Genomic DNA, 40,766 nt, shown 5'->3' with positions numbered 1-40,766 from the left:
AAACGGGTTCTTATGCCTTAGTTGTAAGTGTCTACCATGTCCCCGAACAAGTGTTCACTGTGTCCCCGGACCGTACACATCGTGAGGGTGGGGGATTAGGGGTTACAGCAGGCTCCAGAACGCATCAATCAGCGGCTCGTTGAGCCGTTTTTTCTGCACACACACGCCGAGATCAAACGGCGCTCCCAGATCAAGATTTTCCAGCACCAGTACCCGGTTGCGCACTGGCTCCGGGCTGTTTTCCAGTACCACATCCGGCAGCAGAGCAATGCCGCAGCCGAGCGCGACCATCGATACCATTGCTTCGTGACCGGAAACGGTAGCGTAAATCAGCGGGTTAGCGATGCGGTGGCGACGGAACCACAGGTCAATGCGTCGTCGTGCTGGCCCCTGCTCCGGCAGAATAAACGGGATTTGCGACCAGTCAGGTTCCGGCTGGGTTGTCTGCACACGTGCCGGACAGGCGAGCGCTGGCGCAATCATCACCAGCTGAATCATACCAAGGGTGGTGAAATCAATGCTGGCGGGTAAGGTTTCTGGTCGTCCGGCGATGGCAAGATCGGCTTCACTGGACTGTACTTTCTCTACCGCGTCGGCGGCATCGCCGGTGGTCAGTTTGATCTCCACCTGCGGATGTTCTGCGCGGAAGCGGTCGAGAATCGGCGGCAAATGGCTGTAAGCCGCGGTGACCGAGCAAAACAGATGCAGTTCCCCGCTCAGCGACGGCCCGTTCTGGTCGATGGCGTGGCGCATCTGCTGATACTGCAGCAGGGTATGCTGAGCAAACTGGCGCAGACGCTCACCCGCGTCAGTGAGGGAGACGGTACGGTTATCGCGCAGAAACAGCGCTTGGCCGAGATCCTCTTCCAGCCGCTGGATTTGCCGTGACAGCGTCGACGGGCTGACATGCATGGCGCGCGCAGTACGGCCAAAATGGCGGCTTTCCGCCAGGTGGAGAAACAGTTTCAGGTCACGTAAATCCATGCGATGCGGGCCTCGTTTTTACGTTGCAGTTCTTGCAATGTCACGTTGTTAATATATCAATTTAAGCAACACATTTCCTGTCATATGATGGGGACAATTAACGGCAACGCAAATCACCGCCTTGCCTCCAGAACAAATGCCAACACAACATCGAACGGAGTACCCATGGCTAACTATTTCAATACTTTGAACCTGCGCAACCAGTTAGCGCAGATCGGTAAATGTCGTTTTATGGCGCGTGACGAGTTTGCGGATGGCGCAAGCTACCTGAAAGGCAAAAAAGTTGTCATCGTCGGCTGTGGTGCGCAGGGCCTGAACCAGGGTCTGAACATGCGTGACTCCGGTCTGGACATCGCTTACGCACTGCGTGCCGAAGCCATTGCCGAAAAACGCGCATCATGGCGTAAAGCGACCGAAAACGGTTTCAAAGTGGGTACTTACGAAGAGCTGATCCCGCAGGCGGATCTGGTGATGAACCTGACGCCAGACAAGCAGCACTCTGCTGTGGTGCAGGCCGTACAGCCGCTGATGAAAGATGGCGCGGCGCTGGGTTACTCTCACGGCTTCAACATCGTTGAAGTGGGTGAGCAGGTGCGTAAAGACATCACCGTAGTGATGGTTGCGCCGAAGTGCCCGGGTACTGAAGTTCGCGAAGAGTACAAGCGTGGTTTCGGCGTGCCGACCCTGATCGCGGTACACCCGGAAAACGATCCAAAAGGCGAAGGTATGGCGATTGCCAAAGCCTGGGCGTCAGCAACCGGTGGTGACCGTGCAGGCGTACTGGAATCCTCTTTCGTGGCAGAAGTGAAATCAGACCTGATGGGCGAGCAGACCATCCTGTGCGGTATGCTGCAGGCTGGTTCTCTGCTGTGCTTCGACAAGCTGGTGGCTGAAGGCACCGATGCCGCTTATGCAGAAAAACTGATTCAGTTCGGCTGGGAAACCATCACCGAAGCGCTGAAGCAGGGCGGTATCACCCTGATGATGGATCGCCTGTCTAACCCGGCGAAACTGCGTGCTTACGCGCTGTCTGAGCAGCTGAAAGAGATCATGGCGCCGCTGTTCCAGAAACATATGGACGATATCATCTCCGGCGAATTCTCTTCCGGCATGATGGCTGACTGGGCGAACGACGACAAAAACCTGCTGGGCTGGCGTGAAGAGACCGGTAAAACCGCGTTCGAAAACGCACCACAGTTCGAAGGCAAAATTGCTGAGCAGGAATACTTCGATAACGGTGTGCTGATGGTTGCGATGGTGAAAGCGGGTGTTGAGCTGGCATTCGAAACCATGGTGGATGCGGGCATCATCGAAGAGTCTGCTTACTACGAATCACTGCACGAGCTGCCGCTGATTGCGAACACCATTGCACGTAAGCGTCTGTATGAAATGAACGTGGTGATCTCCGATACCGCAGAGTACGGTAACTACCTGTTCTCTTACGCGGCAGTGCCGTTACTGAAAGAGTTTATGACTACCCTGCAGGCGGGCGATCTGGGCAAACCGGTTGCGGCGACCCAGGTGGACAACGCGCAGCTGCGTGATGTTAACGAAGCGATTCGTAACCACTCAATCGAAGCCGTTGGCCGCAAACTGCGTGGCTATATGACTGATATGAAACGTATCGCGGTAGCGGGTTAATCCCTCGCTGAGAATAAAAAGGCGCCCTCAGGCGCCTTTTTTAATTGCGGTACAGTACCTTAATGATGTGGTAACCGAACTGCGTATGCAGCGGGCCGTAAGGCCCCAGCAATGGACAGGAGAACACCACTTTATCGAATGCTGGCACCATCGCGCCCTGTTTGAATTCGCCCAGATGACCGCCTTTTTTGCCTGACGGGCAGGTGGAGTGCTTCTTCGCCAGCTTCTCGAAGTCGCCGCCGTTTTTCAGCTGTTCGAGGATATCCAGCGCCTGTTTTTCTTCCTTAACAAGGATATGCAATGCTGCCGCGGTTTTTGCCATGATCGTGCCTTGAGTGAATGTATTTCAGCTCGCTATACTACCACGCTATTATTTCCCCCCGCGATTTCATTGAGTGACTTTTCCTATGCGTATGAACCCCGGCCAGCAACAAGCAGTAGAATATGTGACCGGACCCTGTCTGGTACTGGCGGGGGCAGGTTCCGGCAAGACACGTGTTATTACCAATAAAATCGCCCATCTGATCCGCGAGTGCGGCTACCAGGCTCGCCATATCGCTGCGGTGACCTTTACCAACAAAGCATCGCGCGAAATGAAAGAGCGTGTGGCGCAGACGCTGGGGCGTAAAGAGGCGCGCGGGCTGATGATCTCCACGTTCCATACTCTGGGACTGGAAATTATTAAACGCGAATACGCCGCGCTGGGGATGAAATCCAATTTTTCACTGTTTGACGATCAGGACCAGCTGGCGCTGCTGAAAGATCTCACCGAGCAGTGGCTGGAGAATGATAAAAATCTGCTGCAGCAGCTGATTTCCACGATCTCCAACTGGAAAAACGATCTGGTGGATCCTTCCGGCGCGGCGGCGCGATCGCGCAGTGAGCGCGATCAGATCTTTGCCCACTGTTATGGCCTGTACGATCGCCATTTAAAGTCCTGCAACGTGCTGGATTTTGACGATCTGATCCTGCTGCCAACCCTGTTGCTGCAACGCAATGAAGAGGTGCGTGAACGCTGGCAGCAGCGCATCCGCTACCTGCTGGTGGATGAATACCAGGATACCAACACCAGCCAGTATGAGCTGGTGAAACTGCTGGTGGGCAATCGCGCACGTTTTACCGTGGTGGGCGATGATGATCAGTCGATTTACTCATGGCGTGGGGCGCGGCCGCAGAATCTCGTGTTGCTGAAAGAGGATTTCCCGGCCCTGCAGGTGATCAAACTGGAGCAGAACTACCGTTCCACGGAACGTATTCTGAAAGCCGCCAATATTCTGATCGCCAACAATCCACATGTGTTTGAAAAGCGCCTGTTTTCCGAGCTGGGTTATGGTGCCGAACTGAAAGTGGTGACGGCCAATCATGAAGAGCATGAGGCCGAACGCGTGACGGGAGAACTGATCGCCCACCACTTTATTAATAAAACCCAGTACAAGGATTACGCCATTCTTTATCGCGGTAATCATCAGTCACGCGTGTTTGAAAAGATGCTGATGCAGAACCGTATTCCCTACCGGATTTCCGGCGGCACGTCGTTTTTCTCGCGCCCGGAGATCAAGGACTTACTCGCGTATCTGCGCATACTGACCAATGCTGATGATGACAGCGCGTTCCTGCGTATTGTGAACACCCCGCGCCGAGAAATCGGTTCGGCGACACTGCAAAAGCTGGGCGAGTGGGCGATGCTGCGCAATAAAAGCCTGTTTAGCGCCAGCTTTGATATGGGACTCAGCCAGAGCTTAAGTGGGCGCGGACTGGAGTCGTTGCAGCGCTTCACCCACTGGCTGCAGGAGATTGCCCAGCTGGCAGAGCGTGAGCCGGTGGCGGCGGTACGCGATCTGATCCGCGGTATCGACTATGAGAGCTGGCTGTTTGAAACCTCGGCCAGTCCGAAAGCGGCCGAAATGCGCATGAAAAACGTCAATACCCTGTTCCAGTGGATGACGGAAATGCTGGAAGGCAGCGATATTGATGAGCCGATGACCTTAACCCAGGTGGTCACGCGCTTTACCCTGCGCGATATGATGGAGCGCGGGGAGAGTGACGAAGAGCTGGATCAGGTGCAGCTGATGACGCTGCACGCCTCGAAAGGGCTGGAATTCCCGTATGTTTACCTGGTCGGCATGGAAGAGGGACTGCTGCCGCACCAGAGCAGTATCGATGAAGATAATATCGAGGAAGAGCGCCGTCTGGCCTATGTTGGCATCACCCGGGCGCAAAAAGAGCTGACTTTTACCCTGTGCCGTGAGCGCCGCCAGTATGGTGAACTGGTGCGGCCGGAACCCAGCCGTTTCCTGCTGGAGCTACCGCAGGACGATCTGAACTGGGAGACGGAGCGCAAAGTGGTCAGCGCGCAGGAGCGCATGCAAACCGGCCAGAGTCGGGTCGCCGGTTTGCGCGCTATGCTCGATAAAGCGAAGAAAAGTTAGCTGATGGTCAGCGGCCAGTGGACGTAACTCTGCCAGTGGCTCTCCTGCTCCAGCAGCTCGGCGCGCAAAGGGTGCGCTTCCAGCCAGCCAGCAGGCAGTGTCAGATGCAGCGTGTCGTCATCGGCATGCAGACGCACCGCCGGCAGAGTATCGTCGCGGCGACGGCTGGCAAAAATAATCGCTAAACGCAGCAGACGGCACATGCGTTCCGCCATACGTGGCGGCACGGCATTTTGCTGGCTTAATAGCGACAGATCGATACCGTTACTCTGATTTTGCAGCAATGTTGCCAGCAGTTTTTTCTGGGCGGGGGTAAAACCTAGCAGGTCAAGATGGCGAACAAGATAGGCAGCGTGTTGCGGCGCCTGTTTGAAATCGACACTCAGGCCAATTTCATGGATCAGACTGGCGCTTTCCAGCAGTTCACGACATCGCTCATCCAGCTTCCAGTTCAGGCTCACCTGACGGGCAAAACTCTCCGCCAGCTGACGTACCCGTTCAGCCTGCTCAGTATCAATGGTAAAACGACGCTGGATATTTTGCAGGGTGCGGTTACGAATATCGCGATCAATCGGCAGCTGCAGCATGCCATACACCAGACCTTCGCGTAGTGCGCCGCCGGCCAGCATCATGCTTTCGATATTCAGTTCCTGGAAAATGGCGATCAAAATCGACAGGCCGCTGGGGAAAACCAGTGCACGTTCCAGCGTCAGTCCTTCAATCTCCAGTTCTTCCAGCTTGCCACACTGAATGGCGCGCTGTTTAAGCTGCTGCAGCTTATTCAGGGTGATGCGTTCGTCCATCCCCTGCGCCACCATAATTTCCTGCAGCGCCTGCACGGTGCCGGAAGCGCCGACGCAGATTTGCCAGCCCTGTGCGCGCAGCTGCGCAGCAACAGGCTGGATCATAGCGCGTGCTGCGGCTTCCGCCTGAGCGAAATTGTCTTTGCCCAGATGACGGTCAGTAAAATAGCGTTCCAGCCAGGTGACACAGCCCATCGACAGGCTGAACAACGCCGTCGCATCTGCGCCGCTGCCCGTCACCAGTTCGGTGCTGCCACCGCCGATATCAACGACTAAGCGTTTATCAGAACCGCCGGTAGTATGCGCCACGCCCTGATAAATCAGCCGTGCTTCTTCTTCACCGCTAATCACGTTCACCGGGCAGCCAAGAATGTCTCCGGCGGTGTGCAGAAAGATGTCTGCGTTGGTCGCCAGACGCAGTGTGGCGGTAGCGACGACGCGGATTTGCGCCGATGGGATGTCCTGCAGCTGCTCAGAAAACAGCCGTAAGCATTGCCAGCCGCGCACCATCGCCTCTTCCGACAGCTGGTTATCGGGGCCAAGACCCGCCGCGAGGCGGACCTTGCGTTTGATACGGGCGACGGTCTGAATCGTTCCCGCCACCTCACGCACCACCAGCATATGAAAACTGTTCGAACCAAGATCTATCGCAGCATAGAGGGACGACGCGCTTAGCATGGCAAACTTAACCCGGACGTTTACGGTTGTTATTACGTGGCGCACCGCTACGGCGGTTATTGTTACCACCCCGGCGTGGACCGTTGCCTGAACGGTTACGGGTTAAACGTTTCGGCGGCGGCAGATCGTTCATCAGCGCATCGCTGTTATATTTGCTCACCGGGATCTGGTGACCAATATACTCTTCAATGGCTGGCAGATTCAGCGCGTACTCTTCGCAGGCCAGCGTGATGGAGTGACCACTGGCGCCCGCGCGGCCGGTACGGCCAATACGGTGCACATAGTCTTCACAATCATCTGGCAGGTCGTAGTTGAAGACGTGAGTCACTGCCGGAATATGCAGGCCGCGCGCCGCAACGTCGGTTGCCACCAGAATATCCACGTCGCCTTTAGTGAAGTCTTCGAGAATACGCAGGCGCTTCTTCTGCGCGACATCGCCTGTCAGCAGGCCGACACGATGACCGTCCGCCGCCAGGTGACCCCAGACATCTTCACAGCGATGCTTGGTGTTGGCGAAGACAATCGCGCGATCCGGCCACTCTTCTTCCAGCAGCGTTTGCAGTAAACGCATTTTTTCTTCGTTAGACGGATAGAACAGCTCTTCTTTAATGCGGTGGCCGGTTTTCTGTTCCGGTTCCACTTCCACATACTCGGCGTTGTTCATATGTTCGAACGCCAGTTCACGCACCCGGTAAGAAAGGGTGGCGGAGAACAGCATATTCAGACGCTGGTTGCTGGCCGGCATACGGCGGAATAACCAGCGGATATCTTTAATAAAGCCGAGGTCGAACATACGGTCGGCTTCATCCAGCACGACGACCTGAATCGCGCCAAGGTTAATGTGGTTTTGTTTTGCGTAGTCGATTAAGCGACCGGTGGTGCCGATCAGAATGTCTACGCCGCTCTCCAGCACTTTCAGCTGTTTATCGTAGCCGTCGCCGCCGTACGCCAGACCCAGCTTCAGGCCAGTAGCCTGTGCTAATGGCTCGGCATCAGCATGGATCTGCACCGCCAGCTCGCGCGTTGGTGCCATAATCAGCGCGCGCGGTTGGTTCACCTGACGGCCTTCTGCCGCCGGGTGAGAAAGAAGATGATGAAACGTTGACGTCAGAAACGCCATCGTTTTGCCGGTACCGGTTTGCGCCTGACCCGCAACATCACGCCCATCGAGCGTAAAAGGCAATGCCAGCGCCTGGATAGGCGTGCAATTATGAAACCCTTTCTTTTCAAGGGCTTCAATCACCTGAGGGTGCAGGGCGAAGTCGGAAAACTTCTGTTCGGTTAAGTGTGTTTTGCTCATAGTGTGGTAGAATATCAGCTTCCTATTGCTTTACGAAAGCGTATCCGGTGAAATAAAGTCAACCTAAGTTGGCAAATTTTAGCCAACCAGCCAGGCATAATCTTGTGGAGTAAGACATGAGCAGCGAAAAAATTGTTCACCTGACCGATGACAGCTTCGAAACCGACGTACTGAAAGCCGAAGGTTTAACACTGGTGGATTTCTGGGCAGAGTGGTGTGGCCCCTGCAAAATGATTGCACCGATTCTGGATGAAGTAGCCGAAGAGTATGACGGTAAGCTGACCATCGCCAAACTGAATATCGACGAAAACCCAGGCACCGCGCCTAAGTACGGTATTCGTGGTATCCCGACCCTGCTGCTGTTCAAAAACGGCGAAGTGGCGGCGACCAAAGTGGGCGCACTGTCTAAGGGTCAGCTGAAAGACTTCCTGAACGCGAATCTGGGCTAATCCCGGTCCGGCGCTGGCGGTCTTCTTAATTTTTTGCAGACCGCTGGACGCCCGCCTTTAAGCGTGCTAAGTTACTTTTACTGCATTACGAACTTACCTGGTCGTTTGAATCTTAGATTTTCCCTTGTTGAATACTGATGACGCTGTAACCAGCATTCAGCAATCTGACGGTTAGCATCACATATTTCCGGCATCACGTTCCAACCGTCTCCTCGTTTTCAGATCTGCATATTCCTGCACGGATCGCCGAGTGGACAACGGAAACAGTGCCATTAAACGGGCATGGACGTTATTGCCATACTTATTCACGACAAACATTTCGAGATTTACCCCGAGTTTAAGAACCCACCATTATGAATCTTACCGAATTAAAAAATACGCCGGTTTCTGAGCTGATTACTCTCGGCGAAAATATGGGGCTGGAAAACCTGGCGCGTATGCGCAAACAGGACATTATTTTCGCCATCCTCAAGCAACATGCAAAAAGTGGCGAAGATATCTTCGGCGATGGCGTGTTGGAGATATTGCAGGACGGATTTGGTTTCCTCCGCTCAGCAGACAGCTCCTACCTCGCCGGTCCCGACGATATCTATGTTTCTCCCAGCCAAATCCGCCGTTTTAACCTCCGCACAGGTGACACCATTTCAGGCAAAATCCGTCCGCCAAAAGAGGGCGAGCGTTACTTTGCACTGCTGAAGGTCAACGAGGTTAACTACGACAAGCCAGAAAACGCGCGTAGCAAGATTCTGTTTGAAAACTTAACGCCGCTGCACGCGAATTCCCGTCTGCGCATGGAGCGTGGTAACGGTTCTACCGAAGACCTGACCGCACGCGTGCTCGACCTGGCTTCGCCAATCGGTCGTGGTCAGCGTGGTCTGATTGTGGCACCGCCAAAAGCGGGTAAAACCATGCTGCTGCAGAATATCGCGCAGAGCATTGCCTACAATCACCCGGATTGTGTGCTGATGGTGCTGCTGATTGACGAACGTCCGGAAGAAGTGACCGAGATGCAGCGTCTGGTGAAAGGTGAAGTGGTTGCTTCTACCTTTGATGAGCCCGCCTCACGTCACGTTCAGGTCGCGGAAATGGTGATCGAGAAGGCGAAGCGTCTGGTCGAACACAAGAAAGATGTCATCATTCTGCTCGACTCCATCACTCGTCTGGCGCGTGCGTACAACACCGTGGTGCCGGCGTCCGGTAAAGTGCTGACCGGTGGTGTGGATGCGAACGCCCTGCATCGCCCGAAACGTTTCTTCGGTGCTGCGCGTAACGTGGAAGAGGGCGGTAGCCTGACCATTATCGCTACCGCACTGGTTGATACCGGTTCGAAGATGGATGAAGTGATCTACGAAGAGTTTAAAGGCACCGGTAACATGGAGCTGCACCTTGCACGTAAGATCGCCGAAAAACGTGTCTTCCCGGCGATTGACTACAACCGCTCTGGTACCCGTAAAGAAGAGCTGCTGACTTCATCGGAAGAGCTGCAGAAGATGTGGATCCTGCGCAAAATCATTCACCCAATGGGCGAGATTGATGCGATGGAGTTCCTGATCAATAAGCTGGCGATGACCAAAACCAATGATGAATTCTTCGATATGATGAAGCGTTCATAAAAAAGTCGTAATCCGACGCAAACGCCACGCTCAGACGTGGCGTTTTTCGTTTATGGGCTATAGGATATGGCGGCTGACGTTGGTCTGGGAGAAAAAAGGTCAACAATAAGGCGCATTTTTCCCTTTCGTCTCCGGCGTCGCATACTTTTTCCCGTTTTCACCGCTGGTGAATGAACTCGAATCGGGATTAACGGACAAAGCACAGTGGTTAAAAGTTATGCACAGATGGTCAGGATGACAGTCAGATTGTGATGTCATGCGCCATTACAGAATTTCAGAATCAGACTGATATCTGGCATCAAAAATGCACGATAAAACGAAGATTCTTTGCAGAGAGCTGTCAATGTGAATTTACTCACGATGAGTACTGAGTTTGCTTCAATCTTTTTGTTTTCGCTGACTTTTCTTTTTTTTGCCCGTAAGGTTGCGAAAAAAATTGGATTAGTGGACAAACCCAACTACCGTAAGCGCCATCAGGGGGTGATTCCGCTTGTTGGTGGGGTCTCAGTTTATGCAGGGATCTGCTTTACCTTTTGGATCACTAATTACTATATCCCGCATGCCTTGTTGTATCTGGGATGTGCTGGTGTCCTGGTGCTCGTAGGAGCACTCGATGACCGTTTTGATATTAGCGTTAAGTTACGTGCTGTCGTGCAGGCGCTGATTGCGGTCGTCATGATGTATTACGGTAAACTCTACCTGCTCAGCCTGGGTCATCTCTTTGGTTCCTGGGAACTGGTCGTTGGACCCTTTGGTTATGTGCTAACGCTGTTCGCTGTATGGGCGGCGATTAATGCCTTTAATATGGTGGATGGTATCGATGGCCTGCTCGGGGGGCTTTCCTGCGTCACTTTTGGCGCTATGGGGATTATCCTCTATTTTGACGGGCAACTCAGCCTGGCGATGTGGTGCTTTGCGATGATTGCCGCGATCGTTCCCTATATCTTACTCAACCTCGGTTTTTTTGGTCGTCGTTACAAAGTCTTTATGGGCGATGCTGGTAGTACGCTGATTGGCTTCACCATCATTTGGGTGTTACTCGAAACCACTCAGGGGCAGACCCACCCTATTACCCCGGTGACTGCGCTATGGCTGATTGCAATTCCATTAATGGATATGGTGGCGATTATGTACCGTCGCCTGCGTAAAGGCATGAGCCCTTTCTCGGCAGATCGCCAGCATATCCATCATCTGATCATGCGTGCGGGATTTAGCTCACGCCAGGCTTTTGTCCTGATTACTTTAGCTGCAGTGTTACTGGCTGCGATCGGAGTGTTGGGAGAGTATCTTAACGTTATCCCTGAATGGGTAATGTTGGCATTATTTTTGCTAGCGTTTATGTTGTACGGCTATTGCATTAAACGAGCCTGGAAAGTGGCGCGTTTCATTAAACGAATGAAACGCAGGATGCGCCGCCATGCCAATACCAGCAAACATCTTTTGTAAAGATCACGACATTAGGGACGCCATGAAAACTGAACCTGAATCAACCTCACGCTCAGCCTCGATGGATAATGAACTGGATATTCGCGGCCTGTGCTGCACTCTGTGGCGGGGTAAGTTATGGATTGCAGGACTGGCGTTCCTGTTTGCCGTTATTGCGTTGATCTGGTCACTGCTGGTCAGGCAGGAGTGGAGCACTACGGCGATTACCGATCGCCCTACCGTCAATATGCTGGGCGGTTTTTACTCGCAGCAACAGTTTTTGCGTAACCTGGATGTACGCACCAATGCGATGGCGATAACGCCACAGCCGACGGTAATGGACGATGCCTATCAGGAGTTTGTGATGCAGCTGTCCGCCTGGGACACGCGCCGCGATTTCTGGCTGCAGACCGACTATTACAAAAATCGTAAGACTGGCAATGTCAAAAGCGATGCCGCACTGCTGGACGAGATGGTCAATAATATCCAGTTCACCGCCGCGGATACGCTGAAAAAGACCAACGATAGTGTCAGGCTGGTCGCGGAAAGTGCCGCCGATGCTAATAATTTGCTGCGCCAGTATGTGGCGTTCGCCAGCCAGCGCGCCGCACGTCACCTTAACGAAGAGCTGCATGGCGCCTGGGCTGCACGCACTATCCAGCTTAAGGCGCAGATTAAGCGCCAGGAAGCCGTGGCGAAAGCGATCTATGAGCGCCAGCTCAACGCGGTGCAGCAGGCACTGAAGATCGCACAGCAGCAAGGGATTGACCAGGTAAGAACCACCACGCCTTCTGAACAACTCCCTGACTCCGAACTTTTCCTGCTGGGTCGTCCGATGCTGCAGGCTCGTCTGGAGAATTTGCAGGTCACCGGTCCTGGCTACGATCTGGACTATGATCAGAACAGAGCAATGCTGGCGACGCTGAATGTCGGGCCGACACTCGACGCCAAATTCCAGACTTACCGTTATCTCCGCACACCGGAGGAGCCGGTAAAACGCGACAGCCCGCGCCGCCTGTTGTTAATGATTATGTGGGGTGCTGTTGGTGCGTTAACCGGTGCTGGTGTTGCGCTGGCGCGCCGGCCACGTGCGTAAGCGCCTGCTGACCCGATCCCCTGCAACGGCAAAAGAATTAAGAGAGCCACAGTGAAAGTATTAACGGTTTTCGGCACGCGTCCGGAAGCAATTAAAATGGCGCCGCTGGTACACGCCTTATCTCAGGATACTGAGATTGAGTCGCGCCTGTGCGTCACGGCCCAGCATCGTGAGATGCTGGATCAGGTGCTGCACCTGTTTGACCTGCGGCCGGACTATGACCTGAATATTATGCGTCCGGAACAGGGGCTGACCGAAATCACCTGCCGTATTTTGCAGGGATTAAAAACGGTTTTTGAGCAGTTCAGACCAGATATCGTACTGGTGCACGGTGACACCACCACTACTATGGCGGCCAGCCTGGCAGCGTTTTATCACCGTATTCCGGTGGGGCATGTTGAAGCTGGCTTGCGTACTGGCGATCTTTTCTCACCGTGGCCGGAAGAAGCCAATCGCAAACTGACCGGCCATCTGGCGGCTTTACACTTCACACCTACAGAGAATTCACGGCAAAACTTATTGCGTGAAAACCTGCGGGATGATCATATTTTTGTCACCGGCAATACGGTGATTGATGCCCTGTTCTGGGTGCGCGATCGGATTCTGCAGGACGATGGGTTACGCGAAAGCCTGACTGCCCGTTATCCGTTCCTGCAGGCGGATAAAAAGATGATCCTGGTCACTGGCCATCGCCGCGAAAGCTTTGGTGGTGGTTTTGAGCGTATCTGCCACGCGCTGGCGGAGATCGCCCGCCTGCATCCTGATGCGCAGATTGTCTATCCGGTGCACCTTAATCCGAATGTCAGTGAGCCGGTGAAGCGCATTCTGAAAGATATTGTCAATGTCCACCTGATTGAACCGCAGGAGTATCTGCCGTTTGTCTGGCTGATGCATCGCAGCTGGCTGATTCTGACCGATTCTGGCGGCATCCAGGAAGAAGCGCCTTCGCTGGGTAAACCGGTACTGGTGATGCGTGATACGACTGAACGACCGGAAGCGGTGGCCGCGGGTACGGTACAGCTGGTCGGTACTGACACCGAAAAAATTGTCTCGGCCGTCACGCGCCTGCTGACCGACGATGTGGCTTATCAGGGGATGAGTCGCGCGCACAATCCTTATGGCGACGGAAAGGCCTGCGATCGTATTGTGCAGCTACTAAAAAATAACAGAGTAATACTATGAGTTTTAACACTATTTCCGTTATTGGCCTCGGCTATATTGGCCTGCCAACCGCAGCGGCTTTTGCCTCCCGCCAGAAAAAAGTGATTGGTATCGATATTAATCCGCATGCGGTAGAAACCATTAACCGCGGCGAAATTCATATTGTCGAACCCGACCTTGATAACATTGTCAGACAGGCGGTCGAAGGCGGTTTTTTGCAGGCGGCAACCCAGCTAGTGGCCGCAGATGCGTTTCTGATTGCTGTGCCAACGCCGTTTAAAGGCGACCATGAACCGGATATGACGTACGTGCAGGCAGCGACGCAGTCGCTGGCGCCGGTACTGAAAAAAGGCGACCTGGTGATCCTCGAATCGACATCCCCCGTTGGTGCGACCGAGCAGATGGCTGACTGGCTGGCACAGGTGCGTCCCGATCTTAGCTTCCCGCAGCAGGCAGGGGAGCAGGCGGATATTAATATCGCCTATTGCCCGGAGCGTGTGCTGCCGGGGCAGGTGATGGTCGAGCTGATTAAAAATGATCGGGTAATCGGCGGCATGTCGGCGGCCTGTTCGGCGCGAGCGACGGAACTGTATAACATTTTCCTGGAAGGCGAGTGTGTGGTGACTAATTCGCGCACTGCCGAGATGTGCAAACTCACTGAAAACAGCTTTCGCGATGTCAATATTGCCTTTGCCAATGAGCTGTCGCTGATTTGTGCAGAGAAAGGAATCAACGTCTGGGAGCTTATTGCCCTCGCTAACCGCCATCCGCGCGTCAATATTCTGCAGCCAGGCCCGGGTGTCGGTGGACACTGCATTGCTGTCGATCCCTGGTTTATCGTGGCGCAGAACCCGACACTGGCGCGACTGATTCGTACCGCCCGTGAAGTGAACGACAGCAAACCGTTCTGGGTGCTGGATCAGGTAAAACGTAGGGTGGCGGACTGCCTGACCAGCAGTGATAAGCGTGCCAGCGAACTGAAAATCGCCTGTTTTGGCCTGGCGTTTAAACCGAATATTGACGACCTGCGTGAGAGTCCGGCGATGGAAGTCACGCAGCATATTGCCGCCTGGCATAGCGGGGAAACCTGGGTCGTGGAGCCACATGTGGCAGCAATCCCGGAAAAACTGGCACATCATGCCACACTGGTTTCTGCTGATGTTGCTCTGCAACAGGCCGATGTGCTGGTGATGCTGGTGGATCATCAACAATTCAGAGCGATTGACGGCGCACAGATTACCCAGCGCTGGGTTGTTGATACCAAAGGAGTGTGGCGTTGAAACGCATTTTGATCACTGGCGGTGCCGGATTTATTGGTTCTGCGCTGGTGCGTTTTATTCTGACAGAAACCGCAGACAGCGTGATGGTGGTCGATAAACTGACCTATGCCGGTAACCTGGCGTCACTGGCGCTGGTTGCTGGCAACCCACGTTTTGCCTTTGAGCAGGTTGATATCTGTGATCGTACCGCGCTGGATCGTGTGATTACCGCTTACCAGCCCGATGCCATTATGCATCTGGCGGCGGAAAGCCATGTGGACCGTTCGATTGATGGTTCGATGGCGTTTATTGAAACCAATATTATTGGCACCTACCAGCTGCTGGAAGCGACCCGCCATTACTGGCAGGCGCTGGATAGCGCGAAGAAAGCGCAGTTTATTTTCCACCATATATCCACGGATGAAGTGTTTGGTGACCTGCATGACAGCGATGGACTGTTTACTGAAAATACGCCTTACGAGCCAAGCAGCCCTTATTCCGCGACCAAAGCCAGCAGTGATCATCTGGTTCGAGCCTGGTTACGTACTTATGGTCTGCCGGTGGTGGTGACCAACTGCTCAAACAACTATGGCCCCTACCATTTTCCGGAAAAACTGATCCCGCTGATGATTATCAATGCGCTGGCGGGTAAACCACTGCCGGTCTATGGCAATGGTGGGCAGATTCGTGACTGGTTGTATGTGGAAGATCATGCCCGGGCACTGTATCTGGTGATGACGCAGGGGCGGCCCGGAGAAACTTACAATATTGGCGGCCATAACGAGCGACGTAATATTGAGGTGGTTGAGAGTCTGTGTATGCTTCTGGAAGAACTGGCGCCGCACAAACCGGCGGGCGTGCAGCATTATCGCGATTTAATCACCCATGTGGCCGACCGCCCGGGCCATGATTTACGCTATGCGATTGATGCCAGCAAGATTGAACGCGAGCTGGGCTGGCGTCCACAGGAGACTTTTGACAGTGGCCTGCGTAAAACGGTCAGCTGGTTTTTACAGCATGAAAGCTGGTGGCGGAATGTATTGAACGGCAGTTATAAACTCGAACGTCTTGGCCTGATGCCAGACGCGGGTAACCATTAAAGGGGGCGGCAATGAAAGGCATTATTCTTGCTGGTGGTTCAGGTACGCGCCTGCATCCCATTACCCGTGGCGTATCGAAACAGCTATTACCTGTTTACGATAAACCGATGATTTATTACCCGCTGTCTGTGCTTATGCTGGCGGGTATCCGTGACATTATGATTATCACCACCCCGCACGATAAGCCGCAGTACCAGCATTTGCTGGGGAGTGGAGAGGAGTTTGGCATTCGCTTACAGTATGCCGAGCAACCGAGCCCGGATGGACTGGCGCAAGCCTTTATCATTGCGGAAACATTTATCGGGGATGATAGCTGCTGTCTGGTGTTAGGCGATAATATCTTCTTTGGTCAGGCTTTCAGCCCAAAACTACGCAGTGTGGCGTCGCGTGACAAAGGTGCGACGATATTTGGTTACCAGGTGATGGATCCGGAACGCTTTGGCGTGGTGGAGTTTGATGATAACTACCGCGCGCTGTCGCTGGAAGAGAAGCCGGCGCAACCGCGATCAGACTGGGCCGTCACTGGGCTCTATTTCTATGACAATCAGGTTGTGGAGTTTGCCAAACAGGTCAAACCCTCAGAACGCGGTGAGCTGGAAATTACCTCGATTAACCAGATGTATCTGGAGCGCGGTGAACTGACGGTCGAGCTGCTGGGGCGTGGTTTTGCCTGGCTGGATACCGGCACCCATGACAGCCTGCTGGAGGCCAGTTCTTTTGTGCAAACCGTGGAAAAACGCCAGGGCTTTAAAGTCGCCTGTCTGGAAGAGATTGGCTGGCGTAACGGCTGGCTGGATGATAACGCGGTGCGCCACGCGGGTGAGACGCTGGCGAAAACCGGTTATGGGAAATACTTGCTGGATCTGCTGAATGCCCGTTCTCGCCGCAGTTAAACCGCTGGAGTGGGAAAACCACTTCTTCGCCCGCAACAGTGCGCGGCTGGATTTTGCCGTGCCGCAGTCGTTAAACGAAGCGCAGCTGGCGCAGTATGATCTGCTGCAGGCCTGCGTCCCCAGCCATCAGACCGCGAAAATCGATGCGCTGAGCGCACTGGGTTTCCGGCTGGTGGAAGGCGAAGCCGATTTCTCGCTGGCGATTCAGGCCACACAGCGCCAGACGGGGATTCGTATCGCCCGTGTGGAGCATATTGACGCGTTGCGCGCAGCGGCGAGTCAGCTGTTTGTCCAGAGTCGTTTTCGTGAACCCTGGTATCCTGCCGATGCCAGCGGTCGTTTTTATGCTCAGTGGATTGAAAATGCCGTGCGTGGCACGTTTGATCATCAGTGTTTACTGGCTGTTGATGAGCAGGGTGCGCTGGACGGTTTTGTCTCACTGCGTGAACTGGGCGATGGCGCTGCCCGTATCGGTTTACTGGCGCGTCTGCCGCACGCCAGTGGCAAAGGTGTCGGCCAGCGGCTGATGCATGCCGCGGCGGACTGGTGCCAGGCGCGGCGCATCGCACGCCTGCATGTGGCAACCCAACTCAGTAACCTTGCCGCGATGCGGCTCTATCTTGCCTGCGGTGCGCAACTGGACAGCACCGCCTACTGGCTATACAGGTAACCATCCTATGATTCCATTTAATGCGCCACCGGTGGTGGGAACGGAAATCGAATATATGCAGTCCGCGATGGCGAGCGGCAAGCTGTGCGGCGATGGCGGTTTTACCCGACGCTGCCAGCAGTGGATGGAGCAGCAGTTTGGCAGCAAAAAAGTGCTGCTGACACCATCCTGTACCGCCTCACTGGAGATGGCGGCGCTGCTGATCGATATCAGGCCTGGCGATGAAGTGATTATGCCGAGTTATACCTTCGTCTCTACCGCCAATGCCTTTGTACTGCGCGGGGCGACGGTGGTATTTGTCGATGTGCGTCCGGACACCATGAACATCGATGAGGCGCTGATTGAAGCGGCGATCACCGAACGTACGCGGGCGATTGTGCCGGTGCACTATGCTGGCGTGGCCTGCGAAATGGACACCATTATGGCGCTGGCGAAAAAGCATAATCTGTATGTGGTTGAAGATGCGGCGCAGGGCGTGATGTCGACTTACAAAGGTAAGGCGCTGGGCACCATTGGTCATATCGGCTGTTTTAGCTTTCACGAAACCAAAAACTACACCGCGGGAGGTGAAGGCGGCGCGACGCTGATTAACGACGCGTCGCTGGTGGAACGCGCAGAGATTATTCGCGAGAAAGGAACCAACCGCAGCCAGTTCTTCCGTGGTCAGGTGGATAAATACACCTGGCATGATATTGGTTCCAGCTATCTGATGGCTGACCTGCAGGCAGCGTACTTATGGGCACAGCTGGAAGCGGCGCAACGTATCAACGATCAGCGTCTGCGCCTGTGGCAGCGTTACTACGCTGCGCTGCAACCCGTCGCGGCACGCGGACGCATTACGCTGCCGTCGATCCCGGTACATTGCCAGCATAATGCGCATATGTTCTATATCAAGCTGCGCGATAATGACGATCGTCAGAAACTGATCGACTGGCTAAAGGAAGCCGAAATTCTCGCTGTCTTCCACTATATCCCGCTGCACAGTGCGCCAGCAGGCGGGCAGTTTGGCCGTTTTCATAGCGATGATCGCTTTACTACTGTCGAAAGTGAGCGCCTGCTGCGCCTGCCACTGTTTTATAACTTATCGGATAATAACCAGAATACGGTTATTTCCTCGCTGCTAAGCTTCTTCCGCTGATATGTCGCTGGCCAAAGCCTCGGTGTGGACGGCGGCGTCGACACTGGTAAAAATCGTCGCCGGGCTGCTGGTGATAAAATTGCTGGCGCTGTCGTATGGCCCCTCCGGTGTCGGGCAGGCGGGCAACTTTCGCCAGTTGATCACCGTGCTGGGCGTGCTGGCGGGAGCGGGCATTTTTAACGGCGTCACGAAGTATGTTGCTGAGTATCAGCAGCAGCCACAGCAGCTTCGCGCTGTCACCGGCACGGCATCGGCGATGGTGCTCGCATTCTCATCTTTGCTGGCGCTGGTATTTTTGCTGGCGGCGCAGCCGATCAGTATTGCCCTGTTTGGTCATGCCGATTACCAGCATGTGGTGCGCATGCTCGCTCTGTTGCAGATGGGGATCGCCTGGGCGAACCTGTCGCTGGCGGTGATGAAAGGATTTCGCGATGCGCGCGGGAATGCGCTGGCGCTGATTGCGGGCAGCCTGATTGGGGTGATCGCCTATTACGCCTGCTACCGGATTGGCGGTTACAGCGGCGCTCTGGTTGGGCTGGCGCTGGTGCCGGCACTGATCGTGCTGCCCGCCGCCCTGCTGCTGGCAAAGCGTGATCATTTGCCGCTGCGCTATCTGCTGCCGCAATGGCACAGCGAACTGGCATCCAGGCTGGCGAAATTTACCCTGATGGCGCTGATCACGTCGGTCACGTTGCCCGTTGCCTGGGTGATGATGCGTAACCTGCTGGCGGCGCATTACAGCTGGGAAGAGGTCGGATTATGGCAGGGTGTGACCACCATTTCTGACGCGTATCTGCAGTTTATCACCGCCACTTTTAGCGTCTGGCTGCTACCGACGCTGGCGCGCCTGGAGAACAAAGCGGAGATCTCGGGCGAGATTTTCCGCACGCTGCGATTTGTCCTGCCGGTGCTGGCGGCGGTCAGTTTCTGCGTCTGGTTACTGCGTGATGTGGCGATCTGGCTGCTGTTTTCCAGTCAGTTTAGCGCTATGCGCGATCTGTTTGCCTGGCAGTTGCCGGGGGATGTGCTGAAGGTTGGCTGTTATATTTTCGGATATCTGGTGATCGCCAAAGCGTCGCTGCGTTTCTATATTTTGACTGAAGTCAGCCAGTTCCTGTTGCTTACGCTTTTCTCGCGCTGGCTGATTCCACTGCATGGTGCGACCGGGGCGGCACAAGCCTATCTGGCAACCTATGTGGTTTATTTTGCGCTCTGCTGTAGCGCGTTTCTTATTTATCGTCGACGAACATGACTACACTGATTCACGTACTGGGATCGGATATCCCCCATCATAACCTGACGGTCCTGCGCTTTTTTAATGATGTGCTGAGTGTTGAGCAGCCTGTGGCGACTCAACGCCACTTTATGGTGGTGGCGCAGGATGGCGAAGCCTTTGCGGCGTTCAGCGCACTGAATATTGAGTTGTTCAGCAGCAAAAAAACGCTGGCGCAGGCGGTGATTGCCCGTGCGCGCCAGCGGCAGACTCGCTTTTTCTTCCATGGCCAGTTTAACCCGCAGTTATGGCTGGCGATGCTGACTGGCAAACTGCGTCCGGCGCAGGTGTTCTGGCATATCTGGGGCGCGGATCTGTATGAAGAGTCGGCCAGCCTGAAGTTCCGCCTGTTCTATCTGTTACGCCGTCTGGCTCAGGGTCGGGTGGGGCATCTGTTTGCTACGCGTGGCGATATCAGCCATTACCAGCAGCGTCATCCCCACACGCCAGCATCATTGCTCTATTTCCCGACGCGGATGCCACCGCATAGCGTGCAGGCGGATGACAGCGCACGGCCGTTTACCATCCTGGTGGGCAATTCCGGTGATGCCAGTAATCGCCATATCGAGGCACTGCAGGCGATTCACCAGCAGTTTGGCGATCAGGTGAAAGTGGTGGTGCCGCTCGGTTATCCGGCGAATAATGAGGCGCATATCGCGCGCGTGCGCCAGGCGGGGGAGGTGTTGTTCAGCGGCGACAACCTGCAACTGCTGACAGAAAAATTCGATTTTACCGCCTACCTGCAACTGATTGCCCGTTGCGACCTGGGATACTTTATTTTCCGCCGCCAGCAGGGCATTGGTACGCTATGCCTGCTGATTCAGGCGAATGTGCCTGTTGTCCTCAGCCGGGAAAATCCGTTCTGGCAGGATATGGCGGAGCAGCAGGTTCCGGTGTTGTTTACCGGCGACGTGCTCGATAAGCCACTGGTCAGCGAGGCGCAGCGTCAGCTGCGTTTGCTGGATAAATCACGTATCGCCTTCTTCGACCCGGCCTTTATCGCTGGCTGGCGACAGGCACTGACGCTGGCGGAAGGGGAGAACGCATGAGTCTGATGGAATTTAGTGGCTTGCTGGTGGTGTACCTGCTGTCAGTCGGTCTTATTCTGACGCTGACCTGGCGTGAATTCCGCCGTGTGCGTTTTAACTTTAACGTCTTCTTCTCACTGTTGTTTTTACTGACGTTCTTTTTCGGCTTCCCGCTGACCAGCATTCTGGTGTTTCAGTTTGATGTCAACGTGGTACCCGCGGCCTATCTGTTACAGGCGATGCTGGCGGCCAGCGGTTTCTATGGCATCTATTACGTCAGCTATAAAACCCGCTTACGTGCTCCTTCCGACCGGCCACGGCGTGAAGTCTTCACCATCAACCGGGTAGAGGCGCATCTTAGCTGGGTGTTGCTGGCGCTGGTGGCGCTGCTTACGGTCAGCATCTTCTTTATGCACAACGGCTTTCTGCTGTTCCGTTTGCAGGCGTATAACCAGATCTTCTCCAGTGAAGTGTCTGGCGTGGCGCTGAAGCGCTTCTTTTACTTCTTCCTGCCAGCGATGCTGGTGGTCTACTTCCTGCGCCAGAGTCCGCGCGCCTGGTTGTTTTTCCTGGTCGCTACCGTCGGTTTTGGCTTGCTGACGTATGCACTTGTCGGCGGTACGCGCGCCAATATCATCATCGCGTTCGCGCTGTTCCTGTTTATCGGCATTATTCGCGGCTGGATTTCACTGTGGATGCTGGTGGTGGCGGGTGTGGTGGGGATTGTCGGCATGTTCTGGCTGGCGCTGCGCCGCTATAACCTTGATGTCAGCGGCGCGGAAGCGTTTTACACTTTCCTGTATCTGACGCGCGATACCTTCTCGCCGTGGGAAAATCTGGCACTGCTGCTGCAAAATTACGACAAGATTGATTTTCAGGGGCTGGCGCCGATTGTGCGCGACTTCTACGTGTTTATTCCCAGCTGGTTATGGCATGACCGCCCGAGCCTGGTGCTCAACAGCGCGAACTACTTTACCTGGGAAGTGCTGGACAACCATTCCGGGCTGGCGATATCACCCACGCTGATTGGCTCGCTGCTGGTGATGGGCGGCGTGTGGTTCCTGCCGCTGGGGGCGATGGGCGTCGGTCTGATTATCAAATGGTTTGACTGGTTGTATGCACTCGGCAGGGCAGAGAGCAACCGCTATAAAGCCACGATCCTGCAAAGTTTTTGCTTTGGCGCGATATTTAACATGATCGTGCTGGCGCGTGAAGGGCTGGATGCTTTCGCTTCGCGGGTGGTGTTTTTCTGCGTCATTTTTGGCGCCTGCGTCGTGGCGGCTAAACTGCTTTATTGGTTGTTTGATCGCGCGGGGCTGATCCGCCAGCGTGCTTCTCAGGTACAGCAGGCCGCAACCCAGTAATCATCGTTTGAAAGGACAGGAATGGACGTTATAACCACTGCGCCGCAGTATCAAATCAGAGGCCTGTCGCTGTATGGTTTTCGCGATATGGCACACTGCCTCGACTTTCTCTATAACGACGGCCAGTTGCGCACCGGCACGCTGGTGGCGATCAATGCGGAAAAAGTGCTGACGGCGGAAAGTAACGCCGATATGTATCAGCTGATCGATGCGGCGGAATATAAATACGCTGACGGCATCAGTATTGTGCGCTCGGTACGGAAGAAGTATCCACAGGCGCAGGTGGCGCGCGTGGCGGGCGCCAGTCTGTGGGAGGCGCTGATGGAGCGTGCCGGGCGTGAAGGAACGCCGGTATTTTTGATTGGCGGAAAGGCCGAGATTCTGGCGCAAACCGAAGAGAAGCTGCGTCGGCAGTGGAATGTGCAGATCGCTGGCAGCCAGGATGGCTATTTTTCCCCGGCCGAGCGCGAGGCGTTGTTTGCCCGTATTCGCGCCAGTGGCGCGAAGATTGTCACGGTGGCGATGGGATCGCCAAAGCAGGAAGTGCTGATGCGCGACTGCAAGGCCGTGTACCCGGATGCGTTATATATGGGTGTCGGCGGCACCTATGATGTATTTACCGGCCATATTAAGCGTGCCCCACTGATTTGGCAGAATCTGGGGCTGGAGTGGCTCTATCGCCTGATTTTGCAACCCAGCCGTCTGCGTCGTCAGCTCAGATTGCTGAAATATCTCAACTATCATCTGCGCGGCCAGTTATAGTTTTCGCCCGCATCATCGCCATGGCGGCGCTTTTCTGAGCGCGCCAGAGATAAAAACTGGCGTTTGCTTCGACAGAATGCACAAAGCGTAATCAAACACGTTATTTTGTGAAAAAAGCACTGGACAGGGTGGGCTCACATCCGTAGTATGCACATCCGCAACGGCGCTACGCGCCCGTAGCTCAGCTGGATAGAGCGCTGCCCTCCGGAGGCAGAGGTCTCAGGTTCGAATCCTGTCGGGCGCGCCATTAAGTTTGTGCGCAAGAGCTGCGGTGGTAATATTACCGCGTTTTGGTTTAGTTATGAGTAGTACACAGTGGTGGCTATAGCTCAGTTGGTAGAGCCCTGGATTGTGATTCCAGTTGTCGTGGGTTCGAGTCCCATTAGCCACCCCAGATTTTGCACGGTACGCGAAGGTGGCGGAATTGGTAGACGCGCTAGCTTCAGGTGTTAGTGTTCTTACGGACGTGAGGGTTCAAGTCCCTCTCTTCGCACCAATGCAAAACAGAATATGAAGTACCTTTTCGGCGAGTAGCGCAGCTTGGTAGCGCAACTGGTTTGGGACCAGTGGGTCGGAGGTTCGAATCCTCTCTCGCCGACCATATTTCGAAAGCCTGCTTGAAAAAGCAGGCTTTTTTCGTTTGTAGTCAAAAAGGATGAGAGCCTCCGAAGGAGGTTTTAGCCGAGCGCAGCGAGACAACGTTGCGTAAGCAACGGCCCGCAGGGCGTTTCTCGCAGAGAAACGTCATCCTCTCTCGCCGACCCTGTTTCGAAAGCCTGCCTGAAAAAGCAGGCTTTTTTCGTTTTTAGCCTGAAACCCTGCTTATAAGCCTTAATGCGGCTCAGTTAATCAGCTGAGCGCTGTGGCCAGGTTCCCTTCCTCCACTGAATCGCCTGCTTTTTCTGCATCAAAATGGCATGTGTCTCCATATTGTGACGTATAACTGTTTGTTATTAATGTTATTTTCACAACCTGACACTCACTGTCGCCAATCAGCGACGCCATACTGATGCGGTGTAGCTTTCTGGCGACAACGTTGGTGTGCCACTTTTATGGGCGGGAAGATTTTAATTCACTGAAAATTAATGATTTTTAAAATTCCGATTCGGAGAAGTGCCATGCTGGCACGGAATGTGCAATACTATGTCTGTAGATGCTCATTCCGCCCCTTATGTTTGCGTATGCTTCATAAACCTGGGAATGATGCAGAGCCACTTTAGGATGCCAGTTGTCCAGCCAGCCAATATCGTTGTTAACCTTATTGGATCTCAGGACACTACGTTGAGTCTGGCATCAATCGGTTGTCTTACCGACCTGATATTTACACCTGCCAGTCTGGCAGGTGTTTTTTTTGCCTGCGATCAACAGGCGTAAAAAAGCCGGGCGAACCCGGCTTCTGTACGTGATGATCGCGTATTTAAGGATTGTTCTTCAGCGTCAGCAGCAAACCATCACGTCGCATCTGCGCCGCTTCTTCCGGTTTATGCTGACGATCCAGCGCATCTGCCAGCCAGGCGTAGTCGAAGGCATCAGGGCGCTGCTGCAATGCGTCACGAAACGCTTCGCTGGCCTGCTGCCATTCGCCATGCTGCATCAGCAACTGACCCAGCGTGCTGTGCAGCAGCGGTGTTGCGCCATGTTGTTTAATTTGCTGGCGCAGCGCTTTTTCCAGCTGTTCCGGATTACCGCTTTTCAGCCGTGGCATCAGCAGCACCAGACGCTCGTCATACTGGCGCTTCAGCCCTTCCAGCACGATGTTTTGCGCCGTTTCGTGATCGTCGCAGGCAATCAGATGATCTGCCATTGCCACCTGCAGAGCAGGTTCATGGCGTGTCTTACGGCTCTGGTTTTGCCACCAGCGTTTCAGACCTTCGCTGCCCTGTTCCGCCATTGCCTGGCTCATCAGCCCCAGCCATGCCTGCTGTTGCAATGCTGCACGATGCTGTTCATCGGCAATCTGCACTTTCGCCATCGCAGGCAGAATATCAGACAGCGATGCCCATGCGCCGGTGCGGATATAAGCCTGTTCCGCCAGACGCAGCACTTCCGGGTGACGCGGGGCCACTTCCAGCAGACGATCAACACCGTGACGCGCGGCATGATCCTCATTACGCGCCAGCTGAATACGCACGCGGGTAATCTCCACCGGCAGTTGATCGCTCTCCGCCAGTTCAGCGGCACGCGCCAGATGCTGGTTGGCACGCATTTCGTCACCGCGCTCCTGCGCCGCTTCCGCCGCCAGCAGGTAGTTCACTACCGGTTGTTCAGCATGATCGGCATTACGCGACAGCAGTTTTTCCACCTGCTGATAATCGCGTTCCGCCAGCTTCATCAGCGCGGCCTGGGTCTGCTTGCGCGCACGGCTGCGTTTGCGACCGAGGAGCCAGCCACGGGTTCTGACGCCGGTACGGAAAATACGCCGCAGCAGCCATTCGACCGCCAGAATGACCAGCAGCGCCAGAATCAGGATAATCACCAGACCGGTGACGCTGGTTTCAATATTCCAGTTGTCGGTCTGAATCAGTACATAACCCTGGTGACCGGCGATCATCGGGCCAATCACCACGCCAGCAATCAGCAGAAGAAAAAGCAAAAACACTTTTAACATGCTTATTCTCCCTGTGGTTGCGGCGTGCCTGATGACGGCTGTGCCAGCAGGTTGCGCACCCGCGTTTGCATCAGTTTATCCAGCAACGGCTGGCTCTCCAGGGCTTCCGGCACATCCATCGACACACTCTGCTGGCTCAACTCATCCAGCTGGGCAAGGAAACCTTTGGTGGTGGCGTCATTGGTGTCATACCAGGCGCGCACCCAGGTAGAGACGGTATCAATCGAGGCTTTGTAAGTTTCATCCTGATGACGCGGCACCGCCTGCGAAGCGATCAGCAGGCGCGAGCGAATGTTTTCGCGCAGGTAAACTTCCTGATTCGGCGCCAGCAGCGGTTCTGCCGTGGCATCGCGGCGGCGCACGGTGATAAAGTCATCCATAAACTGATGCCAGCTTTTTACCAGATTCTGCCGCCATTCGTGCAGTGAGGAAGAGAGCTCGCCGCTGTCTTCATCCATCGGTGACGTATCACTGTCATTATCGGCGAGACGCAGATTATCCACGCCATTCGCCAGCTGGTTCAGCTTGAGGATAATGCCGTCGTAATCCACCTGGCTGACGGCTGCCAGATTGCTGATATCCTGCGTCAGCGCGCGGCGAACTTCGATCAGGCTCGGATCGTTCATCTCTGCCAGGCTGTTATCCGCACTTTTCAGCAGGGCGACGGCGGTAGTGGCATCCTGATCGCTCCATAACTTGCGGCCCGCCAGTTTCACCAGATAGTCCGCCTGCGCCAGCAGCCAGGTGCGCGAATCATTGCCAGAGATAGTCGCGACCTTCTCTTTTAACTCTTCCAGCTGCTGGCTGGTGGTGGTGAGCTGCGCGCGGGTCGCCTGCAGCGCACTGGTTTGCGCCGCCAGCTGTTCGCTGAGCTGTTGTTTGTCTTGTTTATCCTGCTGCTGCAGAGCGGCCAGCTGATCGGCCAGCGCCTGAGTGGCGGCATTTTGCTGCTGAGCCTGATGCTGTGCATGGAGGTGGAGTCCGGCACCCACGGCCAGCGCAATAACAATCGCCAGCGCGCCGAGCGCGACGCCCTTGTTTTTTGCCTGGCGTGGCGGTTTCTTTTCCGCTGGTGCGGCGTTTTCTGCCGCTGGGGTGGTCTCTTCAACCATGGCGGAGGAATCTTTTTGTTCCGTCATTGTGGCACATCCCATTTTTAAGTTTGTTGTAACGCGCGCAACAGCGCGTCGTTATCAGCCCCATCGGCTACGATAATATCCTGCCAGCCAGAATCCCTGGCCAGGGTAGCCAAACGTTCGCTGACGACCACCAGTCGACAGCCCAGTAACCATTCCTGACGATCAATATCCGGGAACAGCCTATAAAGTTGTTGCAGCATTTCGCCGCTGGTGACGACCAGCGTATCAATACCGCGATCGCGCCAGCGACGGCCTTCACTGAGGCCATCATAATATTTGGCGCAGCGCTGATAGCATTCGCAAAACGCCACCTGTGCACCGCGTTCGCTCAGCGTTTCGGCCAGCAGTTCACGGCCACCGTTACCGCGTAAAATCAGCACACGTCTGCCCGCTACCCGCTGTAGTGCCGGGAACTGGATCAGCTCTTCACTGGTTTCCCGTTCATGAGGATACTCCACCGCATAACCCGTCGCGGTGTGCATCGCTAGTGCGGTGCTGCGGCCTATAGCATAATAGTTCACTCCCGCAGGCCATGTTAAACCGTGCTGGCGTATTAGCGGCTGCGCGAAATGAATGGCTTGCTGCGATAGCGTAAAGACAAAATCCCCGGAGGAGAGTTCAGCCAGTTGCTGTGGCAGCTGGTCCAGATCGCGCCCGGGGGGGAATTCAATTAATGGCAGACTCCAGGCAACCCGACCCAGCGCGCGCAGGCGGCTGACCAGCTCTTCAGCAGCAGGTGAGGGACGGGTGACCAGAATCGTCATAGCGGCGGTTTCCCCTGATACACTTCCGCCAGGATGTCGCGAGCGCCGTTGTCGAGCAGCTCTTCGGCCAGTGAGATGCCCATTTTTTCCGCATCAGCGCGCGGGCCACGACGTTCGCCACGGATCATCTGCGTGCCATCCGGCGAACCGACCAGGCCGCGCAGCCACAGCGTATCACCTTCCAGCACCGCATAGCTGCCAATCGGTACCTGGCAGCCGCCTTCAAGACGGGTATTCATCGCCCGCTCGGCTTTGACGCGTACTGCCGTATCGTCATCATTCAGCGCGGCCAGCAAATCAATGGTGTGTTGATCGTCGAGGCGGCACTCAATGCCGACCGCACCCTGACCGACGGCTGGCAGTGATGTTTCTGCCGGCATTGCCTGTCGAATACGCTGCTGCAGACCGAGCCGGTTCAGCCCGGCAACCGCGAGGATAATCGCGTCATACTCGCCGGCATCCAGTTTCGCCAGGCGCGTCCCGACGTTACCACGCAGTGAGCGGATTTGCAGGTCCGGGCGGCGGGCGCTCAGCTGGCACTGACGGCGCAGGCTCGAGGTGCCGACAATCGCACCCTGCGGCAGCGACTCAATAGTGTCATAACGATTCGAGACAAAAGCATCAAGCGGGTTATCACGCTCGCAAATGGTCACCAGCCCCAGGCCGTCCGGGAAATCGACGGGGACATCTTTCATTGAATGCACGGCGATATCCGCACGTTGTTCGAGCAGCGCCAGTTCAAGTTCTTTGACGAACAGGCCTTTACCACCGACTTTGGCTAACGGCGTATCGAGGATCACATCACCGCGCGTCACCATCGGCACCAGCTCCACGCGCAGCCCCGGATGGCAGGCCATCAGGCGCTGTTGTACATATTGTGCTTGCCATAAAGCCAGCGGACTTTGCCTGGTAGCAATTCTTAAAATTTTGTCTAACATGCTTGTTACCGTTTTGATCGTTCACTGATTATCCTATCATTGATACGGGAATGCTGACAGTTGCAACGGCTTTTGTAACGGTATGTCAGGGATGCGAGTATCATCAGACAGATTGATTGAACGTAAAACGTGCTAAACTGTGTAGTAGCGCAACTTTCTTTACGGTCAATCTGCCAGGTGTTAGATTGATCACGTTTCCAGCAATTATCCGCCCGAATATATTTAGAGCAAGCGGCGGATGTCGGAAACCGGGTTTGTTTTCAACACTGGGATAATCAGGCGAGACGTCTTGTACCTCTACATTGAGACACTGAAACAGAGACTTGATGCCATCAACCAGCTGCGTGTCGATCGTGCGCTGGCTGCGATGGGCCCTGCTTTCCAGCAGGTCTATAGTCTGCTGCCGACCTTATTACATTATCATCATCCGCTGATGCCGGGTTACCTCGCGGGTAACGTTCTCCATGGCATCAGCTTCTTTGCGCCTGATGATGACCAGATTGACTATATCCATGATTTAGAAGCGAAATCCGGTTCACTGGTGGTGATGCCTGCACCTGGCGAACGGCCGATTACCGGCGTCTACTCAATGGGCAGCACCTCTTCCGTCGGGCAAAACACCACCTCTGACCTCGATATCTGGGTCTGCCATCAGTCGTGGCTCGATAATGAAGAGCGTCTTTGCCTGCAGAAAAAATGTACCCAGTTGCAAAAATGGTGCGCCTCAATGGGCGTCGAAGTCAGCTTCTTCCTGATTGATGAGAACCGTTTCCGCCACAACGAGAGCGGCAGCCTCGGCGGGGAAGATTGCGGTTCCACCCAACATATTCTGCTGCTGGATGAGTTCTACCGTACTGCGGTACGCATGGCGGGCAAACGTATTCTGTGGAATATGGTGCCTGGCGAAGAAGAAGAACATTACGACGACTATGTGATGTCACTCTATTCGCAGGGCGTGCTCACTCCCAATGAGTGGCTGGATCTCGGCGGACTCAGTACGCTGTCGGCGGAAGAGTATTTCGGCGCCAGCCTGTGGCAGCTGTATAAAAGTATCGATTCGCCCTATAAAGCGGTGCTGAAAACCCTGCTGCTGGAAGCCTACTCCTGGGAGTATCCGGAAACACGTCTGCTGGCGATGGATATCAAGCAGCGGCTGCATGATGGCGAAATCGTCTCCTTTGGTCTCGACCCTTACTGCATGATGCTGGAGCGCGTCACGCATTACCTGACCAGCATTGATGACCATGCGCGTCTCGACCTGGTGCGCCGTTGTTTCTACCTGAAAGTGTGCGAGAAACTGTCGCTCGACGGTGGCAAAGGCGGCTGGCGGCGTGAAATTCTCAGTCAGCTGGTGAAAGAGTGGGGCTGGGACAGCGCGCGTCTGGCGATGCTCGACAGCCGTGCCGACTGGAAAATCGGCCAGGTGCGTGAAGCGCATAATGAATTGCTGGATGCGATGATGCAGAGCTATCGCAACCTGATCCGTTTCGCCCGCCGTAACAACTTAAGCGTCAGCGCCAGCCCGCAGGATATTGGCGTGCTGACCCGTAAGCTGTATGCCGCATTTGAAGCGCTGCCGGGTAAAGTCACACTGGTGAACCCGCAGATTTCGCCGGATCTCTCCGAGTCGCATCTGACCTTTATTCATGTGCCGAATGGCCGTGCTAACCGTTCCGGCTGGTATCTGTATAACCAGTCGCCGGATATGGGTTCCATCATCAGCCATCAGCCGCTGGAATATAACCGCTATCTGAACAAGCTGGTGGCGTGGGCGTGGTTTAATGGCCTGCTGACGGAGAAAACCCGTCTGCATATTAAAGGCAATGAAATCTGCGATCTGGCGCGTCTGCAGGAGCTGGTGGCGGATGTGTCGCATCATTTCCCGCTGCGCCTGCCTGCGCCGACGCCCAAAGCGTTGTACAGTCCGTGTGAAATCCGTCATCTGGCGATTATCGTTAATCTGGAGTATGACCCGACGGCGGTGTTCCGCAATCAGGTGGTGCACTTTGATTTCCGTAAGCTGGACGTGTTCAGTTTTGGTCAGCAGCAGCAGTGCTTAGTCGGCAGTATCGACCTGTTGTATCGCAACTCGTGGAATGAAGTGCGTACGCTGCATTTCAACGGTGAGTCGGCGATGCTGGAAGCGCTGAAAACCATTCTCGGCAAAATGCATCAGGATGCCGCGCCGCCAGATGCGGTCGAGGTGTTCTGTTACAGCCAGCATCTGCGCGGTTTAATCCGTACCCGCGTGCAACAGCTGGTGTCGGAATGCGTGGAACTGCGTCTCTCCAGTACCCGTCAGGAGCCAGGCCGCTTCAAGGCGTTGCGTGTGGCCGGTCAGACCTGGGGCTTGTTCTTCGAACGTCTGGGCGTGTCGGTACAGAAACTGGAAAACGCGGTGGAATTCTACGGCGCGATTTCCAATAACAAGCTGCATGGCCTGTCGATTAAAGTGGAAACGGAAACGCGGTTGCCGAATGTGGTCAATGGTTATGCCAGCGAAGGCATTATTCAGTTCTTCTTTGAAGACACCAGCGACGACCACGGCTTCAACATCTATATCCTCGATGAAAGCAACCGCATCGAGACGTACCACCATTGTGAAGGCAGTAAAGAGGAGCTGGTGCGTGATGTCAGCCGCTTCTACTCATCCTCACACGATCGTTTTACCTACGGCTCCAGCTTTATCAACTTCAATCTGCCGCAGTTTTACCAGATTGTGCAGGTCGATGAGCGCCTGCAGGTCATTCCATTTCGTAGCCAGACACTGACGCAACTGTGTGCGACGGTTTCCGATAACGACGCGAGCGATTATCCGCAACGTATCCAGATGAACTAATTCACCTCTCATCAATCGTCAATTCTTATTGCTTTTCAGTGTTCAGCTGCGATGATAAGTAACCATAAGACTTCATCATTGAGCAGAACGAGAATGAACAAAATCATCGGCCAGCTGGCACTCGCGCTGGTATTAACCAGCCTGGCTGGTTGCGGTTTAAAAGGCCCGCTGTACTTCCCGCCAAATGATCAACCGCAGCAGCAGCAACAGAAACAAACGACAGAGAACTCCACTCCTGCCCAGACGGGTATAGCTGACTGACAGAGTAACTTATGGCGCAACCAGCGGAGCAAAGAATGCAGTTCTCTAAAATGCACGGCCTGGGCAACGACTTTATGGTTGTTGATGCCGTGACGCAGAATGTCTATTTTTCTCCGGAGCTGATTCGCCGGCTGGCGGATCGTCATCTGGGGATCGGTTTCGATCAGTTGCTGATCGTCGAACCACCGTACGATCCCGATCTTGATTTCCATTACCGTATTTTCAACGCCGATGGCAGCGAAGTGGCGCAGTGTGGTAACGGCGCGCGCTGTTTTGCCCGTTTTGTGCGCCTGAAAGGGCTGACCAATAAAAGCGATATTCACGTCAGCACCCAGACCGGACGCATGGTACTGAGCGTCAACAGCGAAGAGCTGGTGCGGGTGAATATGGGCGAGCCTAATTTCGAACCGCAGCAGGTGCCGTTCCGCGCCAATAAAGCGGAAAATATCTACCTGCTGCGCGCGGCCGAGCAGACGGTGATGTGCGGTGTGGTGTCGATGGGTAACCCGCACTGTGTGATTCAGGTGGAGAGCGTGAAAACCGCCGCGGTGGAAACCCTTGGCCCGGTACTGGAGAGCCATGATCGCTTCCCGGAACGCGTCAACGTGGGCTTTATGGAAGTGGTCAACCGTGAGCATATCCGTCTGCGTGTCTACGAGCGCGGTGCCGGCGAAACCCAGGCCTGCGGCAGCGGCGCGTGTGCGGCAGTGGCGGTTGGTATTCAGCAGGGCTTGCTGGCGGAGAAAGTGCGGGTTGATTTGCCAGGCGGCAGCCTGCATATCGCCTGGAAAGGGCCGGGACATCCACTGTTTATGACCGGGCCTGCGACTCATGTTTACGACGGATTTATTCATCTATGAAACAGGTCGGGGAACAGACGGACAGCCCGGTGCTGCTCGATGACCAGGCGGTGAGTGATTATCTGCGGCAGAACCCGGATTTCTTTATCCGTAATGCACGCCAGGTTGAGCAAATGGTGATCCCACATCCGGTGCGCGGCAGCGTGTCGCTGGTGGAGTGGCATCTGGCGCGCCAGCGTAACCACATTGCCCAGCTGGAAGAGGAGATTACGCTGCTGATGGAGCAGGCGACCGCCAATCACCAGCTGTTTGATCGTCTGCTGGCGCTGCAGGGCACGCTGGCGACAGCCCCGACACTGCAGGAAATGCTTAACCGTTTGCACCGCTGGGCGCGCGATCTGGGACTGGCAGGCGCGAATGTGCGCCTGTTCAGTGATAAATGGCATATTGGCGCACCATCAAATTTCACCCAGCTGGCGCTTGCGCCGCAGGCGTTCGAACCGGTACGCATCCAGCGGCTGGGGAAACAGCAACACTATCTTGGCAGCCTGAACGGGCCGGAGTTACTGTTGCTGTTACCGCAGGCGAAAGCGGTGGGGTCGGTGGCGATGTCGCTGATGGGTGAACATGGCGATCTCGGCGTGCTGATCTTCAGCAGCCGTGATAAACAGCATTACCAGTCCGGCATGGGCACGCTGCTGTTGCAGCATCTGGCGCTGATGCTGCCGGAGCTGCTGTCGCGCTGGGTTGAACGGGCATGAGCAGCGTTTCGCCGCTTCAGCCTGCCGTTGACGGCTTCCTGCGTTATCTGAAAGTCGAGCGGCAGTTAAGCCCGCTGACGCAAAAAAATTATGCGCATCAGCTGAGTGTGCTGATCGCTCTGGCGGATGAGATGAAGGTGACCGACTGGGCGACACTCGATGTCGCGCAGGTTCGTTCGCTGGCGGCGCGCAGCCGCCGTGCCGGTCTGCAACCCGCGAGCCTGGCGCTGCGGCTGTCGGCACTGCGCAGTTTCCTTGACTGGCTGGTGGGGCAGGGGCAACTGAAAGCCAATCCGGCGAAAGGTATCGCCACCCCACGCGCCCCACGCCATCTGCCGAAAAATATCGACGTCGATGATATGAACCAGCTGCTGGAGATCGATCTTAACGATCCGCTGGCAGTGCGCGATCGGGCGATGATGGAGATCATGTACGGTGCCGGGCTGCGTCTGGCGGAACTGGTGGGGATCGACTGCCGTCATCTCGATCTAGCTTCCGGCGAGGTGTGGGTGACAGGGAAAGGCAGTAAAGAGCGGCGTCTGCCGATTGGCGCTACGGCCGTGCGCTGGGTGGAGCAGTGGCTGACGCTGCGCGAATTTTTCGCCCCCGACGACGATGCGTTGTTTGTCTCCAGCCAGGGGAAACGCATTTCGGCGCGTAATGTGCAGAAACGCTTTGCTGAGTGGGGCGTGAAGCAGGGCGTCAACAGCCATATTCATCCGCACAAGCTGCGCCACTCGTTCGCCACCCATATGCTGGAATCCAGTGGCGATCTGCGCGCGGTGCAGGAGCTGCTCGGCCACGCCAACCTGTCGACCACGCAAATCTATACCCATCTCGACTTTCAACATTTGGCATCGGTGTACGATGCTGCACATCCCCGTGCGAAACGAGGAAAATCCTGATGCATTTTTACCGCACACTGCGACCGGTTAAGGCCATTACCTTCGATCTCGACGATACCCTGTATGACAACCGTGACGTGATTCGTCGTACCCAGCAGGAGTCACATGCATTTCTGCAGGCCTATCATCCGGCACTGAACGATTTCAGCCATGAGGCTTATCAGGCACTGCGTGACCAGCTGCTTCAACAGGAGCCGGAGATTTATCACGATGTCTCTGAGTGGCGGCGACGGGCGGTGGAAGTGGCGATGCTGAATGTGGGTCTGAGTACGGCGGAAGCCGACGCAGGTTCACGCGCGGTGATGAACAATTTCGCCCACTGGCGCAGCCAGATTGAGGTTTCGCTGGAAAATCACCAGACGCTGGCGGCGCTGGCACAGCGCGTGCCGCTGGTGGCGATTACCAATGGTAATGCCGAGCCGCATCTGTTTGGCCTCGACGGTTACTTCCAGTTTGTTCTGCGTGCGGGTCCGCACGGTCGCGCTAAGCCGTTCCACGATATGTATCATCTGGCGTCAGAGAAACTTGGCATCCCGCTGGAAAATATCCTGCATGTGGGTGACGATCTCACCACCGATGTGGCGGGTGCTGTGCGCTGCGGCATGCAATCCTGCTGGATTAACCTGCGCAACGGCAACCTGATGCAGATCGCCGATGCGCGCCTGTTGCCGCATGTGGAAATTTCGCAGTTGGCTTCGCTGACAGCGCTGGTATAATAACTGTTAATTTATCCAGTAAAACGCGGTGGCGTTTTCCCTGCCTGAATGGTGCTTATGGACGTTTCTGACCTGCTAAACAGTTTAAATGACAAACAGCGCGAAGCCGTGGCGGCGCCACGCAGCAACCTGCTGGTGCTGGCGGGCGCAGGCAGCGGCAAGACGCGCGTACTGGTGCATCGCATCGCCTGGCTGCTGACAGTGGAAAACTGTTCGCCGTTCTCGGTGATGGCAGTGACCTTTACCAACAAAGCGGCGGCGGAGATGCGTCACCGTATCGAACAGCTGATCGGCACCAGCCAGGGCGGGATGTGGATCGGCACTTTCCACGGTCTGGCGCACCGTCTGCTGCGCGCCCACCATCTTGATGCGAATCTGCTGCAGGATTTCCAGATCCTCGACAGCGAAGACCAGCTGCGTCTGCTGAAACGTCTGATGAAGGCGATGAACCTCGATGAGAAGCAGTGGCCTGCGCGTCAGGCGATGTGGTACATCAACGGCAAAAAAGATGAAGGCCTGCGGCCGAAGCATGTTGAAAGCTATGGCAATCCGGTTGAACAAACCTGGCTGCGCATCTATCAGGCGTATCAGGAAGCCTGCGACCGCGCCGGGCTGGTCGATTTTGCCGAGCTGCTGCTGCGCGCCCACGAGCTGTGGCTGAACAAACCGCATATTCTCAATCACTACCGCGAACGCTTCACCAATATCCTGGTGGACGAGTTCCAGGACACCAACAATATCCAGTACGCGTGGATTCGTATGCTGGCGGGTGACAGCGGCAAGGTGATCATCGTGGGCGATGATGACCAGTCGATCTACGGCTGGCGTGGCGCACAGGTCGAGAATATTCAGCATTTCCTCAATGATTTCCCGGGTGCGGAAACTATCCGACTCGAACAGAACTACCGTTCCACCAATAATATTCTGAAAGCGGCAAATGCCCTGATCGCCAATAACAATGGTCGCCTCGGCAAAGAGCTGTGGACTGACGGCAGCGATGGTGAGCCGATTTCTCTGTACTGTGCTTTTAACGAGCTGGATGAGGCGCGTTTTGTCGTCAACCGTATCAAGGTGTGGCAGGAAAACGGCGGTGCGCTGAATGACTGCGCCATCCTGTATCGCAGCAACGCCCAGTCGCGCGTACTGGAAGAAGCGCTACTGCAAACCAGTATGCCGTACCGTATCTATGGCGGTATGCGCTTCTTCGAGCGCCAGGAAATTAAAGATGCGCTGGCGTATCTGCGTCTGATTTCCAACCGTAATGATGATGCTGCTTTTGAGCGGGTGATCAACACGCCGACGCGCGGCATTGGCGATCGCACACTGGATGTGGTGCGCCAGACGGCACGCGATCGTCAGATGACACTATGGCAGTCAACACGGGTGTTGCTGCAGGAAAAAGTGCTGGCGGGGCGTGCCGCATCCGCGTTGCAGCGTTTCTGTGAACTGGTGGATGCGCTGGCGCAGGAAACCGCTGAACTGCCGCTGCATGTGCAGACCGACCGGGTGATCAAAGATTCCGGGCTGTGGCTGATGTATGAGCAGGAAAAAGGCGAAAAAGGTCAGGCGCGTATCGAAAACTTAGAGGAGCTGGTCAACGCCACGCGGCAGTACAGCTACCAGGATGAAGACGAAGATCTGATGCCACTGCAGGCGTTTCTCTCCCATGCGGCGCTCGAAGCGGGCGAAGGGCAGGCGGATAAATGGCAGGACGCGGTGCAGCTGATGACCATGCACGCCGCGAAAGGTCTGGAGTTCAGCCAGGTGTTTATCGTCGGTATGGAAGAGGGGATGTTCCCGAGCCAGATGTCGCTGGATGAAGGTGGCAGGCTGGAAGAGGAGCGTCGCCTGGCGTATGTCGGCGTGACGCGCGCCATGCAGAAGCTGACGCTCACCTATGCCGAAACCCGCCGACTTTATGGTAAGGAAGTGTATCACCGTCCATCGCGTTTTATCGGCGAACTGCCGGTGGAGTGTGTTGACGAAGTGCGCCTGCGTGCCAGCGTCAGCCGCCCGGTTAATCATCAGCGTCTTGGCACGCCAGTGACGCAAAATGACAGTGGCTTCGCGCTCGGTCAGCGGGTGCGCCACAGTAAATTTGGCGAAGGCACTATCGTCAATATGGAAGGCAGTGGTGAACACAGTCGCCTGCAGGTTGCTTTCCAGGGACAGGGAATCAAATGGCTGGTGGCGGCGTATGCCCGCCTGGAGACGGTCTGACCGCCAGACAGCCAGAGTGGGCGGCTTGACGCCTTTTTCGTCTCAGCGTAACATGCGCCCACGATTACCCTAAGAGGACATTCGCCTTGGACACACCCAGTCGATACTGGCTCAATAACCTGTTCCGCAGGTACAACGCCTAAGGCTATCCTCTTTATTGCTGGTAGCCTTTGTGGTTGTCAGCGACCTCTGTTTTTCCCGTCGCATGAGTCAGCATGATCACTGACTGAAACGTCTTCGTTTCCTGTGTTCTGGCGCAATGTCCCATTTGTTACTGCAATTGGGAGTACTGCTATGCTGAGCGCCTTTAAACTGGACCATAACCGTTTAGCTCGTCTGGAGCTGGATGAGACCAGCGAAACACTGACCTCCTCAGTGTGGGTGGATCTCGTTGAGCCGGAAGAGGGTGAGCGAGAGCGGGTTCAGGCTGAATTAGGCCAGAGCCTGGCGACACGCCCGGAACTGGAAGATATCGAAGCCTCGGCGCGTTTCTTCGAAGATGAAGATGGTCTGCATATTCACTCCTTCTTCTTTTATGAAGATGCGGAAGATCATGCCGGCAACTCCACGGTGGCGTTTACCATTCGTGAAGGACGGCTCTACACCCTGCGCGAACGTGAGCTGCCTGCTTTCCGCCTTTACCGCATGCGTGCGCGTAACCAAGTGCTGATGGATGGCAACGCCTATGAATTGCTGCTGGATCTGTTCGAAACCAAAATCGAACAGCTGGCGGATGAGATCGAGAACGTTTACAGCGATCTGGAAAAACTCAGCCGGGTGATTATGGAAGGGCAGCAGGGCGATGAGTTCGACAGTGCGCTGTCGACACTGGCGGAACTGGAAGATATCGGCTGGAAAGTGCGTCTGTGTCTGATGGATACCCAGCGCGCGCTGAATTTCCTGGTGCGTAAAGCGCGTCTGCCGGCGACGCAGCTGGAGCAGGCGCGTGAGATCCTGCGCGATATCGAATCACTGTTGCCGCACAACGAATCCCTGTTCCAGAAGGTGAACTTCCTGATGCAGGCGGCGATGGGCTTTATCAATATCGAACAGAACCGCATTATCAAAATCTTCTCGGTGGTGTCCGTGGTGTTCCTGCCACCAACGCTGGTGGCGTCCAGCTACGGGATGAACTTCGAGTTTATGCCGGAGCTGAAATGGAGCTTCGGTTATCCTGGTGCAATTACACTGATGATCCTCGCCGGACTGGCGCCTTACGCCTACTTTAAGCGCAAGAAATGGCTGTAAACATCACCGATTGATGACGAATCCCGGATAGTGTAAGTGGGATTTGCTGTGACACCGAGCCTGCGCCGGGAACACGGTCAGCTGCGGAAAGACGCAAAATCTGTCATCCATGACAGCTCGGCGCGCGCCGTCCATGGCGCGCGACGCTTTCCTTCGCTGACCGTGTTCCCGGCGTTTTGAGTTTATGCGTTGCTGCCCGGTTTCAGGACCAGCGTGCACTGGGTTTAGGCGTGACTGGCGGTATTCCCGGTGTCCTGAGCTTATGTGTTGCTACCGTCATCTTGATTTGAGTCCGGGCTGTCTGCTTGCTTCTTTTCTGTCCCGATTCCCGCATCCAGGGTTTACTGACAGCCTGAGCCGTAATTGTTACTGGCACATTTCCCACTATCCGCGTAATTTATAAGCTCTTCTTTTCTCAAGGCAAGTTTGCTCTGTATGGAACAGCTGTCACTCAGGGTGCAATGGTCCATCTTGCTCAGCGTTTCGCTGATGCTGGGTTTTGCGCTGCAATATTTTCATATTCCCGCTGCGCTGTTGCTGGGGCCGATGATTGTTGGCGTGGTAATGGGGCTGGCGGGTGCGACGGTTCGCATCAATAAACGCCTGTTTATTCTGGCGCAGGCGGTCCTCGGCTGCATGATTGCGCAAAGTCTGTCGCCCTCCATCCTGACGCCGCTGATCAGTGACTGGCCGGTAGTGCTAGCGGTACTGCTGCTGACGCTGGCGGCCAGCGGCCTGTCCGGTTTTCTGCTGGTGCGTTTTAGCGATCTGCCTGGGCCAACCGGTGCCTGGGGATCGTCGCCGGGCGGCGCTTCGGCGATGGTGGCGATGGCGGGAGAATATGGTGCAGATGCGCGGCTGGTCGCATTTATGCAGTATCTGCGCGTGCTGTTTGTCGCCACGGCGGCGGCAGTGGTGGCGCGTATCGGGCTGGGCGATCAGGCACAGCATGCGGCATCGGTATTGTGGTTTCCATCGCTGGATATCCGCTTTGCCGCTACGCTGGCTGTCGCCGTTGGCGGCGCGTGGCTGGGGCAGGTGTTCCGTATTCCGTCGGGCGCACTGTTGCTGCCCGCGTTTTTTGGCGCGGCGCTGCATGCCAGCGATGTGATGTCGTTGCAGGTGCCGGAGTGGCTGCTGGCGCTGGCCTATGCCCTGATTGGCTGGAGTGTCGGCCTGCGCTTTACCAAAGCGATCTTTATGCTGGCCCTGCGGACGCTACCGCAAATGCTGTTGTCGATTTTTGGTCTGATGCTGTTGTGCGGCGGGCTGGCGTGGATGTTGACACAATTACTGCAGGTGGATTTGCTGACCGCGTATCTGGCGACCAGCCCCGGCGGGCTGGACACCGTAGCGATTATCGCGGCAGGCAGCCGCGTGGATATTGCTTTTGTGATGGCGATACAGACGCTGCGTCTGTTCACCATCCTGCTGACCGGCCCGGCGCTGGCGCGCTTCCTGTCACGCTACGCGCGGACGTGATGCACGCAGGGTATACAGCGCATCGCAGATAAACAGCGCCAGTGCCGCCCAGATAAAGGCGAAGGTCAGGATTTTATCGTCAGTCAGCTGCTCGCCGTAAAAACTCACTGCCAGCAGGAACATCAGCGTCGGCCCAAGGTACTGGAAGAAACCGAGGGTCGACAGCCGCAGATGGCTGGTGGCCGCGGTAAACAGCATTAGTGGAATGGTGGTGACGATCCCGGCGGCAACCAGCAACAGATTCAGCGACAAAGGATTATTGCTCAGATGGCTGGTGCTGCTGTCGGCAATGCCAAACAGATAAATGGCCGCCAGCGGGAACAGCCACAGGGTTTCAATCAGCATACCGGTTTGCGCCTCGACGGCGATTTTCTTGCGCACCAGGCCATAGAACGCGAAGCTGAGCGCCAGCCCCAGCGCGATCACTGGCAGCGAACCAAACTTCCACAGCTGAACAATCACCCCACAGGCTGCCAGCGCTACCGCCAGCCACTGCATACGGCGAAAACGTTCGCCGAGAAAGATCATCCCGACCAGCACATTCAGCAGTGGATTAATAAAGTAGCCGAGGCTGGCCTCCAGCATATGGTGATTATTCACCGCCCAGATATACAGCAACCAGTTGCCGCCGATCAGCAGCGCCGAGACGGCCAGCAGCAGCACTTTGCGCGGTTGCTGCAGTGTGCTGCGTACCTTGCGCCAGTTACGGCTAATCGTGATCAACAGGATCATAAACAGCACTGACCAGATCACGCGATGTGTCATGATCTCAATTGGCGCAACCTGCTGGATCAGTTTGAAGTAAGCCGGGGCGATACCCCAGATAAAGTAAGCGCCCAGTGCGCAAAGCACGCCGTGACGCGTTGACGGGTTATTCATAAGAGCTCGGCAAAGTAGTGGCTATGTTTCATATGATTACTGAACAGTCCCTCCCCCCGTTTCTGTACGGTCCGGGGACACAGTGAACACTTGTTCGGGGACATGGTAGACACTTACAACTAAGGCATAAGAACCCGTTT

General features: G+C 55.4%; 34 protein-coding genes, 4 tRNA genes and 1 other RNA gene. 30 read left to right on the top strand and 9 right to left on the bottom strand.

The features are described 5' to 3' along the window. Positions 1-102 precede the first annotated feature (102 nt). A complete protein-coding gene (ilvY, locus tag ACSZO1_RS08725) occupies positions 103-984 on the bottom strand; it encodes an HTH-type transcriptional activator IlvY (protein WP_437611554.1) in 882 nt (293 codons plus the stop codon). A gap of 165 nt (positions 985-1,149) precedes the next feature. On the opposite strand from ilvY, the gene ilvC reads away from it, so the two are divergent. After that, positions 1,150-2,625, top strand: a complete 1,476-nt coding sequence (gene ilvC, locus ACSZO1_RS08720; RefSeq protein WP_437611552.1) for a ketol-acid reductoisomerase — start codon at positions 1,150-1,152, stop codon at positions 2,623-2,625. 40 nt (positions 2,626-2,665) lie between these two features. Here the strand turns inward: ilvC and ppiC are convergent, their stop codons facing one another. Further along, complete coding sequence (gene ppiC / locus ACSZO1_RS08715) at positions 2,666-2,947, bottom strand: peptidylprolyl isomerase PpiC (RefSeq protein WP_437611550.1); 282 nt, start codon at positions 2,945-2,947, stop codon at positions 2,666-2,668. An 85-nt stretch (positions 2,948-3,032) separates the two neighbouring features. Here ppiC and rep point away from each other — a divergent pair, with 85 nt between their 5' ends. Continuing rightward, positions 3,033-5,054: a DNA helicase Rep gene (gene rep, locus ACSZO1_RS08710; protein WP_437611548.1), complete on the top strand. Its 2,022-nt coding sequence runs from the start codon at positions 3,033-3,035 to the stop codon at positions 5,052-5,054. Here rep and gppA read toward each other — a convergent pair. Further along, positions 5,051-6,535: a guanosine-5'-triphosphate,3'-diphosphate diphosphatase gene (gene gppA, locus ACSZO1_RS08705; RefSeq protein WP_437611546.1), complete on the bottom strand. Its 1,485-nt coding sequence runs from the start codon at positions 6,533-6,535 to the stop codon at positions 5,051-5,053. The genes rep and gppA overlap by 4 nt on opposite strands. Before the next feature lie 7 nt (positions 6,536-6,542). Next, positions 6,543-7,835 (bottom strand): ATP-dependent RNA helicase RhlB, encoded by a 1,293-nt coding sequence (gene rhlB, locus ACSZO1_RS08700; RefSeq protein ID WP_437611544.1) that lies wholly within the window; start codon positions 7,833-7,835, stop codon positions 6,543-6,545. 116 nt (positions 7,836-7,951) lie between these two features. On the opposite strand from rhlB, the gene trxA reads away from it, so the two are divergent. The 19 genes from trxA to ACSZO1_RS08605 all read left to right on the top strand — a co-directional run bounded on the left by trxA (position 7,952) and on the right by ACSZO1_RS08605 (position 23,830). Next, on the top strand, positions 7,952-8,284 hold the full coding sequence (trxA, locus tag ACSZO1_RS08695) for a thioredoxin TrxA (RefSeq protein ID WP_437611543.1): 333 nt from the start codon (positions 7,952-7,954) through the stop codon (positions 8,282-8,284). 353 nt (positions 8,285-8,637) lie between these two features. Next, complete coding sequence (rho, locus tag ACSZO1_RS08690) at positions 8,638-9,897, top strand: transcription termination factor Rho (protein WP_437611541.1); 1,260 nt, start codon at positions 8,638-8,640, stop codon at positions 9,895-9,897. Positions 9,898-10,242: 345 nt separating this feature from the next. After that, on the top strand, positions 10,243-11,343 hold the full coding sequence (wecA, locus tag ACSZO1_RS08685) for a UDP-N-acetylglucosamine--undecaprenyl-phosphate N-acetylglucosaminephosphotransferase (RefSeq protein ID WP_437611539.1): 1,101 nt from the start codon (positions 10,243-10,245) through the stop codon (positions 11,341-11,343). Between the two features lie 22 nt (positions 11,344-11,365). Continuing rightward, positions 11,366-12,418, top strand: coding sequence for an ECA polysaccharide chain length modulation protein (wzzE, locus tag ACSZO1_RS08680; protein ID WP_437611537.1), 1,053 nt, complete (start codon positions 11,366-11,368; stop codon positions 12,416-12,418). A 51-nt stretch (positions 12,419-12,469) separates the two neighbouring features. Then, positions 12,470-13,600 carry a non-hydrolyzing UDP-N-acetylglucosamine 2-epimerase gene (gene wecB, locus ACSZO1_RS08675; protein WP_437611534.1) on the top strand — a complete coding sequence of 377 codons (1,131 nt, stop codon included), beginning with the start codon at positions 12,470-12,472 and terminating at the stop codon, positions 13,598-13,600. After that, positions 13,597-14,859 (top strand): UDP-N-acetyl-D-mannosamine dehydrogenase, encoded by a 1,263-nt coding sequence (gene wecC, locus ACSZO1_RS08670; protein ID WP_437611532.1) that lies wholly within the window; start codon positions 13,597-13,599, stop codon positions 14,857-14,859. The genes wecB and wecC overlap by 4 nt, the downstream gene beginning before the upstream one ends. After that, the gene (rfbB, locus tag ACSZO1_RS08665) at positions 14,856-15,938 is read left to right on the top strand and encodes a dTDP-glucose 4,6-dehydratase (protein WP_437611530.1); all 1,083 of its coding nucleotides are present in this window, start codon (positions 14,856-14,858) and stop codon (positions 15,936-15,938) included. The genes wecC and rfbB overlap by 4 nt, the downstream gene beginning before the upstream one ends. Before the next feature lie 11 nt (positions 15,939-15,949). Further along, positions 15,950-16,831, top strand: coding sequence for a glucose-1-phosphate thymidylyltransferase RfbA (rfbA, locus tag ACSZO1_RS08660; RefSeq protein ID WP_437611528.1), 882 nt, complete (start codon positions 15,950-15,952; stop codon positions 16,829-16,831). After that, a complete protein-coding gene (gene rffC / locus ACSZO1_RS08655) occupies positions 16,809-17,501 on the top strand; it encodes a dTDP-4-amino-4,6-dideoxy-D-galactose acyltransferase (protein WP_437611526.1) in 693 nt (230 codons plus the stop codon). Before rfbA ends, rffC begins: the two co-directional genes overlap by 23 nt. 7 nt (positions 17,502-17,508) lie before the next feature. After that, positions 17,509-18,639, top strand: a complete 1,131-nt coding sequence (gene rffA, locus ACSZO1_RS08650) for a dTDP-4-amino-4,6-dideoxygalactose transaminase (RefSeq protein WP_437611525.1) — start codon at positions 17,509-17,511, stop codon at positions 18,637-18,639. Position 18,640: 1 nt separating this feature from the next. After that, positions 18,641-19,891 carry a lipid III flippase WzxE gene (gene wzxE / locus ACSZO1_RS08645; RefSeq protein WP_437611523.1) on the top strand — a complete coding sequence of 417 codons (1,251 nt, stop codon included), beginning with the start codon at positions 18,641-18,643 and terminating at the stop codon, positions 19,889-19,891. Continuing rightward, complete coding sequence (locus tag ACSZO1_RS08640; protein WP_437611521.1) at positions 19,888-20,961, top strand: TDP-N-acetylfucosamine:lipid II N-acetylfucosaminyltransferase; 1,074 nt, start codon at positions 19,888-19,890, stop codon at positions 20,959-20,961. The genes wzxE and ACSZO1_RS08640 overlap by 4 nt, the downstream gene beginning before the upstream one ends. Then, positions 20,958-22,304 carry an ECA oligosaccharide polymerase gene (gene wzyE / locus ACSZO1_RS08635; protein WP_437611519.1) on the top strand — a complete coding sequence of 449 codons (1,347 nt, stop codon included), beginning with the start codon at positions 20,958-20,960 and terminating at the stop codon, positions 22,302-22,304. Before ACSZO1_RS08640 ends, wzyE begins: the two co-directional genes overlap by 4 nt. A 21-nt stretch (positions 22,305-22,325) precedes the next feature. Then, the gene (wecG, locus tag ACSZO1_RS08630) at positions 22,326-23,066 is read left to right on the top strand and encodes a lipopolysaccharide N-acetylmannosaminouronosyltransferase (RefSeq protein ID WP_437611516.1); all 741 of its coding nucleotides are present in this window, start codon (positions 22,326-22,328) and stop codon (positions 23,064-23,066) included. 170 nt (positions 23,067-23,236) lie between these two features. Continuing rightward, positions 23,237-23,313 (top strand) — tRNA-Arg (locus tag ACSZO1_RS08625). 71 nt (positions 23,314-23,384) lie between these two features. Further along, positions 23,385-23,460: transfer RNA gene (locus ACSZO1_RS08620), tRNA-His, on the top strand. Positions 23,461-23,475: 15 nt separating this feature from the next. Continuing rightward, positions 23,476-23,562 (top strand) — tRNA-Leu (locus ACSZO1_RS08615). A gap of 28 nt (positions 23,563-23,590) precedes the next feature. Beyond that, positions 23,591-23,667, top strand: a tRNA-Pro gene (locus ACSZO1_RS08610). A 33-nt stretch (positions 23,668-23,700) separates the two neighbouring features. After that, a non-coding RNA gene (locus ACSZO1_RS08605) (RtT sRNA) lies at positions 23,701-23,830 on the top strand. Positions 23,831-24,483: 653 nt separating this feature from the next. Here ACSZO1_RS08605 and hemY read toward each other — a convergent pair. From hemY to hemC, 4 genes are read right to left on the bottom strand one after another with little or no spacing between them, the layout of a single operon-like run. Then, on the bottom strand, positions 24,484-25,674 hold the full coding sequence (gene hemY, locus ACSZO1_RS08600) for a protoheme IX biogenesis protein HemY (RefSeq protein ID WP_437611514.1): 1,191 nt from the start codon (positions 25,672-25,674) through the stop codon (positions 24,484-24,486). 2 nt (positions 25,675-25,676) lie between these two features. Further along, on the bottom strand, positions 25,677-26,813 hold the full coding sequence (gene hemX, locus ACSZO1_RS08595; protein ID WP_437611512.1) for a uroporphyrinogen-III C-methyltransferase: 1,137 nt from the start codon (positions 26,811-26,813) through the stop codon (positions 25,677-25,679). A 17-nt stretch (positions 26,814-26,830) separates the two neighbouring features. After that, a complete protein-coding gene (hemD, locus tag ACSZO1_RS08590; protein WP_437611510.1) occupies positions 26,831-27,577 on the bottom strand; it encodes a uroporphyrinogen-III synthase in 747 nt (248 codons plus the stop codon). Then, the gene (hemC, locus tag ACSZO1_RS08585; RefSeq protein ID WP_437611508.1) at positions 27,574-28,515 is read right to left on the bottom strand and encodes a hydroxymethylbilane synthase; all 942 of its coding nucleotides are present in this window, start codon (positions 28,513-28,515) and stop codon (positions 27,574-27,576) included. The genes hemD and hemC overlap by 4 nt, the downstream gene beginning before the upstream one ends. Before the next feature lie 289 nt (positions 28,516-28,804). On the opposite strand from hemC, the gene ACSZO1_RS08580 reads away from it, so the two are divergent. The 9 genes from ACSZO1_RS08580 (at position 28,805) to ACSZO1_RS08540 (ending at position 39,747) form a co-directional block, all read left to right on the top strand. Then, positions 28,805-31,354, top strand: coding sequence for a class I adenylate cyclase (locus ACSZO1_RS08580; protein WP_437611506.1), 2,550 nt, complete (start codon positions 28,805-28,807; stop codon positions 31,352-31,354). Between the two features lie 93 nt (positions 31,355-31,447). After that, positions 31,448-31,615, top strand: a complete 168-nt coding sequence (lptM, locus tag ACSZO1_RS08575) for an LPS translocon maturation chaperone LptM (RefSeq protein WP_437611504.1) — start codon at positions 31,448-31,450, stop codon at positions 31,613-31,615. Positions 31,616-31,650: 35 nt separating this feature from the next. Then, positions 31,651-32,475, top strand: a complete 825-nt coding sequence (gene dapF / locus ACSZO1_RS08570) for a diaminopimelate epimerase (RefSeq protein WP_437611502.1) — start codon at positions 31,651-31,653, stop codon at positions 32,473-32,475. After that, a complete protein-coding gene (locus ACSZO1_RS08565) occupies positions 32,472-33,176 on the top strand; it encodes a DUF484 domain-containing protein (RefSeq protein WP_437611500.1) in 705 nt (234 codons plus the stop codon). The genes dapF and ACSZO1_RS08565 overlap by 4 nt, the downstream gene beginning before the upstream one ends. Continuing rightward, complete coding sequence (xerC, locus tag ACSZO1_RS08560) at positions 33,173-34,081, top strand: tyrosine recombinase XerC (protein ID WP_437611498.1); 909 nt, start codon at positions 33,173-33,175, stop codon at positions 34,079-34,081. The genes ACSZO1_RS08565 and xerC overlap by 4 nt, the downstream gene beginning before the upstream one ends. Beyond that, positions 34,081-34,797: a 5-amino-6-(5-phospho-D-ribitylamino)uracil phosphatase YigB gene (gene yigB / locus ACSZO1_RS08555; protein ID WP_437611497.1), complete on the top strand. Its 717-nt coding sequence runs from the start codon at positions 34,081-34,083 to the stop codon at positions 34,795-34,797. The genes xerC and yigB overlap by 1 nt, the downstream gene beginning before the upstream one ends. Positions 34,798-34,854: 57 nt before the next feature. Further along, entirely contained in the window at positions 34,855-37,017 is a 2,163-nt protein-coding gene (gene uvrD, locus ACSZO1_RS08550; protein ID WP_437611495.1) for a DNA helicase II, read from the top strand. 294 nt (positions 37,018-37,311) lie between these two features. Then, the gene (gene corA, locus ACSZO1_RS08545) at positions 37,312-38,265 is read left to right on the top strand and encodes a magnesium/cobalt transporter CorA (RefSeq protein WP_437611493.1); all 954 of its coding nucleotides are present in this window, start codon (positions 37,312-37,314) and stop codon (positions 38,263-38,265) included. Positions 38,266-38,700: 435 nt separating this feature from the next. Beyond that, positions 38,701-39,747, top strand: coding sequence for an AbrB family transcriptional regulator (locus ACSZO1_RS08540; RefSeq protein ID WP_437611491.1), 1,047 nt, complete (start codon positions 38,701-38,703; stop codon positions 39,745-39,747). On the opposite strand, the gene rarD is transcribed toward ACSZO1_RS08540, so the two are convergent. Then, a complete protein-coding gene (gene rarD, locus ACSZO1_RS08535) occupies positions 39,727-40,626 on the bottom strand; it encodes an EamA family transporter RarD (RefSeq protein ID WP_437611489.1) in 900 nt (299 codons plus the stop codon). The genes ACSZO1_RS08540 and rarD overlap by 21 nt on opposite strands. Positions 40,627-40,766: the final 140 nt, after the last annotated feature.

Origin of the sequence: Erwinia sp. V71 (assembly GCF_965644245.1) — a bacterium.
Classification (GTDB): domain Bacteria; phylum Pseudomonadota; class Gammaproteobacteria; order Enterobacterales; family Enterobacteriaceae; genus Erwinia.
This window is presented reverse-complemented; position numbering and strand designations above follow the sequence as displayed.

Excerpts from the sequence above, each read along its gene's own strand:
- wzxE (WP_437611523.1), top strand. The coding sequence starts at position 18,641 with ATGTCGCTGGCCAAAGCCTCGGTGTGGACGGCGGCGTCGACACTGGTA.
- rho (WP_437611541.1), top strand. The coding sequence starts at position 8,638 with ATGAATCTTACCGAATTAAAAAATACGCCGGTTTCTGAGCTGATTACT.
- gppA (WP_437611546.1), bottom strand. The coding sequence starts at position 6,535 with ATGCTAAGCGCGTCGTCCCTCTATGCTGCGATAGATCTTGGTTCGAAC.
- trxA (WP_437611543.1), top strand. The coding sequence starts at position 7,952 with ATGAGCAGCGAAAAAATTGTTCACCTGACCGATGACAGCTTCGAAACC.
- uvrD (WP_437611495.1), top strand. The coding sequence starts at position 34,855 with ATGGACGTTTCTGACCTGCTAAACAGTTTAAATGACAAACAGCGCGAA.
- hemX (WP_437611512.1), bottom strand. The coding sequence starts at position 26,813 with ATGACGGAACAAAAAGATTCCTCCGCCATGGTTGAAGAGACCACCCCA.
- lptM (WP_437611504.1), top strand. The coding sequence starts at position 31,448 with ATGAACAAAATCATCGGCCAGCTGGCACTCGCGCTGGTATTAACCAGC.
- rep (WP_437611548.1), top strand. The coding sequence starts at position 3,033 with ATGCGTATGAACCCCGGCCAGCAACAAGCAGTAGAATATGTGACCGGA.
- rarD (WP_437611489.1), bottom strand. The coding sequence starts at position 40,626 with ATGAATAACCCGTCAACGCGTCACGGCGTGCTTTGCGCACTGGGCGCT.
- xerC (WP_437611498.1), top strand. The coding sequence starts at position 33,173 with ATGAGCAGCGTTTCGCCGCTTCAGCCTGCCGTTGACGGCTTCCTGCGT.
- ACSZO1_RS08640 (WP_437611521.1), top strand. The coding sequence starts at position 19,888 with ATGACTACACTGATTCACGTACTGGGATCGGATATCCCCCATCATAAC.
- ilvC (WP_437611552.1), top strand. The coding sequence starts at position 1,150 with ATGGCTAACTATTTCAATACTTTGAACCTGCGCAACCAGTTAGCGCAG.
- wzzE (WP_437611537.1), top strand. The coding sequence starts at position 11,366 with ATGAAAACTGAACCTGAATCAACCTCACGCTCAGCCTCGATGGATAAT.
- ACSZO1_RS08565 (WP_437611500.1), top strand. The coding sequence starts at position 32,472 with ATGAAACAGGTCGGGGAACAGACGGACAGCCCGGTGCTGCTCGATGAC.
- rhlB (WP_437611544.1), bottom strand. The coding sequence starts at position 7,835 with ATGAGCAAAACACACTTAACCGAACAGAAGTTTTCCGACTTCGCCCTG.
- rffA (WP_437611525.1), top strand. The coding sequence starts at position 17,509 with ATGATTCCATTTAATGCGCCACCGGTGGTGGGAACGGAAATCGAATAT.
- rfbA (WP_437611528.1), top strand. The coding sequence starts at position 15,950 with ATGAAAGGCATTATTCTTGCTGGTGGTTCAGGTACGCGCCTGCATCCC.
- ilvY (WP_437611554.1), bottom strand. The coding sequence starts at position 984 with ATGGATTTACGTGACCTGAAACTGTTTCTCCACCTGGCGGAAAGCCGC.
- hemY (WP_437611514.1), bottom strand. The coding sequence starts at position 25,674 with ATGTTAAAAGTGTTTTTGCTTTTTCTTCTGCTGATTGCTGGCGTGGTG.
- ACSZO1_RS08540 (WP_437611491.1), top strand. The coding sequence starts at position 38,701 with ATGGAACAGCTGTCACTCAGGGTGCAATGGTCCATCTTGCTCAGCGTT.
- dapF (WP_437611502.1), top strand. The coding sequence starts at position 31,651 with ATGCAGTTCTCTAAAATGCACGGCCTGGGCAACGACTTTATGGTTGTT.
- ppiC (WP_437611550.1), bottom strand. The coding sequence starts at position 2,947 with ATGGCAAAAACCGCGGCAGCATTGCATATCCTTGTTAAGGAAGAAAAA.
- rffC (WP_437611526.1), top strand. The coding sequence starts at position 16,809 with ATGCCCGTTCTCGCCGCAGTTAAACCGCTGGAGTGGGAAAACCACTTC.
- corA (WP_437611493.1), top strand. The coding sequence starts at position 37,312 with ATGCTGAGCGCCTTTAAACTGGACCATAACCGTTTAGCTCGTCTGGAG.
- hemD (WP_437611510.1), bottom strand. The coding sequence starts at position 27,577 with ATGACGATTCTGGTCACCCGTCCCTCACCTGCTGCTGAAGAGCTGGTC.
- wzyE (WP_437611519.1), top strand. The coding sequence starts at position 20,958 with ATGAGTCTGATGGAATTTAGTGGCTTGCTGGTGGTGTACCTGCTGTCA.
- hemC (WP_437611508.1), bottom strand. The coding sequence starts at position 28,515 with ATGTTAGACAAAATTTTAAGAATTGCTACCAGGCAAAGTCCGCTGGCT.
- wecG (WP_437611516.1), top strand. The coding sequence starts at position 22,326 with ATGGACGTTATAACCACTGCGCCGCAGTATCAAATCAGAGGCCTGTCG.
- wecC (WP_437611532.1), top strand. The coding sequence starts at position 13,597 with ATGAGTTTTAACACTATTTCCGTTATTGGCCTCGGCTATATTGGCCTG.
- yigB (WP_437611497.1), top strand. The coding sequence starts at position 34,081 with ATGCATTTTTACCGCACACTGCGACCGGTTAAGGCCATTACCTTCGAT.